54 protein-coding genes and 1 pseudogene (2 of these 55 only partly in view) are annotated in these 54,767 nt (G+C 72.8%); 25 read left to right on the top strand and 30 right to left on the bottom strand.

The features are described 5' to 3' along the window. Window positions 1-363 carry the 5' end (the start) of a L,D-transpeptidase family protein gene (locus ACIBSV_RS29430; RefSeq protein ID WP_395868241.1) on the bottom strand. It extends 438 nt beyond the left edge of the window, so the window shows 363 of its 801 coding nt (coding positions 1-363); the start codon lies at window positions 361-363; the stop codon falls past the left edge of the window. A 259-nt stretch (window positions 364-622) separates the two neighbouring features. Here ACIBSV_RS29430 and ACIBSV_RS29425 point away from each other — a divergent pair, with 259 nt between their 5' ends. Next, window positions 623-1,552 carry a Gfo/Idh/MocA family oxidoreductase gene (locus tag ACIBSV_RS29425; protein ID WP_395868239.1) on the top strand — a complete coding sequence of 310 codons (930 nt, stop codon included), beginning with the start codon at window positions 623-625 and terminating at the stop codon, window positions 1,550-1,552. A 45-nt stretch (window positions 1,553-1,597) separates the two neighbouring features. Here the strand turns inward: ACIBSV_RS29425 and map are convergent, their stop codons facing one another. Then, window positions 1,598-2,365, bottom strand: a complete 768-nt coding sequence (gene map / locus ACIBSV_RS29420) for a type I methionyl aminopeptidase (RefSeq protein WP_395868237.1) — start codon at window positions 2,363-2,365, stop codon at window positions 1,598-1,600. 47 nt (window positions 2,366-2,412) lie between these two features. Between map and ACIBSV_RS29415 the strand changes: the two genes are divergently transcribed. Continuing rightward, window positions 2,413-2,679 (top strand): helix-turn-helix domain-containing protein, encoded by a 267-nt coding sequence (locus ACIBSV_RS29415; protein ID WP_395868235.1) that lies wholly within the window; start codon window positions 2,413-2,415, stop codon window positions 2,677-2,679. A 123-nt stretch (window positions 2,680-2,802) separates the two neighbouring features. Here ACIBSV_RS29415 and ACIBSV_RS29410 read toward each other — a convergent pair whose 3' ends face one another. Beyond that, window positions 2,803-3,549 carry a TetR/AcrR family transcriptional regulator gene (locus ACIBSV_RS29410; protein ID WP_395868234.1) on the bottom strand — a complete coding sequence of 249 codons (747 nt, stop codon included), beginning with the start codon at window positions 3,547-3,549 and terminating at the stop codon, window positions 2,803-2,805. 37 nt (window positions 3,550-3,586) lie between these two features. Then, a complete protein-coding gene (locus ACIBSV_RS29405) occupies window positions 3,587-5,161 on the bottom strand; it encodes an MFS transporter (RefSeq protein WP_395868232.1) in 1,575 nt (524 codons plus the stop codon). Window positions 5,162-5,367: 206 nt separating this feature from the next. Here ACIBSV_RS29405 and ACIBSV_RS29400 point away from each other — a divergent pair, with 206 nt between their 5' ends. Next, window positions 5,368-6,231 (top strand): phosphotransferase family protein, encoded by an 864-nt coding sequence (locus ACIBSV_RS29400; RefSeq protein WP_395868231.1) that lies wholly within the window; start codon window positions 5,368-5,370, stop codon window positions 6,229-6,231. Window positions 6,232-6,312: 81 nt separating this feature from the next. Here ACIBSV_RS29400 and ACIBSV_RS29395 read toward each other — a convergent pair whose 3' ends face one another. Beyond that, window positions 6,313-7,926: an MFS transporter gene (locus ACIBSV_RS29395; protein WP_395868229.1), complete on the bottom strand. Its 1,614-nt coding sequence runs from the start codon at window positions 7,924-7,926 to the stop codon at window positions 6,313-6,315. Window positions 7,927-8,136: 210 nt separating this feature from the next. Here ACIBSV_RS29395 and ACIBSV_RS29390 point away from each other — a divergent pair, with 210 nt between their 5' ends. Further along, the gene (locus tag ACIBSV_RS29390; protein ID WP_395868227.1) at window positions 8,137-8,811 is read left to right on the top strand and encodes a TetR/AcrR family transcriptional regulator; all 675 of its coding nucleotides are present in this window, start codon (window positions 8,137-8,139) and stop codon (window positions 8,809-8,811) included. Here ACIBSV_RS29390 and ACIBSV_RS29385 read toward each other — a convergent pair. Both ACIBSV_RS29385 and ACIBSV_RS29380 read right to left on the bottom strand, forming a co-directional pair. Further along, window positions 8,808-12,107 carry an ATP-binding protein gene (locus ACIBSV_RS29385; protein ID WP_395868437.1) on the bottom strand — a complete coding sequence of 1,100 codons (3,300 nt, stop codon included), beginning with the start codon at window positions 12,105-12,107 and terminating at the stop codon, window positions 8,808-8,810. The two genes, ACIBSV_RS29390 and ACIBSV_RS29385, sit on opposite strands and share 4 nt — an antisense overlap. Further along, window positions 12,084-12,839, bottom strand: a pseudogene (locus ACIBSV_RS29380) (BTAD domain-containing putative transcriptional regulator); the annotation flags it as partial. The pseudogene ACIBSV_RS29380 and the gene ACIBSV_RS29385, both read right to left, overlap by 24 nt. Window positions 12,840-13,097: 258 nt before the next feature. Between ACIBSV_RS29380 and ACIBSV_RS29375 the strand changes: the two are divergent. Beyond that, the gene (locus ACIBSV_RS29375) at window positions 13,098-13,973 is read left to right on the top strand and encodes an alpha/beta fold hydrolase (protein ID WP_395868226.1); all 876 of its coding nucleotides are present in this window, start codon (window positions 13,098-13,100) and stop codon (window positions 13,971-13,973) included. 54 nt (window positions 13,974-14,027) lie between these two features. Here the strand turns inward: ACIBSV_RS29375 and ACIBSV_RS29370 are convergent, their stop codons facing one another. Further along, a complete protein-coding gene (locus ACIBSV_RS29370; RefSeq protein ID WP_395868224.1) occupies window positions 14,028-14,690 on the bottom strand; it encodes an HAD family hydrolase in 663 nt (220 codons plus the stop codon). 63 nt (window positions 14,691-14,753) lie between these two features. Next, the gene (locus ACIBSV_RS29365) at window positions 14,754-16,376 is read right to left on the bottom strand and encodes an acyl-CoA dehydrogenase family protein (RefSeq protein WP_395868222.1); all 1,623 of its coding nucleotides are present in this window, start codon (window positions 16,374-16,376) and stop codon (window positions 14,754-14,756) included. A 142-nt stretch (window positions 16,377-16,518) separates the two neighbouring features. Here ACIBSV_RS29365 and ACIBSV_RS29360 point away from each other — a divergent pair, with 142 nt between their 5' ends. Next, window positions 16,519-17,361: an SDR family oxidoreductase gene (locus ACIBSV_RS29360; protein ID WP_395868220.1), complete on the top strand. Its 843-nt coding sequence runs from the start codon at window positions 16,519-16,521 to the stop codon at window positions 17,359-17,361. A gap of 120 nt (window positions 17,362-17,481) precedes the next feature. Further along, window positions 17,482-18,309: an MOSC domain-containing protein gene (locus ACIBSV_RS29355; protein ID WP_395868218.1), complete on the top strand. Its 828-nt coding sequence runs from the start codon at window positions 17,482-17,484 to the stop codon at window positions 18,307-18,309. A gap of 154 nt (window positions 18,310-18,463) precedes the next feature. Here ACIBSV_RS29355 and ACIBSV_RS29350 read toward each other — a convergent pair whose 3' ends face one another. Beyond that, a complete protein-coding gene (locus tag ACIBSV_RS29350) occupies window positions 18,464-19,072 on the bottom strand; it encodes a helix-turn-helix domain-containing protein (RefSeq protein ID WP_395868216.1) in 609 nt (202 codons plus the stop codon). Between the two features lie 61 nt (window positions 19,073-19,133). Between ACIBSV_RS29350 and ACIBSV_RS29345 the strand changes: the two genes are divergently transcribed. After that, window positions 19,134-19,805, top strand: a complete 672-nt coding sequence (locus tag ACIBSV_RS29345; protein ID WP_395868435.1) for a B3/4 domain-containing protein — start codon at window positions 19,134-19,136, stop codon at window positions 19,803-19,805. A 7-nt stretch (window positions 19,806-19,812) separates the two neighbouring features. Here the strand turns inward: ACIBSV_RS29345 and ACIBSV_RS29340 are convergent, their stop codons facing one another. From ACIBSV_RS29340 to ACIBSV_RS29310, 7 genes are all read right to left on the bottom strand, one after another. Beyond that, on the bottom strand, window positions 19,813-20,232 hold the full coding sequence (locus ACIBSV_RS29340; protein ID WP_395868215.1) for a YchJ family protein: 420 nt from the start codon (window positions 20,230-20,232) through the stop codon (window positions 19,813-19,815). Window positions 20,233-20,266: 34 nt separating this feature from the next. Next, the gene (locus tag ACIBSV_RS29335; RefSeq protein WP_395868214.1) at window positions 20,267-20,821 is read right to left on the bottom strand and encodes a TetR/AcrR family transcriptional regulator; all 555 of its coding nucleotides are present in this window, start codon (window positions 20,819-20,821) and stop codon (window positions 20,267-20,269) included. Between the two features lie 74 nt (window positions 20,822-20,895). After that, complete coding sequence (locus ACIBSV_RS29330) at window positions 20,896-22,155, bottom strand: MFS transporter (RefSeq protein ID WP_395868212.1); 1,260 nt, start codon at window positions 22,153-22,155, stop codon at window positions 20,896-20,898. Window positions 22,156-22,319: 164 nt separating this feature from the next. Then, a complete protein-coding gene (locus ACIBSV_RS29325; RefSeq protein WP_395868210.1) occupies window positions 22,320-23,771 on the bottom strand; it encodes a M1 family metallopeptidase in 1,452 nt (483 codons plus the stop codon). Window positions 23,772-23,961: 190 nt separating this feature from the next. Beyond that, on the bottom strand, window positions 23,962-24,807 hold the full coding sequence (locus ACIBSV_RS29320; RefSeq protein WP_395868209.1) for a siderophore-interacting protein: 846 nt from the start codon (window positions 24,805-24,807) through the stop codon (window positions 23,962-23,964). Between the two features lie 138 nt (window positions 24,808-24,945). Beyond that, window positions 24,946-25,722, bottom strand: coding sequence for an SGNH/GDSL hydrolase family protein (locus ACIBSV_RS29315; protein WP_395868207.1), 777 nt, complete (start codon window positions 25,720-25,722; stop codon window positions 24,946-24,948). Between the two features lie 86 nt (window positions 25,723-25,808). Then, on the bottom strand, window positions 25,809-26,465 hold the full coding sequence (locus ACIBSV_RS29310) for a class I SAM-dependent methyltransferase (protein WP_395868205.1): 657 nt from the start codon (window positions 26,463-26,465) through the stop codon (window positions 25,809-25,811). A 172-nt stretch (window positions 26,466-26,637) separates the two neighbouring features. On the opposite strand from ACIBSV_RS29310, the gene ACIBSV_RS29305 reads away from it, so the two are divergent. Further along, window positions 26,638-27,066 carry a response regulator gene (locus ACIBSV_RS29305; RefSeq protein ID WP_395868203.1) on the top strand — a complete coding sequence of 143 codons (429 nt, stop codon included), beginning with the start codon at window positions 26,638-26,640 and terminating at the stop codon, window positions 27,064-27,066. Between the two features lie 37 nt (window positions 27,067-27,103). Here the strand turns inward: ACIBSV_RS29305 and ACIBSV_RS29300 are convergent, their stop codons facing one another. Beyond that, window positions 27,104-28,102 (bottom strand): TetR/AcrR family transcriptional regulator C-terminal domain-containing protein, encoded by a 999-nt coding sequence (locus ACIBSV_RS29300; protein ID WP_395868201.1) that lies wholly within the window; start codon window positions 28,100-28,102, stop codon window positions 27,104-27,106. Between the two features lie 213 nt (window positions 28,103-28,315). On the opposite strand from ACIBSV_RS29300, the gene ACIBSV_RS29295 reads away from it, so the two are divergent. Beyond that, on the top strand, window positions 28,316-29,977 hold the full coding sequence (locus tag ACIBSV_RS29295) for an MFS transporter (protein WP_395868199.1): 1,662 nt from the start codon (window positions 28,316-28,318) through the stop codon (window positions 29,975-29,977). Window positions 29,978-30,142: 165 nt separating this feature from the next. Here the strand turns inward: ACIBSV_RS29295 and ACIBSV_RS29290 are convergent, their stop codons facing one another. Beyond that, complete coding sequence (locus tag ACIBSV_RS29290) at window positions 30,143-31,030, bottom strand: class I SAM-dependent methyltransferase (protein ID WP_395868197.1); 888 nt, start codon at window positions 31,028-31,030, stop codon at window positions 30,143-30,145. A gap of 228 nt (window positions 31,031-31,258) precedes the next feature. Here ACIBSV_RS29290 and ACIBSV_RS29285 point away from each other — a divergent pair, with 228 nt between their 5' ends. Next, window positions 31,259-31,687, top strand: coding sequence for a DUF4440 domain-containing protein (locus ACIBSV_RS29285; RefSeq protein WP_395868195.1), 429 nt, complete (start codon window positions 31,259-31,261; stop codon window positions 31,685-31,687). A gap of 99 nt (window positions 31,688-31,786) precedes the next feature. After that, a complete protein-coding gene (locus tag ACIBSV_RS29280) occupies window positions 31,787-32,164 on the top strand; it encodes a DUF952 domain-containing protein (protein WP_395868194.1) in 378 nt (125 codons plus the stop codon). A gap of 138 nt (window positions 32,165-32,302) precedes the next feature. Here ACIBSV_RS29280 and ACIBSV_RS29275 read toward each other — a convergent pair whose 3' ends face one another. Next, window positions 32,303-32,623 carry a winged helix-turn-helix domain-containing protein gene (locus tag ACIBSV_RS29275; protein ID WP_395868192.1) on the bottom strand — a complete coding sequence of 107 codons (321 nt, stop codon included), beginning with the start codon at window positions 32,621-32,623 and terminating at the stop codon, window positions 32,303-32,305. After that, a complete protein-coding gene (locus ACIBSV_RS29270) occupies window positions 32,610-33,215 on the bottom strand; it encodes a hypothetical protein (protein ID WP_395868190.1) in 606 nt (201 codons plus the stop codon). Before ACIBSV_RS29270 ends, ACIBSV_RS29275 begins: the two co-directional genes overlap by 14 nt. Window positions 33,216-33,466: 251 nt before the next feature. On the opposite strand from ACIBSV_RS29270, the gene ACIBSV_RS29265 reads away from it, so the two are divergent. Together ACIBSV_RS29265 and ACIBSV_RS29260 are read left to right on the top strand one after the other, a co-directional pair. After that, window positions 33,467-34,672, top strand: coding sequence for an NAD(P)/FAD-dependent oxidoreductase (locus ACIBSV_RS29265; protein WP_395868188.1), 1,206 nt, complete (start codon window positions 33,467-33,469; stop codon window positions 34,670-34,672). A 173-nt stretch (window positions 34,673-34,845) separates the two neighbouring features. Next, window positions 34,846-35,742 carry an RNA polymerase sigma-70 factor gene (locus ACIBSV_RS29260; protein WP_395868187.1) on the top strand — a complete coding sequence of 299 codons (897 nt, stop codon included), beginning with the start codon at window positions 34,846-34,848 and terminating at the stop codon, window positions 35,740-35,742. Between the two features lie 39 nt (window positions 35,743-35,781). Here the strand turns inward: ACIBSV_RS29260 and ACIBSV_RS29255 are convergent, their stop codons facing one another. After that, window positions 35,782-36,588 (bottom strand): arylamine N-acetyltransferase, encoded by an 807-nt coding sequence (locus ACIBSV_RS29255; RefSeq protein ID WP_395868185.1) that lies wholly within the window; start codon window positions 36,586-36,588, stop codon window positions 35,782-35,784. Between the two features lie 299 nt (window positions 36,589-36,887). On the opposite strand from ACIBSV_RS29255, the gene ACIBSV_RS29250 reads away from it, so the two are divergent. The 4 genes from ACIBSV_RS29250 to ACIBSV_RS29235 all read left to right on the top strand — a co-directional run bounded on the left by ACIBSV_RS29250 (window position 36,888) and on the right by ACIBSV_RS29235 (window position 41,827). Further along, window positions 36,888-37,949: an ATP-binding protein gene (locus tag ACIBSV_RS29250; protein WP_395868183.1), complete on the top strand. Its 1,062-nt coding sequence runs from the start codon at window positions 36,888-36,890 to the stop codon at window positions 37,947-37,949. Window positions 37,950-37,961: 12 nt separating this feature from the next. Beyond that, entirely contained in the window at window positions 37,962-39,839 is a 1,878-nt protein-coding gene (locus tag ACIBSV_RS29245; RefSeq protein WP_395868181.1) for a hypothetical protein, read from the top strand. A gap of 235 nt (window positions 39,840-40,074) precedes the next feature. Then, a complete protein-coding gene (locus ACIBSV_RS29240) occupies window positions 40,075-40,851 on the top strand; it encodes an SIR2 family NAD-dependent protein deacylase (protein WP_395868179.1) in 777 nt (258 codons plus the stop codon). 157 nt (window positions 40,852-41,008) lie between these two features. Continuing rightward, complete coding sequence (locus tag ACIBSV_RS29235; RefSeq protein ID WP_395868177.1) at window positions 41,009-41,827, top strand: glutamate racemase; 819 nt, start codon at window positions 41,009-41,011, stop codon at window positions 41,825-41,827. Between the two features lie 25 nt (window positions 41,828-41,852). Here the strand turns inward: ACIBSV_RS29235 and ACIBSV_RS29230 are convergent, their stop codons facing one another. From ACIBSV_RS29230 to ACIBSV_RS29215, 4 genes are all read right to left on the bottom strand, one after another. Then, window positions 41,853-42,254, bottom strand: a complete 402-nt coding sequence (locus tag ACIBSV_RS29230) for a VOC family protein (RefSeq protein ID WP_395868175.1) — start codon at window positions 42,252-42,254, stop codon at window positions 41,853-41,855. A gap of 168 nt (window positions 42,255-42,422) precedes the next feature. Continuing rightward, the gene (locus ACIBSV_RS29225) at window positions 42,423-43,241 is read right to left on the bottom strand and encodes an ABC transporter permease (RefSeq protein ID WP_395868173.1); all 819 of its coding nucleotides are present in this window, start codon (window positions 43,239-43,241) and stop codon (window positions 42,423-42,425) included. After that, window positions 43,238-44,344: an ATP-binding cassette domain-containing protein gene (locus tag ACIBSV_RS29220; RefSeq protein ID WP_395868172.1), complete on the bottom strand. Its 1,107-nt coding sequence runs from the start codon at window positions 44,342-44,344 to the stop codon at window positions 43,238-43,240. The genes ACIBSV_RS29225 and ACIBSV_RS29220 overlap by 4 nt, the downstream gene beginning before the upstream one ends. Before the next feature lie 367 nt (window positions 44,345-44,711). Then, on the bottom strand, window positions 44,712-45,413 hold the full coding sequence (locus ACIBSV_RS29215) for a PadR family transcriptional regulator (RefSeq protein ID WP_395868170.1): 702 nt from the start codon (window positions 45,411-45,413) through the stop codon (window positions 44,712-44,714). Window positions 45,414-45,587: 174 nt separating this feature from the next. Here ACIBSV_RS29215 and ACIBSV_RS29210 point away from each other — a divergent pair, with 174 nt between their 5' ends. After that, window positions 45,588-46,739: a serine hydrolase domain-containing protein gene (locus ACIBSV_RS29210; RefSeq protein ID WP_395868168.1), complete on the top strand. Its 1,152-nt coding sequence runs from the start codon at window positions 45,588-45,590 to the stop codon at window positions 46,737-46,739. Between the two features lie 144 nt (window positions 46,740-46,883). On the opposite strand, the gene ACIBSV_RS29205 is transcribed toward ACIBSV_RS29210, so the two are convergent. Further along, entirely contained in the window at window positions 46,884-47,723 is an 840-nt protein-coding gene (locus tag ACIBSV_RS29205) for an NAD(P)H-binding protein (protein WP_395868167.1), read from the bottom strand. A gap of 126 nt (window positions 47,724-47,849) precedes the next feature. Next, complete coding sequence (locus ACIBSV_RS29200) at window positions 47,850-48,344, bottom strand: FBP domain-containing protein (RefSeq protein WP_395868165.1); 495 nt, start codon at window positions 48,342-48,344, stop codon at window positions 47,850-47,852. Between the two features lie 111 nt (window positions 48,345-48,455). Here ACIBSV_RS29200 and ACIBSV_RS29195 point away from each other — a divergent pair, with 111 nt between their 5' ends. The 5 genes from ACIBSV_RS29195 (at window position 48,456) to ACIBSV_RS29175 (ending at window position 54,012) form a co-directional block, all read left to right on the top strand. Then, window positions 48,456-49,022 carry a TetR/AcrR family transcriptional regulator gene (locus tag ACIBSV_RS29195; RefSeq protein ID WP_395868163.1) on the top strand — a complete coding sequence of 189 codons (567 nt, stop codon included), beginning with the start codon at window positions 48,456-48,458 and terminating at the stop codon, window positions 49,020-49,022. A 197-nt stretch (window positions 49,023-49,219) separates the two neighbouring features. Further along, complete coding sequence (locus ACIBSV_RS29190; RefSeq protein WP_395868161.1) at window positions 49,220-49,747, top strand: DUF1697 domain-containing protein; 528 nt, start codon at window positions 49,220-49,222, stop codon at window positions 49,745-49,747. Between the two features lie 110 nt (window positions 49,748-49,857). Continuing rightward, a complete protein-coding gene (locus ACIBSV_RS29185) occupies window positions 49,858-50,496 on the top strand; it encodes an ArsR/SmtB family transcription factor (protein WP_395868159.1) in 639 nt (212 codons plus the stop codon). A 226-nt stretch (window positions 50,497-50,722) separates the two neighbouring features. Continuing rightward, window positions 50,723-51,472: an ABC transporter ATP-binding protein gene (locus tag ACIBSV_RS29180; protein WP_395868157.1), complete on the top strand. Its 750-nt coding sequence runs from the start codon at window positions 50,723-50,725 to the stop codon at window positions 51,470-51,472. A gap of 14 nt (window positions 51,473-51,486) precedes the next feature. After that, entirely contained in the window at window positions 51,487-54,012 is a 2,526-nt protein-coding gene (locus tag ACIBSV_RS29175; protein WP_395868155.1) for an FtsX-like permease family protein, read from the top strand. 204 nt (window positions 54,013-54,216) lie between these two features. Here the strand turns inward: ACIBSV_RS29175 and ACIBSV_RS29170 are convergent, their stop codons facing one another. Together ACIBSV_RS29170 and ACIBSV_RS29165 are read right to left on the bottom strand one after the other, a co-directional pair. Continuing rightward, window positions 54,217-54,420: a hypothetical protein gene (locus ACIBSV_RS29170; RefSeq protein ID WP_395868153.1), complete on the bottom strand. Its 204-nt coding sequence runs from the start codon at window positions 54,418-54,420 to the stop codon at window positions 54,217-54,219. Continuing rightward, window positions 54,417-54,695, bottom strand: coding sequence for a hypothetical protein (locus ACIBSV_RS29165; RefSeq protein ID WP_395868151.1), 279 nt, complete (start codon window positions 54,693-54,695; stop codon window positions 54,417-54,419). Before ACIBSV_RS29165 ends, ACIBSV_RS29170 begins: the two co-directional genes overlap by 4 nt. A gap of 45 nt (window positions 54,696-54,740) precedes the next feature. On the opposite strand from ACIBSV_RS29165, the gene ACIBSV_RS29160 reads away from it, so the two are divergent. After that, window positions 54,741-54,767 carry the 5' end (the start) of a winged helix-turn-helix domain-containing protein gene (locus ACIBSV_RS29160; protein ID WP_395868149.1) on the top strand. 234 nt of this gene lie beyond the right edge of the window, so only the first 27 of its 261 coding nucleotides appear in the window; it begins with the start codon at window positions 54,741-54,743; its stop codon lies off the right edge, out of view.

Raw genomic sequence — 54,767 nt, 5'->3', positions numbered from 1 at the left:
CGCCGGCCACGTCCCCCGGGGTTGCCAGCCGTTCGGTTCGCGGGTCCAGAACGAGGCGGCGGCCGAGTCGCTGTCCCGGCTCTCGCCGACGACCAGCAACAACTGGGTGGTCTCGACCGGGATTTCGGCCGCCCAGCGGGGCCCGACACCGGGCGGGACGGCGATCGGCGGCGTGGGTGGCTCCGGGAACGGAACACCGGCCGGACCCGGGTCCGCTCCGCCGGCCGCGCCCACGCCGATGCCCGCCGCCGCGTTCGCGTGCAATTGTGCTCCGGCGGCGGCCGCGGCTCGGGCGGCGGGCCCGGCGAGCAGGGTGAGGGCGACCGGTGCGGCACGGAACAGCGAGCGTCGGGAGATCGTCATTCGTCCACGACTACCCGCTCTCCGGGAACCACTCGTGCAGGGTGGGCGGTGTGTCCACGGGCATCACCCGGTCGGCCGTGTCGGGTGTCACTCGTCCGTGGACGTGAGGTGACGTACGGCCGCGCCGATCGGGCCGGTGAACCGCGACCGTGCCGAACGGGCCCGCGTGCCGTCGGGTCGGCGGAGCCGGTTCGGGTGGGCGTGGTCTGATGGGCCTGGTCGGCTGGGTGGGTCGGGGTTCGGTGGTGGAAGGGGAAGTATGCGGGTCGGGGTGTTGGGAGTCGGGCGGATCGGGGCGTTTCATGCCCGGGCGTTGGGTGGGATCGAGGCGGTCGAGCGGGTCGTGGTCGCGGACGCGGACCACGCGCGGGCCGAGGCGTTCGCCGCGCAGGCCGGGGTCGAGGCGGCGGGGCTGGACAAGGTGTACGGCTTGGTCGACGCGGTCGTGATCGCGGCGCCGACGGCGGTGCACGTGGAGTTGTTGCGACGGGCCGCCGACGCCGGGTTGCCGATCCTGTGCGAGAAGCCGATCGCGCTCGACCCGGGGATCGCGGGTGATGCCGTCGGGTATGTGGAGGCGCGTGGCGCCGGGTTGCAGGTGGGCTTCCAGCGTCGGTTCGATCCGATGTACGTCGCGGCGCGCGAGGCGGTGCGCGCGGGCACGCTCGGTACGGTGACCCGAGTGCACGCGGTGAGTGTGGACCGCCGGCCGCCGCCGCCCGAGTTCGTGCCCACCTCGGGCGGGATCTACCGGGACACGCACATCCACGACTTCGACATCGTGCCGTGGGTCACCGGCGTGCCGATCGTCGAGGTGACCGCGATCGGCGCGAACCGGGGCGCGGCGGTGTTCGGCGAGAACGACGACGTCGACGTCTCGGCGGTGCTCTTCCGCCTCGCCGACGGCACCCTGGGCACCGCGCACGCGGGCCGCGACCACGAGCCGGGCTACGACGTGCGCCTGGAAGTGGCCGGCACGGACGGTACGCACGCGTGCGGCGGAGTCACCGAGGGCGACTTCCTCACCCGATTCGGCGACGCGTACCGCGCCGAACTCGCCGCCTTCGTGTCGATGGCCGCCGGCCGAACCCCGAGCCCCTGCCCCGGCCCGGCCGCCCTCGCCGCCCAGGCCGTCGCCGAAGCCTGCGTCGTCTCCCGCCGCGAGGGCCGCACCGTGCGCGTCGGGTAGCGGCTGCCGCGGGCCGCGCTCGTGGCTCGCCGCTGCCGCGGGAGGTCAGGGGAGGGTCAGGATCTCCGGGCCGGAATCGGTGATGGCGATGGTGTGTTCGATGTGGGCGGCTCGGCTGCCGTCGACGCTGTGGATGGTCCAGCCGTCCTCGGCGGTGAAGCAGCGGTCCTTGCCCCCGGCGATGAGCATCGGTTCCAGGGCCAGGGCCAGACCCGGGCGCAGGAGCATGCCCCGGCCCGGGCGGCCTTCGTTGCGCACGTGCGGGTCCTCGTGCATCGTGCGGCCGATGCCGTGGCCGCCCAAGTCCTGCGGCATGCCGTAGCCGGCCTCGCGGGCGACCGCGCCGATCGCGGCTGAGATGTCGCCGAGCCGACCGCCCGGGACGGCCGCCGCGATGCCCGCCTCCAGTGCGCGGCGGGTCGTCGCGATCAGTTCGAGGTCGCTCGGGCGCGGCGTGCCGACTGTGAAGGTGATCGCGGCGTCGCCGGTCCAGCCGCGCAGGGTCGCGCCGAAGTCGACGCTCAGCAGGTCGCCGTCGCGCAGCCGGTAGTCCGTCGGGATGCCGTGGACCACGACGTCGTTGACCGACGCGCAGATCACGCCAGGGAACGGCACCGGCGCGGACCAGGGTTTGTAGCCCAGGAACGGGGACGTGGCCCCGGCCTCGCGCAGCACCGCGTGTGCGACCTCGTCCAACTCCTTGAGCGACACGCCGATGGCGGCGGCCTTGCGGGTCGCCTCCAGGGCATTCGCCACGACACGGCCGGCCTCGCGCATCGCGGCGATTTCGGCTCGGGTTTTGATCTCGACCACGAGGTCCCTCCTCGACCAATTCTTATACCGGTATTAGTATCATGGTCATGGTCCGAACCCCACTGACCCCACTGGAGCGCGAGCGCGGCCTGCATCTGGGCGCGTTGTTGCGCGGTGCGCGCGGAGAGCGCAGCATCGGCCACGTCGCCATCGCGGCGGGTCTGTCGCCGGAAACGCTGCGCAAGATCGAGACCGGCCGCGCGCCCACACCGGCGTTCTTCACGATCGCCGCGCTCGCCCTGGAACTGGGCCTGTCCCTGGACGAGGTCGCGACCGCGTGCGCGATCCCGGATCCGGACGTGCTCTCGGCTTAGGTTCCGCCCGAGGCCCTGCCCCGTGCACGGGCCGGTCGCGTCCGCGGCTCGTCCCTGCCCACGGCCCGTCCCGTCCAGGCCCGGTCCCGCCCCGGGCCTCGGCGCCGTCCGGCGGGCTCGGGCTCAGCCGGTCGGTTCGCCCGCCCGGTCCACCGGTGTGCCCGGTCGGTGGATCAGTGCCTGGATGCTCGCGATCAGCAGGTCCACCGTGAAGGCGAACTGTTCGTCGATCGAATCCACCGGGACCGACGCGGCGATCCGGCCCGTGGTGGGCAGTTCGGCGCTCGCGGCCGGGCCCGGGGGCAACCACGCGGCGGGGGCGGCGTCCCAGGTCTCGGGGTCGAGGTCGGCGGGCGGAGCGTCGTGCCAGGCGTCGTTGAGCCGCACGAACGCCGCGACCCGCAGCACCAGTTCGCGGAAGATCCGGTTCGCGGTGACCAGGTCCAGGCCGATCGCGACCAGGAAGGTCAGGATCGCCTCGTTGTTGCGCAGTGTGCGTGGGTGGATTGCGGCGGTCAGGTTCTCGTCCACCGCGATGGTCACCGCGCGCGGGTGTCGGCGATACCACGCGCGCATCCCCGCGCACAGCTCGCGCACGCTCTCGGCCGGGCGGGCCGGGTCCAGTTCGGGTACCAGCCAGTCCGACTGCCAGGCCAGCGCGGCCAGTTCGAGTACGGCCCGGCGGTCCGTCGCGTAGTTGTACAGCGCGCGCGGCGACACGCCCAGGTGCGCGGCGAGCGAGCGCATGGTCAGTTCCGCCCCGCCGTCGCGCGCGACCAACTCCAGCGCGGCTCGGCCGATGCCCTCACGGGTCAGGGTCGGTCGACCGCCGCGATGGGTGGGGCGCTTGCGGGTGGGGCCGGTGGACATGACGCCCAGGATAGGCCGGGCCGATCGGCGACCCGCGTCACGCCGGGGCATCCCGGGGGACCAGGTCGCGTTGGCGGACCAGGATCAGTGCGACGGCGGCGGTGGCCAGGGCGAGCGCCGCGACGCCGTACATCACCACCGAGGCGCCCGCCGCGTACGCGTGCTCGATCGCCGCGGTCACCGCCTCGCCGCCCCGGGCCGGCGTCAGATCCCGGACCCGGTCCGCGTCGCCGTTCCGCGCGGCGGCCACGATCCGTTCGCGGACCGCGTCCGGGACCCCGGCCTGCGCGCCGACCACCGCGTCGAACCGGGCGGCGAACGGCACGCCCAGCACCGCGATCCCCACCGCCGCGCCGATCGGGAACAGCCCGTTCGCCGTTCCGGACGCCATGCCGGCCCGCTCGGCCGGCACCGTGTTCACCGCGATCGACATCACCGGACTCGACGCGAGGCCGCTGCCCACGCCCCACACCAGCAGTCCCGGCAGGAAGTCCGGCCAGGACGCGTCGGGGGAGAAGCTCAGGCCCATCAGCAACGCGCCCAGCGCGAGCGTGGCGAAGCCCGCCGCGATGATGTGCGCGGCGGCGAGCCGGCTTTGCAGACGCCCGGCGACCAGGCCCAGGCACAACTGCGGGATGAAGATCGGCAGCAGGAGCAGGCCGGAGGACAGCGGGCTCAGGCCCAGCGCGCCCTGGAAGTAGAGCAGGAAGTACACCGACGAGCCGACCGTCACGAACCGGGACAGGAACGAGATGGACAGCGCGCCGACGAAGGTCGGGATGCGGAACAGGGCCAGGTCCAGCATCGGCGCGGGCACGCGCCGCTCGATCGTTACGAAGGCGGTCGACAGCAGTGCGGCCGCCGCGAATCCACCCACCGTCAGCGGGTGGGTCCAGCCCTGTTCGGCGCCGCGGGTGACGGTCAGGTTGAGCAGGCCCCACATGGCCACCAGGGTCGCCGCGCCCACCCAGTCGATGCGACCGGCCGACGGTGCGGGCCGGTCCCGGGGCAGCCGGGTCGCGGCGAGCGCGAACGCGCCGATCCCGATCGGGACGTTGACCAGGAACATCCACCGCCAGTTCGCCACGTCCACCAGCACGCCGCCGAGCAGCGGGGCCACCGCCGCACAGGCGCCGAGTGTGGAACCCCAGGTGGCGATGGCCATGTTGCGTCGCTGCCCCTGGTACGCGTTTGCGATCAGCGGCAGGCCGGTGGCCAGGAGCATCGCCGCGCCGATGCCCTGGACGCCGCGAAAGGCGTCCAGGACCAGGACGTTCGGGGCCAGCCCGCAGGCGAGCGAGGACAGCGTGAACAGCGCGATGCCGGTCAGGAAGACCGGACGCCGGCCGATCCGGTCGGACACGCTGCCGGCGGTCTGGAGGAACGCGCCGAAGGTGAGCGAGTAGGCGACGATCACCCACTGGAGGCCGGCCAGCGACCCGTTCAGGTCGTCCTGGATCCGGGGCAGGCCCACCGACACCATCGTGATGTCCACGACCAGCAGCACCGAGGCCACGGTGACCAGGAACAGCACCACGCGCGAGCCGTCGGCGGCCCCCGTCGGGTCGGTCGGATCCGTTGTACTCGCGGTATCTGTGCGTGCGTCGGCCACGCCGCCACCCCCGGGAATCGAAACGAAGTAAGGCTTGCCTAAGTCATCCTGGCAAGTGCGTGTGCTTAAAGTCAACGTGTGTGAAATTCAAGCTCGGCGGTCGGCCTGGCAGGCTTGTCCGCGGATCGCCGCGCGCGGCGGGTCGGGGTCGCGATGCGGGGCTCGGCCGGACGCGCGGCCGACCCCGACGAACAGGAGCCCCGCCCGTGCCCGTGCCCATGCCGAACGCCGAGACCCTCGTCTGGGTGCGCGAACTCGTCGGCGACGTCCCGATCGAGCCCATGGGCGAAGGCGCCAACCGGCTGTACGGCGTCGGCGACCTGGTTCTGCGGGTCTTCCACAATGCGGAGCGATTGACCGCGGACCCGTGGTACCGACCGGAGCAGGAGGCTCGGGTGCTGCGATTGCTCGCCGATACCCCGGTCCCCGCACCGGAGTTGATCGCGGCCCGACTCGAGGGCCCGGCTCCGGCGCTGCTGACCACGCGCGTTCCCGGCGCACCGGAGCCGCCCGCCGACCCGGCCGTACTGCTCCGGCACGCCGCCGAGTTGCTGGCGACCATCCACGCGGTGGACCCGGGCGACGCGGGTTCGGCGGAGTACGCGCCCTACTACGACCCGGCGGTCGACGGCGCGCGGACCGTGCCGACCTGGACCACCCGCCCGCACGTGTGGCGGCGCATGCTCGACGCGCTGGCCGAGGAACCCCCGTACGCAGCAACGGGTTTCATCCACCGCGACTTCCACGCCCAGCAACTCCTCTGGGTGGGCGAGCGGATCGGCGGCGTCGTGGACTGGACCACCGGCTGCGTCGGTCCGCGCGGCATCGACCTGGCCCGGATCCGGCTCAACCTGGCGCTGAGCCACGGGGTGGCCGTCGCCGAGGAGTTCCTGCCCGCGTACGCCGAGGCGTCCGGTCGGACCGACGACCACCACCCCTACTGGGATCTGCTCGACGCGGGCGACGCGCTGCTGGACTGGCCGGAGCCCAAGACCCGCGAGGAACTCGTCGAGTGGCAGCGCTTCGAGGCCTGGGTCGGCCGCGCGGTACGGACCCTGCCCAGGGGCTGAGGCGGTCCGAGACCGCGGACCCGGGACAGCCGAAGGGCGGCCGACGCGAGGTCGACCGCGCTTGTCCGGTGTGCCGCCGACTCAGCCCACCGACTCCTTCTCCCGCTCCGGCGTGTCGACACCCGCGTCCGTCACGTCCGCGCGCGCGGCCTGGGTGCGGGCCCGGTTCGGCAGGATCAGACCGACCAGGACGGTGCCCGCGGCGAGCACGATGCCGCCGACCAGGCTGGTGTGCGCGACCGCCTGTGTGAACGCGTGGTCGGCGGCCTGGACCAGCGCCTGTGCCTGCTGCGGACCCGCGACGCGGCCGACCTGCTCGGCCGCGGCGAGCGCGCCGCCGATCGAGTCCGTGGCCACGTCCATCGCGGCCGGGGGCAGCTTGCCGTCGACGGCCTCGGTCAGCTCCGACTCGTACGAGGTGGCCAGCACCGAGCCCAGGATCGCGATGCCCAGCGCGCCGCCCAGTTCCACCGCGGTGTCGTTGACGCCGCCGCCCGCGCCCAGTTCGTTCTCCGGGAACGAGCCCATGATCGCCTCCGTGCAGGGCGACACGCTCAGGCCGATCGCGACGCCGAGCAGCAGCAGCGGGGCGAGGAAGTCGCCGTAGCCCGAGCCGTCCGAGACGCGCGTCATCAGCAGTACGCCGACCGTGCCCAGCGCCATGCCGGTGGTCACCGTCACGCGCATGCCCAGCCGAGGGGTGAGTTGTCCGGTGGCGATCGCGCCCAGGCACACCGCGCCGGCCAGCGGGAGCAGTCGCACACCGGTCTCCAGCGGGGTGTACCCGAGCACGAACTGGAGGTGCTGGGTGAGGAAGTAGATCGCGCCGAAGGTGCCCAGGAAGAACAGCAGGACGGCGAGCATCGAGCCGGAGAACACCCGCTCGCCGAACTTGCGCAGGTCGAAGATCGGGCGCGGGTGCCGCAGTTCCCAGGCGATGAACGCGCCCAGACCGAGCACGAAGACGACCAGCGCGGTCACCGGGCCGGTGCCCCAGCCGAAGTGCGGGCCCTCGATGATCGCGTACACCAGCGAGCCCAGCGTCGCGATCGAGAGCGCGCCGCCGACCAGGTCGAGTCGGCCGTAGTCGTGCGCCTTCGACGGCGGGACCACGAACAGGGCGGCGACCACGGCGATCAGCGCGACCGGCACGTTGATCAGGAATGTGGAGCCCCACGCGTGGCTCTCCAGCAGCCAACCCGCGAGCAGCGGGCCGAGTGCGATGGCCAGACCCGAGGTCGCGGTCCACGCGGTGATCGCCTTGGCCCGCTCGCCGCGCGGGAAGGAGGCGACCAGCAGGGACAACGTCGCGGGCATGATCACCGCGGCGCCCAGGCCCATCACCGCGCGGGCGATGATCACGCCCGAGGTCGAGTGCACCAGGGAACCGCCGACCGAGCCCGCGGCGAAGATCACCAGGCCGGTGATCAGCGCGCCGCGCCGGCTGTACTTGTCGCCGATCGCGCCCAGGATCAGCATCAACGCCGCGTACGGCACGGTGTAGGCGTCGATCACCCATTGCAGGTCGCGCCCGGACAGGCCCAGGTCGCGGGTCATGTCGGGAGCGGCCACGATCAGCGACGTGTTGGCCATGACGATGATCAGCAGGCTCAGGCACAGCACGCCCAGGGCCCACCAGCGGCGTGAGTACGGCCGTTCCATCCGGTCGACCGGCGTGGTGGCGAATACGGACATCGGAACGCCTTTCGGAGCAGGCGGCCGGCGCAGCCGCGGTATTTGCACAACGATGTGCAACTTAGTTGATTGCACAGTGCTGTGCAAATATGAAGGAACGAGTCGGGGTGAATCCGACGATTCGCCGCCACACCGCTTCGGTGTGTCGCGTCGCTGCCGTTGAGTGCGGATTTCTGGCAGGCTCCAGGTCACCCCAGAGAGGAACGCGCGATGCAGACGAAACCGGGAGCCGAGCCGGCTCCGGCCGGAGCCGGCCACGAGGAGGCCGGGTCCGCCGCACCGCCGCGTCGGCGCAACGCGCAGTCCAACCGGGAGCGCATCCTCGCGGTGGCCAGGACCGAACTGATCCGTGACGCGGACGCGTCGATGGACGACATCGCGCGGGCTGCGGGCGTGGTGCGGCGCACGGTGTACGGGCACTTCCCCAGCCGCGAGGCACTGGTCGCGGGGCTGGCCGAGGAGGCCCGCCGGGACATCCTGGGCGCGGTCGAGGACGCGACGCGGAGCGAGGACTCGCCGGATCAGGCGCTGGCCCGGTTCGCCCTTGCCGCGTGGCGCGGCGGCGATCGATACCGGCTGCTGATCAGCTTCGCCCAACGCAATCTGGGCGACGGCGGGATTCCGGCGATGCTGGCTCCGGTACGGGAACGCTCGATCGCGCTGATCACCGCCGGACAGCGGGCGGGCGTGTTCGCCGACCACCTGCCCGCGCCGGTGCTGGCGCTCGCGCTGGAGGGCATGTGTGTCGCGCTGCTCCAGGGGGTCAACGAGGACATGCGGGTGACGGCGGCGGACCAGGCGGTGGCCTCGCTGGTGGCGCTGGGCGTGCCGGCCGAGCGGGCGATCGACGTGGTCGCGCGGGTCGTGGCGTCGGACAGGGCCTAGGGCTCGGGGTCTGCCCGGGTTGCGGGACCGATCCGGTCGTCGCCGGATTCGGTCAGGGCGGCCCGGATCGCGGTGATCCAGTGTGGTGCCGCGACGTGGTGGGCCAGGTCCAGCGCCCGTCGGTAGTGTTCGCGGGCCTCGGCGGGGCGGCCGGTCGCGGCGCACAGGTCGCCCAGGTGTCGGGCGACGGGTCCCAGGGTGAGCAACCCACTGCCCGCGCCCGCCAGTTCGGCCGCCGCGGGCAGCAGTGCGGCGTGGATCAGGGCCATCGCGGGCCGATCGTCGAGCGCGACGGCGGCCCGGGCGGCCAGGCACAGACGGGCCTCCAGGAGCAGGTCGCGCGGTGATTCGGGGAGCCGCCGGAATGCCTCGGCCGCCGCGTCCCGGCGCCCGGCCGCGAGCAGTTCGAGGGGGCGGATCCACGGCGTGTCCGGGCCGGGCGCGACCTCCGGTGTCGGCTCGACCGGGCGATCGGCCTGGACTCGCAGGCAGGCGAGCGTGAACGGCAGGAAGCCGTCCGCCATTCCGTGCATTCCGGTCCCCGGCAGCCGGGCCGCGAGCTTCCGGTACGCGGCCGCCGCCCCCGGGCGGTTCGCGACGGTCAGCCGCAGCGCGGCGTAGCCGTCGGTGAACACGGACACCAAGGGGAGCTCGTAGCGCTCGGCGATGTGGTCGACCGACGCGGCGTGCCGGTCGGCGGCGGCGAAGTCGGCCCGGGCGGTGTGTGCCTGGAGCAGGATCAGATGGGCGAGCACCTCGAACGCCGGCAGTTGCCGACGGTGTGCGAGGTCGAGCAACTCGGCACCGATCGCCGCGCGTTGGGCCGCGAGGCCGGCCCGTTCGAAGGTGTGCAGGAAGCGGCCGTCCAGCGCGAAGGCGAGCAGGGCCGGGTCGTCGACGCGGCGCGCGATCGCCTCCGCCTCGCGGGCCGCGTCCCGACCCCGGTCGCCGGTGGCGCCGCGCAGCTCCAGGGCGAGCGTGCTCAGCAGCCGGCCGCGTGCCTCGTCCGCGTCGGGAGGCAGTGCGGCCAGGGTGCGTTCGGTGGCCACGACGATACGGCGGGCCGATTCCGGATCGTCGGTGCGGGGCCAGATCGCCGGCACGTCGAAGGCGCCGATCACCCGTGCGGTCCGCGGCGCGTCCCCCAATTCCTCGGCGGCGGCGACGGCTTGGTCCCGATGCCGGCGGGCCGCGCCCAACTCGCCCGCGAAAGCCAGCGCCCGGACCAGGCCCATCACCGCGTCCAGTCGGGCCCGGAGGCGGTCGGCGGTGGAACCGGCCTCGGCCGAGGCGTGATCCCACGCGTCGACCGCCGCGCGCCACCACCGGGCCGCCTCGTGCGGAGCGAACCGCCGTTCGGCCCGTTCGGCGGCGGCCCGGGCGTAGTACGCGGTGCGTTCGGCCGGCACCCGGCCCTCGGCCCGAACGAAATGGTGGGCGAGCGCGTCGACATCCTCGGGGCGCAGGCGTTCCAGGGCGTGTGCGGCGGCGGCGTGCCGGCGGGCGCGGCGGGCGCGCGGCAGGTCGGCGTACAGCGTGTCGCGAACCAGGGCGTGCGCGAAACGCACCCGGTCCGGGCCCGCGTCGAGCAGGAAACCGGCCGGCAGCGCGAACTCGACCGCGTCCAGCGTGGCCTCCTCGTCGCCGGTCAGTGCGATCAACAGGTCCAGGTCGACGTCCAGGCCGAGCACGGCGGCGTGCCGGAGCACCGCGCGGGACGCCTCGGGCAGACCGGCCAGCCGATGCCGGATCACGTCCCGCACGCCCACCGGGACGTCCGCGAGCGCGTCGGCGGGCGCGTCGGAGTCGGCGAGCAGCCGGGCAAGTTCGCGGACGAAGAACGGATTGCCCGCGGTGCGCCGGTGGATCGCGCGCGCGGTCGGGTCGTCCACATCCCGACCGGCGGCGGCCCGGACCAGCTCGCGAACGTGCGGTTCGGGCAGCCCGGCCAGTTCGACCCGGATCGGCTCGGCGCGCGCGATCCGGCCGAGGGCGTGCGCGAGTGCGGTGGAGACCTCGGTGTCCCGGTAGGTGCCCAGCACCAGCACCGGGCGGTCGAGGGGGTGTGCGGTCAGCGCGGTGAGCGCGGCGAGGGTCTGCTCGCCGGCCCAGTGCAGGTCGTCGAGAACCAGCAGGAGCGGCCCGTGCGCGGCGACCTCGGACAGGTGCGCCACCAGCGCCAGGTAGCGGTGGAACCGGGCGGCGGCCGGATCGGTGGGCGACCGATCCGAATCGGGGTCGGCGGCGCGCGGGTCGAACGGGCGGCCGGTTTCGGCGCGCGACGGGTGGGGCGGGTGACCGGCCTCGGTGTGCGACGGGCCGAACGGGTGGCCGGCCTCGGCGAGTTCGGTGCCGATCTCGATCCACGGCCAGGCGGCGGGCGCGTCGGCGTACTCCGCGCTCCGCCCCCACGCCGTGGTCCAGCCGCGCTCGGCCAGGTGCCGGGTCAGCGCCTGGGCCAGCGCGGTCTTGCCCGCGCCGGCCTCACCGGAGATCAGCGCCGGCCGGAGCCGGCGGCGCGCCGCGACGGATTCGGCGGTCGCGGCGAGCCGGTGCAGCTCGGCGCCCCGACCCACGAAGAGCGCGTCGGGCGACGGCGCGCCCGTGATGGCCGGAGGCGCGGGTACGGGTGCGGGTACGCCGGCGCGGGCGGGACGGCCGTTCGGGTCGGGGGCAGGACGTGCGTCCCGGACCGTCGCCGCGCCTGCGGGCGGTGTGGTGCGCGGCTTCCGGTCGCCGGTGGGACACGGGGGCGACGAGGGCGGCGTGACGCGCGGTGGCGGGCCGTGCGGCTGCGCCGGCGGGTTGCCGGGGGTGGGTTCGTCGGGCGAGTGCGCGGGCGGTGCCGGGGTCCCGGTGGTGTACGAACGCGGCCGGTCATTGCCGGGATTGTGCTCGTCGGGTGAGTGCGCGGGCGGTGTCGGGTGTGGTGCCGGACTCTCGGCGGGGTGCGGGCGCGGCGGGTTGCCGATGGTGGGTTCGTCGGGCGAGTGCGCGGGCGGTGCCGGGGTCTCGATCGGGTGCGGGTGTGGTTGGTCGGCCGAGGTGCGTTGGTCGGGCGAGTGCGCGGGTGGTGCGGGGCTCTCGGTGGCGTGGGAGTGCGGCGGGTTGCCGATGGTGGGGTCGTGGGGTGGGTGCGCGGGTGGTGCCGGGGTCTCGATCGGGTGCGGGTGTGGTTGGTCGGCCGAGGTGTGTTCGGCGGGTGGGTGTGTCGGTGGTGTCGGGTGTGTCGGCCGTGCGGCTCGGCTGTACGGGAGGCGGGTCGTGCGGTTCAGGTGTGGTGCCTGGCGGAGGATGTCGGTTTCCAGTCGGCGCAGGTCGGGGCTCACGGTCAGGCCCAGTTCGGTGGCGAGTGCCCGGCGGGTTCGGCGAAGCAGTGCGAGGGCGTCGGTCCGGCGGCCGGTGCGGTACAGCGCCAGCGCGAGCAGGGCCCAGGCATCCTCGCGCCACGGGTGTTCCCGGACATGCGCCTCCAGGTCCGGCACCGTCTCGGCGGCCCGGTTCAGGGCGAGCGCGGCGCGGGCCCGCCGTTCCACCGCGAGCAGGCGCAGCTCGTCGAGTCGGGCCACCTCGCCCAGCGCCCAGGGCTGTTCGGCGAACTCCGCGTAGGCGGGTCCGCGCCACAGTGCCAGCGCCGCGGTGATCCCGGTGAGCGCGGGGTGCGGCCGGTCGGCGTCGAGCAGGTGTCCGCATTCCTGTACGGCCGCCTCGAATCGCCACGCGTCCACCGCGTCGGGGGCGGGCCGCAGCGCGTAGCCGGGGCCGGCGGTGACCAGCAGGCCGGCGGGTGCGCGCGGGGCCCGGTCGGGCTCGACGGCCCGGCGCAGCGCGGAGACGAAGGTGCGGATGGTGGCCACGGCGCTCGCCGGCGGGTCCGTCCACAGGTCGTCGACGAGCCGGTCGACCGGCACGACCCGGCCGCGGGCGATCAGCAGCCGGGCCAGTACGGCGCGGTGTCGGGGGCCCTTGAGGTCGACCGGTGCGTGCGCGTCCTCGGCGGTCACCGGGCCGAGTACGACGAAGCGCATCGACGACGTCACGCCACACCCTTCTCCGGTCCCGCCCGATCCCGGCCAACCTATCCCGGAGCCGGCGAACACCCTGCTCGGCGCGGGTGCCAGGCGCGTCGCGGACGCCGGATCGGGGTCGGGTCCGATGCCGCCGGCGGCGGTCGCGCCGATGTCGCTCATCGGGTGCTCATCGATCGCTGATCCGCGGGCCGCAGGCTGGAGCAGTTCGAGATCCGCCGTGCCGACCCGGTCGGCACGCCCACCGAAGGAAGACCGATGACCCTCAGGATTCCCGATTTCGACTACCGCCGGGTCGCCGTCGACGACGGCGTCGCGCTCAACGTCGCCGTGGGCGGGTCGGGCCGCCCGGTCGTGCTGTTGCACGGCTTTCCGCAGACCCATCTGATGTGGCGGCATGTCGCGGCGGACCTGGCCGCCGACCACACGGTCATCTGTCCGGACCTGCGCGGCTACGGCGACAGCGACAAGCCGGTGGACCGGGACGGGCTGACCTACGCCAAGCGCACGATGGCCGCGGACGTGGTGACGCTCGCCCGCGCCCTGGGCCACGAGCGGTTCGCGCTGGCCGGCCACGATCGAGGTGCGCTGGTCGCGTTCCGGACCGGGCTCGACCACCCGGGCGCGGTCCGCCGATTGGCGTCGTTGGACGTACTGCCGACCCTGGACATGTGGGACGTCCTGCACGGCACCTCGGCCGCCGTCGGCTTCCACCTTTATCTGATGGCGCAGCCGGTCGGGCTCCCGGAGCAGTTGATCGCCGGCAGCCCGGACGCCTTCTTCGGCCACTTCCTGGACCTGTGGAGCAACGATCCGGCGGCGATTCCGGCCGACGTCCGGGCCGCCTACCTGCGGGCCTCGCGGGAGGCGATCCCCTCGATCGTGGCCGACTACCGCGCGTCGGCGCTGATCGACGTCGAACACGACGAGGCGGATCGGCGGGCGGGGAATCGGCTGCGGATGCCGGTGGCCGTACTCCAGCAGGACTGGGGTGCCGCGTTGGGCTTCGACGCGGCGGCGCGCTGGCGGGCGTGGGCGCCGGACCTGCGGCACACCACGATGTCGTGCGGACACTTCATGGCCGAGGAGGCGCCCGCACAGGTGGCCGGCACCCTGCGCGAGCTCTTTCGCTGAGCGACCCCGGCCCCAACCCCCGAACGGGGACGCGGCTCCGAATCGACGTACGGATCAGCCCAGGTCGGTAATCAGGGCGGGCAGGTCGCGCATGGACTTGAACACGGTGGTGCCCGGACCCTCCAGGAGGTGCGGCGCGATCAGGTCCGTCGTGTAGGCGAAGGCGCGCATCCCGGCCGCGCGGGCGGCGAGCAGGCCGTTGACGCTGTCCTCGACCACGACGCAGTGCTCGGGGGCCACTCCCATGCGGCGGGCGGCGTGCAGGAAAACGTCGGGTGCGGGCTTGCCGTGGGCGACCTCGGTGGCGCTGAAGATGCGGCCGGCGAACCGCTCGTACAGCCCGGTGCGGCCCAGGGTGTGCGCCATCTTGTCGTGGCCGCCGCTGGACGCCACGCACGTGGCGAGACCGAGTTCGGCGAGGGTGTCCACGGCGTACTCGATGCCCTCGACCGGGCTCAGCGCGGCGTCGACCTCGACCCGGTGCCGGCTCTCGAAGCCGCGTGTCCACTCGGCGGCGGTGTCCGCTCCGACGCGCTCGGCGATCTGCTCGGCGATCGCCGCCGAGGAGCGGCCGACGAAGCGCTCGACCACCTCGGCCGGGGTGAGCGGCCAGCCGTGCTCGGCGCCGAGCGCCACGTGTACGCGGATCGCGATCGGCTCGCTGTCCACCAGGACGCCGTCACAGTCGAAGATCACGAGTCGAACGGAGTTGATCATGACCGGAGCCTAGAACGGCGCCTCCTCCGTGCGGAGCGGGGGGCCGGAGCCCCGGGGCGGCACCTACACCTCCCGCACCCGAGACAACAACGCGCCCGTGTCGGTGCCCGCCGGGAGGGTGCCGAACGCGTGGCCGCCCTCGCGGGCCAGGCGGGTGGCGCAGAACGCGTCGGCAGCCGGGCTCGCCGCGCGCACCAGTAGCGCGCCCTGGAGCACCACCGCCATCGATTCGACGATCCGCCGGGCCCGGAACTGCGCCTCGTTCGGGTCGGCCAGTTCCTTGCGCAGCGCCGCCACCGCCTCGTCCAGTCGGTGATCCGCGCCGGCGGCCGAGTCGATCTCGGCGAAGAAGGCGTCCACGCACGCCGGTTCGCGGGCCATCGCACGCAACGCGTCGAGCGCGGCGACGTTGCCCGAGCCCTCCCAGATCGACACCAGCGGCGCCTCGCGGTACAGCCGGGGCAGCCCCGACTCCTCCACGTAGCCGTTGCCGCCCAGACATTCCAGCGCCTCGGCCGCGTGCGCCGGGCCGCGCTTGCACACCCAGTACTTCGACACGGCGACCGCGATCCGGCGAAACGCCGCCTCGCCCGCGTCCCCGCGCAGCGCCCGATCGCCGGCGCCGGCCAGCCGCAGCGCCACCGTGGTCGCGGCCTCGGACTCGATCACCAGGTCGGCCAGTACGTTGCGCATCAGCGGCTGATCGATCAGCGCCGCGCCGAACGCCCGTCGGTGCGCCGCGTGATGCGCGGCCCTGACCGCGCCGACCCGCATCCCGCACGCGGCCCCGATCACGCAGTCGAGCCGGGTGGCGTTGACCATCGTGACGATGGTTCGCACGCCCTGGCCCTCGGCGCCGATCAGGCGGGCGTACGCGCCCTCGTACTCGATCTCCGCCGACGCGTTGGAGCGGTTGCCGAGCTTGTCCTTGAGGCGCATCAGGTGGAACGTGTTGCGGCTGCCGTCCGGCAACACGCGCGGGACCAGGAAGCAGGAGAGTCCGCCCGGGGCCTGGGCCAGGGTCAGGAACAGGTCGGACATCGGCGCGGAGGTGAACCACTTGTGCCCGGTCAGCCGGTAGGAGCCGTCCGCCGAGGGCACCGCGCGCGTGGTGTTGGTGCGTACGTCCGAGCCGCCCTGCTTCTCGGTCATCGACATGCCCGCGATCAGTCCGAGCTTGCCGGCCGGCTCGCGCAGTCCGAAGTCGTAGCGGCGCGAGGCCAGCAACGGCTCGTAGAGTTCGGCCAGTTCCGGCTGCACGCGGAGCGCCGGCACCGAGGCGTAGGTCATCGAGATCGGGCACATGTGGCCCGCCTCGACCTGGCTCCACGCGTACAGCTTCGCCGCGCGCGCGACGTGCGCGCCCGGGCGGTCCTCGCGCCACGGGCTCGCGTGCAGGCCGTGCTCCACCGCGACGGTCATCAGCTCGTGCCACGCCGGGTGGAACTCGACCTCGTCGATCCGGTGCCCGTGGCGGTCGTGGCTGCGCAGGATCGGCTCGTGCTCGTTGGCCAGCCGGCCCCACTCCTGGGCCGGTTCCTCCCACGCGCGCAGCCCGAGTCCACGGACCTCGGCCTCGGCCCAGCCGGCGCCCTCACGATGCAGCGCCTCGTACAGCGCGGGATCGGCGGCGGTGTCCCGCGCGGTCGGAGCCGGGACCTGGTTGGTGACCTCGTGCGTCGACATGTCCAGCAGTCAAGCAGCGCTACGCGTCGGTAACAAGACCGGACGCGCACTGCTCGGCACGTGTCGCGCGCGGTCCACCGCGGGATTCGACGGATTCGAAGATTTGCTGGATTCTGTCAAGGTAATCCGGCATGGTCGGCGCATGCCTCAGCACACTCCCGTCGCCTTCGTCACCGGTGCCAGTCGCGGAATCGGCCGTTGCGGCGCCCTCGCCCTCGCCCGCGCCGGCTACGACGTGGTGCTCACCGCCCGTACCGTGCGCGAAGGGGAGGGGCGCGGCGGGCCCACGTCGTCCACCGCCGATCCCACGCCGTTCGCGATCCCCGGCAGTCTGGAGACCACCGCCGGCGAGATCGAGGCGCTGGGCCGGCGGGCGCTGCCGATCCGGATGGACCTGATGGACCGGCAATCCATCCTCGACGCGTGCGACACCGCGCTGGACACGTGGGGACGCGTCGACCTGCTCTTCAACAACGCCATATACCAAGGCCCCGGCGCGATGGACCGCATTCCGGACCTGCCGATCGAGGCCGCGCAGAACCTGCTCGTCGGCAACTACCTGCACCAACTGGTGCTGATCCAAAGGTTGTTGCCGCACCTGCTGGAGCACCCGCGCAGTCACGTGGTGAACATGACGTCGGGCTCGGTCCGACTCGATCCGCCGGGTCCGGCCGGCGCGGGCGGCTGGGGGGTCGGCTACGCCGCGTCCAAGGCCGCGTTCGGGCGGGTCGCCGGCGTTCTGCACGCCGAGTATCGCGAGCGCGGGCTGCGCGCCTTCAACGTCGACCCCGGTTTCGTGCTCACCGAATCCCAGAAGGCGCGCGGATCCGGCGGCCACCTCCAGGCCAACTTCACCGCCGCCACGCCCGACATCCCCGGCGAGATCGTCGCCTGGCTGGCCACCGCCGAGGAGGCCGACGCACACGCGGGCACAACGGTGTTCGCCCAGCGGGTGTGGAAGGAACTGCACCCGGCGGACGCCTGAGCGGCGCGGTCGATTCCGCCGCCCACCGTTGTGTGCGAGCGATCCGCGCCGCGCGACGAGAGGAGCGCGCGGGGGTGGGCCGGCGGGTCCGGGCGAGCACGCCGTGGATAGGGTCGGGTGATGGCCACAGTCGTCGAACTCACCTACTACCCGATCAAGGGTTGCGCCGGGACGTCGTGCGATCGGGCGCTGTTGACCCGCGCCGGACTCGCCCACGACCGCGCCTTCATGGTGGTCGACACGAACGGCGTCTACCGCACCCAGCGCCGCGATCCGCTCCTGGCGTCGATCCGCCCGGAGATCGACACCGCCGGCGAACGCCTCACCCTGCGCCGGACCGGCGTCGCCCCGGTGACGATCGACGTGGACACCGCCGGTGCCCGGCGCGACGTGGACCTGTTCGGCAACCCGTTCCGGGGCATCGACCAGGGGGACGCGGTCGCCGAGTGGATCTCGGACGCGCTCGGCGTGGGCAGCCGGCTGGTCCGGGTGCCGCCGGAGCACGATCGGGTGACCGACGGCGCGATCCCGGGCACCGCCGGATACGCGGACAGCTCCCCGTTGCACGTGCTCTCCCGCGGCTCGCTCGACCTGCTCAACGCGCGACTGGCCGAGCAGGGCGAGGCGCCGCTGCCGATGAACCGCTTCCGGCCGAACGTCGTGGTCCAGGGGTGGCCCGAACCGCACACCGAGGACCGGCTCCGGCGGTTCGGCGTCGGCGAGGCGGAACTGGGCTACGCCAAGCTCGCGATCCGCTGCGCCGTCACGATGGTGGACCAGGTCGCCGGGACCAAGGCGGGCCCCGAACCGCTGCGCGCCTTCGCCGGCTACCGCCGCGCGGCTCAGGGCGGGGTGGCCTTCGGCGCCAAGTTCGCCGTGCTGCGCCCGGGCAAGTTGTCGGTGGGCGACGAACTGGTGGTCGGCGAGTGGGGCACGGCCGAGGTGTAACTCGCGGCGGGACGAGCGGTGGAAGCGCCGGGGTTGACGCCGCCGCCGGGCCGGCCGGGGTGGAGTCGGCCGAGGCCGGGCGGCTCGGGTCCGCAGAGAGCGAGCGGGCAGGGAGCGGGTGGGCGGGGGCGGACGGGCCGAGAGCGGGCCCGAGTCAGCCGATGTCGGGCCGGCTCTGCAGGAGCACGACGCCGACGAACCGGGCGGTACTCGCGCCGTCGTTGCGGTAGGAGTGCGGCCGGTCGGCCGCGAAGCGGGCGCACCCGCCGGCCGGGACGTCCACCCGCTCGCCGGCCACCTCCAGGGTGAGCGTGCCGTCCAGGACGGTGACCAGTTCGCGGACGCCCGCGCCGTGCGCCGCGCTGACGTGCGCGTCGCCGGGAGCCAGCGTCCAGCGCCACAGCTCGGCCGGGACGGGCGGGTCGCTGCCGATCAACAGGTCGCCGTGGCCGCCGTGTTCGCCCTGCCACAGCCGGGTTCCGCCGCCTGCCGGGACCACCTCGACGACCGGCGCCGGCGCCCCGTCGACCAGGCCGGTCAGCGGCAGGCCGAGCGCGTCGGCGATCCGGGCCAGGGTGAGCACGCCCGGGTTGCCCCGGCCCTGCTCGACACCCACCAGGGCACCCTTGCTCAGGCCGCTGCGCGCCGCGAGCGCCTCCAGCGACCAGCCGCGCGCGGTGCGGGCGGCCCGGACGTTGGCCGCGATCGCGCGGCTGACCGCGGGTTGACCGGGATCGGCCAACAGGTCATTATTCTGCTCCATGCGGTCTACTGTAGTGGACCACGGCTCGACCGGTCGCCCTGTCGCGGAGGAGAACCCGAACGTGCTCACGTCCATCACCATCGACCCGGCCGTGCACGCGCTGCGCCCCGACGCGGTCGTGCTCGCCCTGGTCGCCACCGGACTGCCGGGCGGCCCCAGCGACGACGGCTCCCGCGCCGCGCTGGCCGAGGCGACCCTGTCGCTGCCCACCACCCCGCCCGAGGAACATCCGAACGTGGCCGCGTGGCGACAGGCGTACCGTGCCTTCGGCGCCAAGCCGCAGCGCACCCGCTGCTCGGTGGAGGCGCTGATGCGGCGCGGCGGGCTGCCCGAGGTCAACCGCCTGGTCGACCTGTACAACGCGGTCTCGGTGCGGCACGTGTTGCCGGTCGGCGGCGAGGACCTGTCGCGCTATCGCGGCGCGGCCCGGCTGATCCGGGCCGAGGGCACCGAGCCGTTCGAGGTCCTGGAGGCCGGGGTCCCCGCGATCGACCACCCCGCGCCGGGCGAGGTGGTGTGGTGCGACGACGAGGGCGTCACGTGCCGTCGATGGAACTGGCGCCAGTGTGTGCGCACCCGGATCACCGAGCACACCACCGACGCGCTGTTCCTGTTCGAGCGGCTGGAGCCGATGACCCTGGACGCGTTGCACGAGGCGGGCGAGGACCTGGCCAAGCGACTGCGCGACCTGTCCTCGTCGGTGCGGATCGAAAGCCGGCTGGTCGGCGTCTGACCGTTCGTCAGCGAGGCAAGGGGCCGACGTAGACCCAGGCGCCGTCGTACCGGACGAACCGGCTGTGTTCGCGCAGCGTGTCCTGCCGGCCGCGCTCGAGGTAGGTCGCGATGAACTCCACGGTGCCCTCCTGGTGGAACGGCCCGCCGTCGGTGCTCGCGAGCACCTCCAGGCCCAGCCAGCGGGTGCGCTCGTCCAGGTCGAGGCGCTCCGGCCGGGTGTCGGGGTGCCACGTGCGCAGCAGATAGGCCGCGTCGCGCACGGCGAACGCGCTGTAGCGCGAGCGCATCAGCGCCTCGGCGGTGGGCGCGGGGGAGCCGGCGTGCCGCGCGCCGCAACACGCGCCGTAGGTGTCGGGCAGGCCGCAGGGGCAGGGCGAGGCGGCGGTGACGGCGTCAGGTCGGGGCCGCGGGGTGCGTCGGGACATGCCCCGATTCTGGCCCAACCGGAACGTGCCACGCCTACTCGGTGTGTTCCGGCGCCGAGGGGGTCGACGGCGCGGAGGGTGCCGAGGACCCCGAGGGTGTGGGCGGTGCCAGGCACGGCCCGGGCAACAGGTCGCGGATCATCGCCTCCCACTCGTCGGTGCTGGGCGGCGCGTCGGTGAGCAGGGCCTGGATGAGCAGCCCGTCCAGTGCGCCGACGAACACCCGGACCCGGACCGCGTCGGTGGTGAAGCGCAGCGCGAAGTCGGTGACCGCGGCCATCCAGTGGTCGGTGGACTCGCGCAACTCCGGTCGCCGCGCGGCGAGCAGGAACAGCTCGTACTCGGCGACCAGCAGGCCCGGCGACGTGCAGATGTGGTTCAGGTGTTCGGCCAACGCGCGCCGGGTGTCGCCGGGGGCGGCGGCGATCGAGCGCACGTGGATCGCGTCCGCGGTCATGCACGAGGTGAGCGCGGCGGTGAGCAGGTCGTCGACGCCGTCGAAGTAGTACGTGGAGGCGCTGGTGGGCAGGCCCGCCTCGCGCGAGACGGTGCGGTGGCTGACGCCGGCCGCGCCGTCTCGTTCGACCACCCGCAGGGTGGCCTCGATCAGCGCCCGGCGGCGGCGTTCGCCCTTGGCCCGGCGGCCGTCGACGGCTTCCTCGATCAGTGGGATTCACCTTCTCGTACGGGGGTGGCGCCGGTCGGCGGGCCGCCGACCGCGACGGTGGTCCCGCCCGCGCGCGGCGCGGTCCGGCGCAGCACACGGTATCCACCGAGGGCCATCGAGGCAGCGAGCAGGGCCGCGCCGACGGCGACGCCGAAGCCGGCCCGGGTCCCGAAGTGGTCCACGATCAGGCCGGACAGCGAGGAGCCGGCCGCGACGCCGATGCCGATGCCGGTGGTGGTCCAGGTCATCCCCTCGGTCAACCGCGCCGGCGGGACCAGGCGTTCGACCAGGCTGACGGTCAGGATCATGGTGGGCGAGATCGACATGCCCGCGAAGAACACGGCCACCGCGAGTGCGGGCAGGTTACCGACCAGCAGCAGCGGCAGGATGGTCACGGCGGTGATGCCGACGCTGATCAGCAACATCCGGGGCAGCGGGGAGGCGAACTTGAACGCGCCGAAGGCGATCCCGGCCAGGCAGGAGCCGGCCGCGTAGGTGGCCAACACGAAGCTCGCCGAGCCGCGTTGGCCGTGCTCCTCGGCGAAGGCGATGGTGACCACGTCCACCGTGCCGAAGATGGCGCCGATCGCGATCAGGGTGACCACGAGCACCTGGAGGCCGCGGATGCGCATCACCGACGTGGTCCTGCCGGCGGTGCGCGGGTGCGGCGGGGGCTCGGTGCCGCGCTGCACGGTGAACAGCAGGACGCCGATGGTGAAGAAGGCGATCGCGGCCAGCGGGCCCGCCTCGGGGAAGGCGGAGACGGAGAGCTGGACGGCGATGATCGGTCCGAGGATGAAGCACAGTTCGTCGACCACGGACTCGAAGGAGAACGCGGTGTGCAGGTGCGGCGAGCCGCGGTACAGGACCAGCCAGCGGGAGCGGACCATGGCGCCCATGCTGGGCATGCAGCCGGCGGGTATCGCGCACACGAACAGGGTCCAGGCGGGGGCGTCGTAGCGCGCGCAGAGCAGGAGCACGCCCAGCGTGATGACGCTGACGGCGGTGGCCGGGACGAGCACGCGGCTCTGCCCGTAGCGGTCCACGACGCGGGAGATCTGCGGCGCGATCAGCGCGGTGGACAGTGCGAAGGTGGCGGCCACGGCGCCCGCGAGGCCGTACTCGCCGCGCAGTTCGGAGAGCATGGTGACGATGCCGATGCCGGTCATCGAGATGGGCATGCGGGCGATGAAGCCGGCTGCCGAGAATCCCTTGGCACCGGGCGCGGTGAAGATTTCTCGGTAGGGGTTACGCACGGGAGTTCCCGTCGATAGGAAAATAAAGTGGGACGTTCGTTCCAGTTTCTATCACGGGGCGTGCGGTCCGCCAAGTCGCTTCGCGCCGGCGTCGGATGGGCCGGACGTGCGGACGCGGCGGTCGGGCCGGGGCCGACCGCCGCGTCATGGGGTGCCGCGGTGGCTCAGGCCGGGTCGACGGTCCAGTCCGGGTGTCCGGGCATCGGCGGCGTCTTCGCGCCGTACAGCCACGGGTTCAGGAACGGCGCGAGGTCGCGTCGGGCCACCTCGGAGGCGAGTTGGACGTAGTCCGCCGTGCTCGCGGCGCGGCCGCGGAAGCGGCTGGTCCAGGCACGTTCGATGTGGGCGAAGGTGTCCGCGCCGACCTCGATGCGCAGCGCGTAGAAGACCAGCGCCGAACCGTCGTAGCGCATGCGCTTGAACAGGTTGGGCTCGGTGGGCTCGGCCGGCGCGCCGGTGTCCCGGCGCCAGATGTCGTGTTGCCGGTAGGTGTCGCGCATCAGCGCCTCCAGGTTGGCGCCGCCGTTCTCCTCGCTGTAGACGCGCTCGTAGTAGCGTGCGTGCCCCTCGCTCAGCCACAGGTCGGACCAGCGCTCCATGGCCACGCTGTCGCCGGTCCACTGGTGCACGAGTTCGTGCACCATGTTGCGTTCGGCGTTGATCTTGTCGCCGAGCAGGTCGGCCTTGGGGATCAGGGACAACGACTGGGTCTCCAGCGCGACGCCGAGGTCGGTGTCCGCCACGAGCAGCCCGTAGCTGTCGAACGGATAGGGACCCAGCCTGCTCTCCACCCAGGCCAGATGACGGGGCGTCAGCGAACGGTACTGCTCGACCCGGTCGACCAGGTCCGGCGGAACCGCGTCGCGCAGCCGGGTGCCGTTGGTGGTCGGGCCGTCGATCAGCGTGTACTTGCCGATGGCGAGTTGGAAGAGTTGGCCCGCCACCGGCTGCCGGCTGTCGTAGGTCCAGCGGGTGCGGCCGGGTGCTACCCGGCGCTTGTGCGTGAGGGTGCCGTTGGACAATGCGGTGAGGTCGTCGGCGGCGGTGATGTTGACCTTGGTCCGGGCCCGCAGACTGGGGTGGTCGTTGCTCGGGAAGATCATCTTGGCGCCGTCGGGCTGCGGGTAGATCACCGTGCCGTCGGGCGTGGGAATCCAGCCGAACGTCTCGATCGCGTCGTCGCGGTGCCGCTGCTGGGTGGGGTCGGCGGTGTACTCGACCCGGACCGTGAACGCGCGGCCCTTGCGCAGCGGGCGGGTCGGGGTGATCACCAACTCGTCACCCTCGCGGGTGGCGGTCGCGGTCGTGCCGTCGACCGTGACCCGGCCGAGCGTGTTGCCCGCGAAGTCGAGGTCGAACCGGGACAGCGCCTGGGTGGCGGTGGCCTTGACGGTGGTGGTCGCCGGGAACGCCGCGCCGGGCGCCCGCCAGTCGAAGTCCAGTGTGTAGTGGTCGACGCGGTAGCCGCCGTTGCCGCTCAGCGGCAGCAGCGGATCGCCGATCCCGGGCGCGCCGGGAGTGGGCCGAGCGTCGCTCGCGTGCGCGCCGGCTGCGCCGGCCGCAGTGAGGGTGAGGGCGGTCGCGATGGCCACGAGGGCGTGTGATGGACGTCTCATGCGCCCCACCCTGTGCCGGCTTCGTCGCTCGCGGTAGTGCCCGACGCGTGCTTTCACTCGGGTGGCGTGGTCGGTTCGGGGAGTTTGCCCGGATTCTCGCTGATCGCACGAGGGAAACGGTTCCGCACCACCGTGCGAGGGCCCGGGACTCGGTGACGGATCCCGGACCCACGTACGGGTGGGGTGCGGGTCAGGCGCGCTGTTCGGCCTCGCGTTCGGCGGCCTTCTCGGCGGCCTTGTCCGCCTGGAAGCCGTCCTCGTCGCGGCCCTTGCGCCAGTAGCCGGAGAAGGAGATGTCGGTGCGCTCCACGCCGCGCTCGTCGACCAGGTGTCGGCGCAACTCCTTGACCACACCGGCCTCGCCGTGCACGAACGCGTGCACCCGGCCGGTGGGGAAGTCGAGCGCGCGCAGCGCGTCGAGCAGATCGGGACCGGCGTCTCGGGTGATCCAGGTGATGTCGAGATCGAGGTCGGGGTGGGTGGCCGGCACGGTGCCGGTGGGTGCCTCGTCGGACGTGCCCACCTCGAGGAGCGCGATCGCCTTGGCCGCGGCGGGCAGCCGCTCCAGCGAGGCGCTGATCGCGGGGTAGGCGCTCTCGTCGCCGACGAACAGGTGCCAGTCCGCCTCGGGGTCGGGGGCGTAGGCGCCGCCGGGACCGAGCAGCCGCACCGTGTCGCCGACCCGGGCACGGGCCGCCCACGGGCCGGCCAGGCCCTCGTCGCCGTGGTGCACGAAGTCGATGGTCAACTCGCCGGTGTTCGGGTTGTTCGCGCGCACCGTGTAGGTGCGGGTGCGCGGCCAGTCCTCGCGCGGGAGTTCGGCGCGGATGGTCTCCATGTCGAACGGCTCGGGGTAGTTCACCCCGGGCTGCGGGAAGAGCACCTTGACGTAGGCGTCGGTGTAGCCGTTGTCGGTGAAGTGTCGGTAACCGTCGCCGCCGGCGACGATCCGGATCAGGTGGGGGCCGACCCGTTCGGTGCTGCGTACCTGGAGTTCGATCAGTTTGCGGGTCTTGCGTACCGGGCGTTCCGCCATGGAGGTTCTCCTCGCCGTGTCACCTGCGCTGTGCGACTTAGGTAAACCTAACCTGATTGCACCTCGAATCGTTCCCCGGGGGGCACCCCGGTCCCGTCGGGTGCCCGACCGGGCCCGCGCCCGGTGCCGCGTGGTCGCTCATCGCCACAGGGTCAGGTCGGCGCGCTTGGGCGGGCGTCCGTCGCCGGAGGAGCGACCGGTGGCGCGGCGGGCGAGCCAGGGTCCCAGGTGGGTCCGGGCCCAGCGCACGTCGGCGCGCCGGCGATCGGTCCAGGCCCGCGGCGCGGCGGCGGGCAGCGGCGCGCGCCAGTCGAATTCGGCGGGCAGGCCCATCGCCTGCGCGGTGGCCTCGGCGACGCGTCGGTGTCCCTCGGTGGACAGGTGCAGGCGATCGTCGGCCCACATCCGGGGATCGTCGAAGACGCGGGCGGTGAACAGGTCGACCACGGTGGCGTCGTGCCGGGCGGCGACGGTGTCCACGAAGGCCACCAACTGCTCGATCCGCGGCATCAGTCGCGCCGACGAGCGCAGCCGGCGGGTGGGGTCGGTACTGCGGAACAGCACCAGGTGCGCGCCGCCGGCGGCGAGCTTGGCGGCGGCCTGTTCGAACACCGCGCACACCGCGCCGACGTCGCAGCGCGGGCGCAGCACGTCGTTGAGACCGCCGGCGAGGGTGATCAGATCGCCGCCGAGCGCGACGGCGGCGTCCACCTGCTCGTCGGCGATCTGGCGGATCAGCTTTCCGCGTACGGCGAGGTTGGCGTAGCGCAGCGTGGGTGTGTCCAGGGCCAGCCGATCCGCGAGCAGATCGGCCCAGCCGCGGTAGCTGCCGTCGGGACCGAGATCGGACATGCCCTCGGTGAACGAGTCACCGACCGCGACGAAGTTCGTGAAGGTGGGGTGTGGTGTGTGCATGGCCGGAAAAGCCTAGCCGCCGCGCGCGCCGATGCACGGGAGGAGGGCTCCGGTGCCGACCATTCGGCGGGTGGGGCGCCGACCGCTCAGCGGCGGCGGGCCACGCCGAAGAAGTAGTCGCCGAGGAGCGACTTGCTGCCGAGCACGTCGAGCCCGTGCCGAGGGAGTTCGGCGAGGAAGTCCCGATCGTCGAAGCGGTCCTCGATGGGGTGGTCGAACAGGAACGCGAGGGTGGGTCGGGCGAGTGCGCGGGCGGTCATCTCGGAGAAGTAGAACCGGCCGCCGGGACGCAGCACCCGGCCGACCTCGGCCAGGCACGCGCGCCAGTCGGTGATGTGGTGCACGATCGCGAAGTCGAACACGGCGTCGTAGCTCGCGTCCGCCGCGCCGATGGTGCCGCGCAGATCGGTGGCCGAGCCCTCGACCAGCGCCACCCGGCTGTTGCCGTGCCAGCGCCGGCGGGCCTTGGCCAGCGACGCGTGGTCGAGGTCGATGCCGTCCACCCGGGCGGCGCCGAAGCGGTTCAGGATCAGCTCGATGCCCCTGCCGGTGCCGCAGCCGATCTCCAGCGCGTGCGCGCCGGGGGCGAGCCGGCCGCCCAGGCGCAGCAGCAGCGGCGTCTCGTACCAGATCTGCGGGGCCCGCCGGAGGGGACTGGCGACGACGATCTTCTCGACCGTGTTCATCCGCATGGCGCACTCCCCCTGGTTGCCGAGCGTGATCGACGCTCCACGATGGGCCATGTCGTGGACGGCGTCAAGGACGAACGCGGCGAGCCGGGCGGGCCCTGCTGCCCGGCGGGCCGGAGGCGTTAGCCTTCGGGGGGTGGGTCGGTGGTGTGAGCGCGCCGAGTTCGCCGGATGGGTGCCGGTCCGGGTCGCGGGTCGGTCGGGACCGTGAGCCGAAGGTGGTGCGATGAGCCAGACCGCGATGACACGAACGCTGACGGTGTTGCTGGTGGAGGACGATCCCGGCGACGCGTTGATGATCGAGGAGGCGTTGCTCGATCGCGATGGCGGTCACACGTTGTGTCGGGTCGCGGATGGCATGGAGGCGCTGGAGTGGCTGCGCGCGAGTCCTCGACCGGACCTGGTGATCCTGGACTTGAACATGCCTCGGATGGACGGTCGCGAGGTGCTTTCGGCGATGAAGGCCGACGCGCGCTGGCGGACCATCCCGGTGGTGGTGCTGACCACCTCGGCCGCACCCGACGACGTGCGGCACAGCTACGACCTGCACGCCAACGCCTTCGTGACCAAGCCGGTCGAACTCGAGTCGTTCCTGGAGGCGGTGCGCGGGATCGACGAGTTCTTCCTGGGTCTGGTGACCCTGCCGCGCGGGTGAACCGCGGCCGACGACCGGCCATTCGGGCGCGCCCCGGTCACCCGGTCGGGGGGACCAGCAGGGCGATGCCGTCCAGCAGGCGGTCGAGTCCGAAGCCGAACAGCGAGTCCAGATCCAGTTCCACGCCCGGATCGCTCAGCGCGGCGGCGTACATCGGGAAGTGACCGCCGCGCAGGATCAGGTCCATCGCCTCGTCCTGCGCCTGCATCCATTCCTCGCTGGAGATGCCGGTGGCGCGCTCGGCCTCGAACTCGGCCGCGATGTTGACCGCGGTGCCGCGTACGTAGTTCAGCATCGTCACCGCGATGTGCATCACCACCTGCGGCGGCAGCCCCTGGAACTCGGCCATCGCCCACTCCACATGCGCCATGCCGCGCGGGGTGGGCAGCGGGCGGGTCATCGACATGACGTGGGCCAGCCACGGGTGCTCGCGGTACATCCGCCATTGCAGCCGGCACGAGGTCTCCAGGCGGGCCCGCCAGCCCACCCGTTCGTGGGACGGCAGGGGCATTTCGCCGAACACGCTGTCGGCCATCGCCGCGAGCAGATCCTCCTTGCCGGGCACGTGCCGGTACAGGGTCATCGCGGCCACCCCCAGTTCGGCGGCGATCTGCCGCATCGACACCGCCGCCAGGCCGCGTTCGTCGGCGATCGCCACGGCCGCCGAGACGACTCGCTCACGGGTGAGTTCGGCCTCGGTGCGCGGGGGGTGCACCGAGGGTACGGCGATGACCGCGGCGCGCGGGCGATCCGGCCGATCGGCGCGGGCCGCCCGGTCGGGGTGCTCGGCGACCACGGTGCCGACGCCGCGTACGGCGCGCACCAGTCCGGCCTCGCGCAGTGCGGTCAGGGCCTTGGTGGCGGTGGCCATCGCCACGCCCCATTCGGCGGTGATCGCCCGGGTGGAGGGGACCCGGTCGCCGGGCCGCAACTCGCCGGTCTCGATCCGGCGGCGCAACTCGGCGGCGATCCGGAGCGAAGGGGTGGCGGGGGGCGCGGGATTCGTGGCGGAGGCCGGCGTGGTGGGGCGTGCCATCGGGGCTCCCGGGGCTTGTCGGTGCATGGGGGCGGCGGTCAGTGCACTATAGGGCACGTTTGCCGCCGAGGTAGTGCACAAGCTTGAGTGCACTACTTGGAGAAGTCTTTATTTGTGGAGGACTTGGCTTCGTTGCACTGGTCCGTCCGAGGTGCTTACTCTGTACGCGTCGCAGCGTACGCCGTATAGGTGCATCAGTGGGGGAGAGTTCCAGTGACAACCATCGAGACATCCGAGCAGTCCGGGGCCGGGTCCGAGTCCGGGCCCGGACCGTTGGCGGGGCGGCGGGAGTGGCTCGGGCTGGCCGTCCTGCTGCTGCCGTTGCTGCTGGTGAGCATGGACGTGTCGGTGCTCTACTTCGCGGTGCCGTTCATCGGCCGCGCGCTGGAGCCCACCGGTACACAGCAGTTGTGGATCCTGGACATGTACGGCTTCGTGCTCTCCGGCCTGTTGATCGTGATGGGCGCGCTCGGCGACCGGATCGGCCGGCGCCGACTGCTGCTGGTGGGCGCGGCGCTGTTCGGCGGCGCGTCACTGGCCGCGGCGTACGCGCACAACGCGGAGACGCTGATCGCGGCCCGGGCGCTGCTGGGCGTGGGCGGCGCGGCGTTGATGCCGTCCACCCTCGCGTTGATCCGCACCATGTTCGTCGATCCCAAGCAGCGCGGGACCGCGATCGCGCTGTGGACCGCCGTGATGACCGGCGGGATCTCGCTCGGGCCGATCCTGTCCGGCCTGCTCGTCGAACACTTCTGGTGGGGCTCGATCTTCCTGATCAATGTGCCGGCGATGGCGATCCTGCTGTTCCTGGTCCCGGTGTTCGTTCCGCGCCATCGGGGCTTGGCGCAGGGGCCGTTCGACCTGATCGGCGCGGTGTTGTCGCTGGGCACGCTGTTGCCGGTGGTCTACGGCATCAAGGAGATCGCCCGCTCCGGCGCGGCCACGTTGCCGGTGTTGAGCATCGGGTTCGGGCTGATCGTCGGCACGCTGTTCGTGCGCCGTCAACTCACCGCCGCCCACCCGCTGTTGGACCTGGAACTGCTGCGTATGCGGGCGTTCGGCGGGTCGGTGGTGGCCAACGTGCTGTCGATGTTCGCGATCGTCGGCTTCGCCATCTTCACCACGCAGTACCTCCAGTCGGTGCTCGGGATGAGCCCGCTGCGGGCCGCGCTGTGGAGCCTGGTGCCGTCGGGAGCGGTGGCCGTGGCCACTCCGGTGGCCACCGTGCTGGCTCGACGGATGGATCGGGTGTGGGTGATGTGCGGCGGGTTCGTGCTGGCCGCGGGCGGCTTCACGGTGCTGGCCGGGGCCCGGTCGGACTCCTCGTTGGGGCTGTTGCTGGGTGGGTCCGCGGTGTACGCGGCGGGCGTGGTCGCGGTGATGACGCAGGTGACCGAGATGGCGATGGGCGTCGCGCCGGCCGACCGCGCCGCGTCCGCCTCCGCGGTGCTGGAGTCGGGGAGCGAGCTCGGCGGCGCGTTGGGCATGGCGTTGCTCGGCACGATCGGCGACGCGGTCTACCACCGGGCGATGGCCGACACGGCGCCGAGCGGCCCGGCCCGGGAGACGCTCGGCGGGGCCCAGGCGGTCGCGGCGGACCTGCCGGGGAACTCCGGGCGAGCGCTGGTGGACTCGGCGCGGGACGCGTTCTGCGACGGGATGAACGCGGCGGCGATCGGGGCGGCCGTGGTGATGGTGGTCGCGGCGGCGTATTGCGCGCGCTTCCTGCGGGGCGTGCCGGTGGCGAACGCCGGTGCGGAGGAGGGGACTTCGACGCCGGTGGCGGCTTCGGTCGCGGAGCGGGAGAAGGCAGAGGCCGGGGTCGGGGAGGCGGTGGACGCGGTGGACGTGCGGGCAGCGAACGGACGCGCGTGAACGGCGGGTTGGACGGCCGGCGGTGAACGGGGGCGGCGGGGGCGAGAATGTGGTCGGCTCGGTGCCGGCCGCGTTTTCGCTCCCGCCGCCGTGCACCTGCCGCCCCGCGTGCCGAGTCGGCCGTCGGGTGCCGCCGGAAGGTTCGGCCGCGATGGTTGTCGCGGGTCATCTCCGGGTGCAGGCGCGGGCGGTGTGCACGGTCGTCGCGGCCAGGTAGAAGGCGTCCGGGCGCCACAGGATGCCGGTGTCGGCGTCGGTGTCCAGCAGCGCGTCCAGCGTCGCGCGGTCCTGCGCGTCCAGGCGCTCCGCCAACAGGGCCCGGCGCTGCGTCAGTTCGGCGTGCAGGTGTTCGCGGGGCGCGGCGTCCAGTGGCGACGGCAGGTCGATCAGGAACGAATGCGAACCGGTGGGGACCAGGCCCGCCCGGGCCAGCATGGCCGGCCAGTCCTCCACCGCGGCGCGGGTGCCGGGCAGTGTCGCGCGCAGTTCGGCGAACCAGTCCTCGTGCGCGGCGTCCAGGCGGGCCTGGAGGCCGGGTCGGCCGATGCCGATGTCGCGAGGCAGGAAGCGTGGGGACAGGCCGCGTTCGACGACCGCGATCACGCCGCCCGGGCGGAGTACCCGGGCCAGCGAGTCCAGGGCGGCCTGTTGGTCGCCGAGGTGGTGTACGACATCGCCGGCCCAGACCAGGTCGGCGCTGCCCAGGGCGCCCAGGTCGGCGGGCAGGTCGTCGCGGTGGGTGCGGACCCGGTGGCCCAGCCCCTCGCGTCGGGCGCGGACGCCGGTGCGTACCCGCAGGGCCGTGCTGGGTGCGCCGGCGACCACCTCGGCGTTGGGGAAGTAGCGGGCCAGCAGGCAGGAGGCGACGCCGGGGCCGCCGCCGAGGTCGAGGATGCGGTCCACCCGGGCCAGCGTGTGGTCGCCGTACAGCGCGAGGTCGCGCAGACGCGCGGCGGCCTGTTCCAGGAACGGGGCGTGCAGTTCGGCTTCGCGTTCGAGGTATCGAGCGTCCGCGTCCCGATACGGGTCGTCGGGGTCGGGGTGGGTGGTCATCGCTGGTTCTCCCGAGGTCGGGGCGCTCATTGCCGTGGGCGGCCGGGTCGATCGTCCGTGTTGCGGGAGACAACGTCGGCACATGGGCGCGGTAATCCACGTCGGCGGGAACGGTCGGCCGCGACGTGGTCGGTGGCGGTGGCGGTTCCGGTACGTTGCCGAGCAGGACGGATACGTCGTTCGGCGCGTTGCACGCGTGGTGCGGCAGACGACTGTGGGGAGCGCGGGATGTCGGTGTCGGAGTCGAGGCGGACGGTGGACGACGCGGTCGTGTGCCGGGCGGAGATCGTCCGGTTGCATGAGCTGATCGAGGGTCTGCTCACCGGCGCGAACCGGGATTCGGGCGGATTCGCGCTCGCGCACGCCCCGGGTTTCACGCTGGTCGAGCCCGGCGGTGGCACGCTGACCCGGCCGGAGGTACTCGCGATGGTCGACGGCGCGCGAGGCGCGGTGCCGGGGTTGCGGATCACCATCGAGGACGTGCGCGTGGTGGCCTCGACGGGCGAGTTCGTGGTGGCGGCGTACCGCGAGGTGCAGGTGCGCGCGGACGGCGGCGGCGACACGCGGGCCGCGACGGTGGTGTTCGAACGCGACGCGTCCACGGAGCACGGCCTGCGCTGGCGGCATCTGCACGAGACCTGGGTCGAGCGCACCTGAACCGGAGCCGTTGAGATCGCGTCGGGCCGGCGGTGGGCATCGAATGCGCTCGCGTCGGGCCGGCGGCGCGGGATCGAAGACAGACCCTAGGGTCGGGGCATGAGTGACGAGATCGTCTACAAGCTGGTGGGCACCGCGGAATGGACGGCCGCGCTGCGGCGCGGGGTGTTCGAGGGAGCCGGGGTCGACCTGGTGGACGGGTACGTGCACCTGTCCACCGGTGCGCAGGTGGCCGAAACGGCGCGGCGCCACTTCGCCGGCCGCGACGCGCTGACCCTGGTCGCGGTGGATCCGGCCGCGCTCGGCTCGACGCTGCGCTGGGAGCCCTCGCGGGGCGGGGAATTGTTCCCGCACGTGTACGGCGCCGTGGAGCCGGCCGCGGTGGTGTGGACCGCGCCGCTGGACCTGCCCGCGGCGCCGGACGGCGACACGGTCGCCGAGGCGGTCCTGGCGGTGTTGCGGGCGCACGGCGGCTGATCGGCGGGCGGTCGGGCCGGGAGATCGGTGTTCGGTGATCGCACGGGGCGGGCACACCCGGGCGCCGGCCGCCCGGGCGCTCGCTCGGGGTGGGCGGCGCGTGCGGGTGGGCCGGCGTCGGGGCGCGTCGAAGTCGCTTTATTCGGGGAGGGATTGCCCCGAGAGGTTGCGCAGGTTGTCGAGTTGCTCCCAGTGCCGGGCGATGCGCTCGCGGCCCTCCGGGGTCAGCGCGACGTTGGTGTTGGGCTTGCGGTGAACGAACCGCTTCTCGATGGTGATCAGTTCGGCCTCGGCCAGCTTGGTCAGGTGGCTGGAGAGGTTGCCCTTGGTCAGCCCCGTCACGCGCTGGAGGAAGACGAAGTCGGCGGATTCCACCGTGGACAGCACCGTCATGAGGGCCAACCGGCCGGGCTCGTGGATCAGCCGATCGACGATCGGCCCGTCGCTAGACGTCGACATCGCCGTCGCCGAGGTCCGGTGCCCGGTCGGGTGCGAAGGCGCGTTCGAGCGCGGCATGATCGAGGACTCCCGTCACCATGGTTGCCACGCCGACGAGCATAAGTCCCACGTTGATCCTGGCCGTCGGCCCCACATAGCCCCAGATCGGCAGCAGGGCGACCACCACGAGCGTGCCCCAGACGGCCACGTGGTGCGGCCTCGGCCGCATGGCGACGGCGTAGGACGCGAACATGACCACCGCGAACACGGCGGTGGTCGCGGTGAGTGGCAGGTCGACGTTCCAGTCCAGACTCACCGCGCCCGCGACCAGGGCCGCGCCGACGGCGGCGGTGACCGCGGCCCGCGTGCGGTCGCGGCCCGAAGGGGTGATCCGCCCGAAGGTCTCCGTGTAGTAGCGGTTGATCCACAGGTAGGCCGCCCCGGCCACGACCATCAGCCCGCCGACCGCCCAGGTGACCCAGGCGTGATCCAACGGCCCCCACCTCGTGTTGGAAAGCCCGGCGACGACGAACAACACACCGGTCGGAATCGAGAGCAGTCCCCTCAGGTAGGAGTAGTTCGCCGCCGCGGACTCGAGACTCGCACGATCCATCGCGCCCCTCCCAAACTGGTTTGTGTCACAGACTCTACGGCTTGCCGGGCATGTTGCAAACAGGTTTGCGACGCAAACCTGAGGTGTCGGTCGAGGAAGCGGCGGGGTGGGGTGCCCGGCTGTCCGAGGGGCGTGGTCGCGCGCACGCGGCGGGAGATGTGCCCGTGCGCAGTGACCTGGCTCACAACCTGTCACAACACTCGATCGGGAGGTGTCTTGAGGCCGAACACCTGAACACCGGAGGAGACACCATGAGCGGCAACACCGATGTGATCGTGATCGGCGGCGGATACGCGGGTGTCATGGCGGCCAACCGCCTGACCCAGCGTGACGACGTGACGGTGACGCTGATCAACCCGCGCCCGAACTTCGTCGAGCGGATCCGGCTGCACCAACTCGTGGCCGGGTCGCACGACGCGGTCGTCGACTACCGGGAGGTCCTGGGCGAGGGCGTGCGCCTGGTGGTCGACAGCGTGACCCGGATCGACCCGGCCGAGCGCGGCGTGCGCCTGGCGACCGGCGGCACCCTCGGGTACGACTACCTGATCTACGCGGTGGGCAGTGGCAGCGCCGACCCGCGCGTGCCCGGAGCGGCCGAGTTCGCCCACCCGATCGCCGGCCTGGAGGACGCGCGGCGGCTGCGGTCGATCGTCGACGCCGCGCCTGCGACGGCCGCGGTGACCGTGGTCGGGGCCGGTCCGACCGGCATCGAGACGGCCGCCGAGCTGGCGGAGGGCGGTCGCGCGGTGACCCTGGTCTGCGGTGGGGTGCTCGGCCCGTACCTGCACCCGCGGGGGCGCCGCTCGGTCGCCCGGCGGCTGGCCGCACTCGGGGTGACCGTGCTCGACGGCCCCGACACGCAGGTGACGGCGGTGACGCGCGACGCCGTGGAACTGGGCGACGGCCGCGAGGTGCCGAGCGAGGTGACCATCTGGACCGCCGGGTTCGGCGTGCCGGACCTGGCCGCGCGCAGCGGGCTGCGCACCGACGCCCTGGGCCGGCTGCTCACGGACGAGACGTTGACGAGCGTGGACGACGCGCGCATCGTCGCGGCCGGGGACTCGGCGGCGCCGTCGGACCTGCCGCTGCGGATGAGCTGCCAGGCCGCGATGCCGCTGGGCGCGCGGGCCGCCGACACCGTGCTCAGCCGGATCGCGGGTGAGCAACCTGCGGTCCTCAACCAGGTGTTCGCCGGCCAGTGCATCAGCCTGGGCCGCCGCGCCGGCATCTTCCAGTTCGCGCACCGGTACGACGTCGCGCTGTGGTTCCACATCGGCGGTCGCCCCGGAGCCAGGCTCAAGGCCATCGTGTGCGACGGCACCGTCAAGCACCTGGCCGGCGAGGCGGGCAAGCCCGGTTCGTACGGCCTGCACCGGGTCTCGGGAGGTGCCAAGCGCCGGGAACTGCTGCAGGCGCGGCGCGACGAGGCGCCGGCCACCGTCGAACAGGCAGCCTGATCGATCGGGCACTCGTGGTCGATCCGTCCGACCACGACGCCGCCACAGCGCGTCCCGTGCGGCGACACCCTCGTCGCGGGGCCTCGCCGCACGGGATGCGATCATCGGCGGTCCCGCGGGTAGCGGACCGTCGCCGACCTGGCGCCGCACAGGCGAAGGAGAGGGAACCAGACATGAGCGAGCACGCCGGTGACCAGGCGACGGAGACCTTCGTCGCGCACCGCAACCTGCTCTTCACCGTCGCCTACGAGATGCTCGGATCGGCGGCCGACGCCGAGGACGTGCTCCAGGAGACCTGGTTGCGATGGGTCGAGGTCGACCTGGAGCACGTGCGCGACCTGCGCGCCTACCTGGTCCGGATCACGACCAGGCAGGCGCTCAACCGGCTGCGCACCATGAAACGCCGCCGCGAGGCGTACGTCGGCCAGTGGCTGCCCGAACCGCTGCTGACCGCGCCGGACGTGGCCGAGGACGTCGAACTCGCCGAGAGCGTGTCGATGGCGATGATGCTCGTCATGGAGACGTTGTCGCCGACCGAGCGCGCCGTCTTCGTGCTGCGCGAGGTCTTCGACGTCGGCTACGACGAGATCGCGGCCGCCGTGGACAAGAGCCCCGAGGCGGTGCGCCAGATCGCGCACCGGGCCCGCCGGCACGTCGACGCCCGCCGCCCCCGCCAGTCGGTCTCCCCGAGCGCGGCCCGCGCGGTCGTGGCGGCGTTCCAGCGCGCGCTGGAGACCAGGGACATGCAGGGCCTCCTCGACGTGCTCGCCCCCGAGGTCGTCCTGGTGAGCGACGGCGGCGGAGTCAAGCGGGCCGCGCTGCACCCGATGCTCGGCGCCGACAAGGTGGCCCGCTTCTACATCGGCGGCTCCGGCAAGCTCGACGGCACGCTCACCTGTGAACCCACCGTGGTCAACGGCAACCCGGCACTCGTCGTGCGCTTCGACGGCGTCGTCGACGGCGTCCTGGCGCTGCGGGTCGAGGACTCCCGCATCATCGGCCTCTACTACGTCCGCAACCCGGAGAAGCTGAAGCGCGTCGCCTCCGAGACCCCGCTCACCCTGCGCTGAGGAGCGGGAGCGGAGGCGGGGGAAGGGCCACGGCCACGGCTACGGTGTCGCGGAGGGGATGGGGGCGGGGTTCGGGCGGGCCGGGGCGTGGTCGAGGGTGATGCCGAAGAGGTCGCGGTAGGCGGCCAGGAGGGCGGCGTCGTCGGCGAGGGGTTCCTTGTGGCGTTCGGATCCGGTGGTGCGGACGACGGTGCGGTCGGAGATGGTGATCCGGCCGTCCGATGTCGGGCGCGAACACAGCGGGGCGCGGGTGAAGTGCGATGTGGGCGCGGTCTGGTGCCACCAGCAGCCGGTCACGAAGTCGCGGAGTTCGCGCGGGCGGGCTTCCAGGCGGTACTGGAGCACGCCGTCGTGGAGCACGTCCAGATCGCCGTGTTCGCCGTTCTCGTGGTCGAGGATGCGGAACACCCCTCCCGGGTCCCCCTGATCGGTGCGCACGTCCAGACGCAACGGATGGTGGGTGAACCGGCCGAAGCCGACGTCGACGAGCCACGGTTCGTCCAGGTCGACGCGCAGCGCCAGATGGTCGAACGGGATCCCGACGCGACCCTCGTCGCCGTACGTGCGCGCGGCGAGCAGGGTGACGCGGTAGCCGAGCGCGCGCAGGAGGGCGGCGAATCCGCCGCCGAGTTCATAGCAGAAGCCGCCGCGCCGCCGGTCCAGGAACTTGGCCAGGATCGCCTCCTCGGTGAGCTCGACGGGCCGACCGAGGTGGATGTCGAGGTTCTCGAAGGGCACCGCGAGCAGATGCCGCCACTGGAGGTCGGCCAGGGCCGCCGCGTCGGGGCGCGCCGGGCGGGCGGCGTCGAGAAGGGCCAGATAGGCGTCGGCGCGATCGCGGTCCATCGGGTCTCCGTGCTGTGAGTGCGTGCGGCCGATCATGCCGGCCGGCGCCCGTCATGCCGACGCCGCTACGCGTCGCGCGGGGAGCCCCGACGACACCCCAGCGGCGATCCCGAGCACCCGCGCCCCCGAATCCCGGTGCGCCGGGTGTGGTTCGTCGTCCGTCGGGGCAGGTGGGCGGCCCTCGAGGGCGGGAAAATTGGGCGACACGGTTCGGGATGTGGGGACATCATGCGGGAGTGGTCGTCGCGACCCCTCGCGGGTGCCGGCCCGGTCGTGACGTTGGTTCCCGAAAGGTTGTCGTGCAGGCCGTACATGCGATCACCCCCGCCGCGTTGCCGGACGTCCTATTGCATACCGCGCTGGTGCGGCCGGTGTTCGTGTGGGGTGCGCCCGGCATCGGGAAATCCTCGCTGGTACGGGACTTCGCCCGATCGCTCGGACTGGAATGCGTATCGTTGCTCGGCACCCAGCTCGCTCCCGAGGACCTGATCGGCGTACCGCAGATCGTGGCCGGGCGCAGTCGGTTCTGCCCGCCCGAGCAGATCGCCCGAGACGAGCCGTACTGCCTGTTCCTGGACGAACTCAACGCCGCCTCGCCGGATGTGCAGAAGGCGTTCTACTCGCTGATCCTGGACCGCCGGATCGGCTCGTACACGCTGCCGGCCGGCTCCGTGGTGATCGGCGCGGGCAACCGGGCGAGCGACAACGCGCTGGCCCGGCCGATGTCCTCGGCCCTGATCAACCGCCTGGTGCACGTACACCTGCGCGCCTCGGCCGGTGACTGGCTGGACTGGGCCGCCGCGCACGGCATCCACCCCTGGGTGCTGGACCACGTGCGGGCCCGCCCGGACCACCTGTGGAGCGCGCCGCCCAAGACCGAGGAGCCGTTCTCCACGCCGCGCGCGTGGCACATGCTCTCCGACGGGCTGTACTCGTTCGGCGCCGACGTCGTCGACGAGCACGTGCGGATGCTGGCACACGGCACGCTCACCCCCACCCACGCCGCCGCGTTCCTGGGCTACCTCAAAACCGTGCGCAACGCCTACGGTTTGGACGCCATCGTCAAGGGCGACGCCCGCTGGCCGGCCGCGCCCGCCGACCGCGACCTGCTGTTCTTCCTGGTGGAGAGCTTTCGCGCGCGTCTGGCCAAGGACCTGCCGGCGGATCGTCGACACGTCTCGCCCGCACTGCGCGAGTTCGCCTACCGGGCCAAGGCCCTCCTGGTCGAACTCGCGGAGATATCCCTGGAGATGGCCCAACTCGTGATCGCCGAGGACGACACCGGCACCGCCCCGCTGCCCGCGTGGTTCCTCGTCGAGACCGCCCGCGACCTGCCGCGCCTGGTCGGCGCGCGGCGCTGACGAGCCGCGCCGATGTCCGCGCGCCGGGCCCGAAACCCCGCCGCCGACCACGCCGAGCGGGTCCTGAAGGCCCGCAACGCCGGCTGGAAGCTGGCCTGCGTCCCGCCCCTGGACCACGTCGGACGCTTGATCACGCACACCTACGCCCCGCACGGCCCAGGCGAATTGGGCCACATCACGGACGACGGCATCCTGGTCGTCGACCGGCACCGTTACGTGCCGCCCGCGCTCTGGCGCCGCGCGTACACCCACCTGTTGCTGCACCTGGCCCTGGGCCACCTCGACGCACACACCCTGGCCGAGGTCGGTCTGGGCGATCCGGCCGCCGAGATCGACGCCGCGTACAACACCGCGTGCTGCGTCGCGGTCCACCGCTTCGCCGCCGGCCTGGGCGTCGGCACACCACTGGACGAACTGCCCGACCTGCCCGCCGGCGACGAGCGCGAACTCACCGAGCGCTGGCGCCGCGACGGCGTCCCCGAGGCGCTGCGCCGGATCGGCGCCAACGGCACCTCGCCCTGCATGCGCCGCGAACCGCCGTCCGCCCCCACCGACCCGGCGCCCCGGGACTGGCCCGCCGTGCTGGCCCGCGGCCTCGTCGAGATGGTCGCCTCCTCGCTCGACACCGCCGCCGGCGACCGCGCCGGTCGAACCGCCCGCGCCGAAGGCCCCTGGGACCGGGCGCTGTCCTGGTTCGTCTCCTCGTACCCGCTCCTGGGCGCCCTCGCCGCCGGCCTCACGATCGTCGCCGACCTCGAACTGGCCCGCTCCTGGGACATCACCATCGCCGCGGTCAGCCCCGAGCACGGCGAGATCTACGTCAACCCGCACGCCGGCCTGAGCACCGAGGAATGGCGATTCGTGCTCGCGCACGAGATGTTGCACGCCGCGCTGCGCCACGACCGCCGGCGCGAGCACCGCGACGCGCACCTGTTCAACGTGGCGTGCGACTACGTGATCAACGGGTGGCTGGTGGAGATGGGCGTCGGGGTGCTGCCGGACGGGCTGCTGTACGACCCGCGGCTGGCCGGACTGTCCGCGGAATCGGTGTACGACACGCTCACCACCGACCTGCGCCGGGCCCGCAAACTGCGCACCCCCGGCTCGCGCGAACACGGCGACGTGCTGGGCGAGTGGCTCTCCGAACCGGCCGCGGCGGCGCGGCGGTCCAGCCGCCGCGGGTCCGCGGGACCGATGCCGTGGGAGCGCGGGAGCGGCGGTTCGTTCGTCGACCTGGACGCGTTCTATCGACGCGCGCTCAGCGCCGGGCTCGCCTACCACGACCCGGGCCGAGGGCTGCTGCCCGCCGGTCTGATCGAGGAGATCCGCACGCTGGAACAGCCGCCGCCCGCGTGGGATGTTCGGCTGTCCCGGTGGTTCGACGAGCACGTGCGTCGGCCGGAACCGGTGCGCAGCTACGCGCGGGCGAGCCGCCGGCAGGCTTCCACGCCGGACATCGCGCGTCCCGGGCGGATCCGGCCGCAGGACGTCGACCGGCTGTGTACGTTCGGCGTGGTGCTGGACACCTCCGGATCGATGGACCCGTCGCTGCTGGGCAAGGCGCTGGGCGCGATCGCCTCCTACGCGACCGCGCGGGACGTACCGGCCGCGCGCGTGGTCTACTGCGACGCCGCCGCCTACGACGCCGGGTATCTGCCGGTGGAGGACATCGCGCACAAGGCGCGGGTGCGCGGACGCGGCGGCACGGTGCTGCAACCGGGGATCCGCCTGTTGGAGAGCGCCGACGACTTTCCGGCCGACGGCCCCATCCTGGTGATCACCGACGGCCACTGCGACGCCCTCCGGATCCGCCGCGAACACGCCTTCCTGACCCCCGCGGGCGCCCGCCTGCCCTTCACGCCCCGCGGCCCGGTGTTCCACGTCCGATAAGACAATCGACCCACCCGCCGCGAGCGGGGTGGGGCTCGGGGAATCCGGATGCGCTCGGACCGGTCCGACCGGCAGGGTTCCGACGAGCAGAGTCGGATCCGGTCGCCCGCCGGCACGCGATATCGAAACTCGGAAGGACGTCGTTCGACATGCCCGACACGCTGGAGATCGTGTGGTCCCTTTCGGACCCGGACACCCGCTTCGCCCGGTTCACCGAGGAGAGCAGGCCCCGCCCGTGAACGCGGCCTCGCCCCGGGCCGACGGACTCGGCTCCTGGACCGACGGCGTGCGGCGGCTCGCGGTGCTGACCGGGGCGGGCATCTCCACCGCGTCCGGCATTCCGGACTTCCGCGGCCCGCATGGAGTGTGGACTCGCGACCCGCAACGCGAGCAGGACACCCATCGCAAGCGCCACGCGAGCGACCCGGCTGCCCGGGCTCGCCTGTGGCGGGATTTGACCGCGTCGGCGGTGACGGCCGCGCGTCCCGGTGCGGCGCACCGAGCGCTCGCGCGGGTCCGGGCGAGCATCACCACGCAGAACGTGGACGGGCTGCACCAGGCGGCGGGTAGTCCCGCCGATCGGGTGTACGAACTGCACGGCAGCCTGGCCCGGGCCCGCTGCGGGAGGTGTCGGCGCGCCGCGCCGACGGACGACGCGCTGCGGGCGATCCGGGCGGGCGCCGCCGAACCCCCGTGTCCCCGGTGCGGGGTGGGGACGTTGCGGCCGGACGTGGTCCTGTTCGGCGAGCACCCGAATCGGGACGTGTACGGGCGGGCCGCGAACGCCGTGCGTGCGGCGGAACTGTTGTTGGTGATCGGGACGTCGTTGGGCGTGGAGCCGGCCGCCTCGCTGTGTTCCGTCGCGATCGAATGCGGGGCCACGCTGGTGATCGTCAACGCCGAACCCACGCCGTACGACGACGTCGCGAGCGTCGTCTTGCGGGGTGATATCGAGGTGGTTGTGCCGCGGATTGTGGGGGCGCTGGTGGCGGGTGGGCTGTCGGTGGCGTGAGTGGGCGTACCGGTTGCTTTGGGGGTGGGTGGTGTCGGTGGGTTCGGCGGGTGTCGTCGTGGTCGGGGCCGGTCGGGGTGGGGTGGCGGGGGTGCACCACGCCGAGGGTGATGACCCTTGTGGGGTTGGGGGAGCACGGGCGGCTAGGTTGGGCGGCATGCTTGTGGCGTTGATCGATTCCGGGATGGGGCTGTTGCCGACGGCGGGATGGCTGCGGCGGTTGCGGCCCGATCTCGACCTGTTGTTGTGTACGGACCCCGATCACATGCCGTGGGGCGACCGGAGTGAGGCGACGATCACCCGACGGGTCCTGGCCGCAGCGGAGCTGGCCGCCGAGCGCGGCGCCGACGGCATCGTGGTGCCGTGCAACACCGCCACCGTCACCGCGCTGGATACGCTGCGCGCGCGGTGCGAACCGGCCGTGCCGGTGGTGGGCACCGTACCGGCGATCAAGCCCGCCGCCGCGTCCGGCGCCCCGTTCGCGGTGTGGGCCACGGTCGCGACCACCGCGAGTGCGTACCAGGCCCGGCTGATCGAGGAGTTCGCCGCGGGCCGCACCGTGGTGCGGGTGGCCTGCCCCGGCCTCGCCGAGGCGATCGACCGGGCCGACCGGCCGGCCGTCGAGGCCGCCATCGCCGACGCCGCGCGCCGCACTCCCGCGGACTGCGCGGGCGTGGTGCTCGGCTGTACACACTATCCGCTGGTCACCGACCGGATCCTGGCCGCGCTGCCCGCCGGGGTGGGGTTGTACGACAGTGCCGAGGCGGTCGCCCGGCAGACGCTGCGCCGGCTGGGCCTGACCGAGGATCCGGACGCGGTGCCGGGCACGATCGAGGTCACGCTCAGCGGACGCCCCGGCACGCTGCCGCCGAACGCGCTGGCCTACCCGCTCGGCCGCGCGCTCGCCGAGGGCAGCCGGCCGGCGCCGCAGGGGTCGACCCCGGTCGGCCCGGCGGCGCGCACGCAGCCTGCCTGAGCCGACGGGGCCGCGGCCTCGCGCCCTACGCGTTCCAGGTCCGGGTGCTGAGCACCAGGTGGTAGCCGTCGGGGTCGACGACGGTGACGCCGTACTTGTCCCAGTAGGGGTTGTGCGCGACGGTCCGGGTGCCGCCGGCGGCGACGAGGCGGTCGATCAGAGCCGGGTCGATCGGCTCGCCCAGATAGAGCACGAACAGGTCCTCGGCCGTGGGTGTGGGCGGCAGCGGGTTCTCCGGGTCGATGGTGAGCTCGAAGTGCCAGCCACCGCCCGGGAGGCCGACCATGACCAGGTCCCATTCGCCGGAGACGCGCTCGGTGGTGCGCCACAGGACTTCCAGGCCCAGGCCCTCGACGTAGAACCGCTCGGCGGCGGCCAAGTCCCGCGAGGGACGGGCGATTCGTACGTGTGTGTCGGTGCTGATCATGTGGGTGAGGTTAGCGGGCGGGTCCCCGCCCTCGGACCGGGTGTGTCTACCCCGGCTCGGCCGTCCGTCGGCCGTCCGTCAACCGTCCGCCGGCGTCCGGCGACCGGACGGAACGCATGGATCGGGCGAGCCGAGCCGGGGTGCGACACCCGCGTGCCTACCTACGCGCTAGACCGAGTTTCGATACCCGCGGAACGCGCGCGCCGACAGCCAGACCGCGAAGGCCGCCAGTGCGATCAGGGCCGCGCCGCGCTCGGCGACCATGGCCCAGTCGGGGTCCGCGCGCATCGCCGACCGGGCCGCCTCCAACGCCCAGTTCAGCGGATTGAACCGGGCGACCTCGCGCATCCAGCCCGGCATCCGGGACGCGGGCATGAACGCCGAGGACAGGAACGTCAACGGCAACAGCAAAAACGTGTTCAGCGCGATCACCGTCTCGCGTTGCCGGGCGACCATGCCCAGGGCGTTGGAGAAGGCGCCGAAGACGGTGCCCAGCACCGAGGACCCTACGATCAGCACCAGGATCCCGGTGAGGCCACCCGGATAGTGCGCGCCGGCGAGCCGACCGAGGCCGATCATCACCAACGACTGGAACGCGGTCGAACAGCCCTGCGCCACGATGTTCGCGTTGATCAGCGCGCCGCGCCGGAGCGGGGTGACCAGGAAGCGGTCGAGCGTGCCCCGCTCGATCTCCTCCAGCATGCCCATGCCGGCCCACATGTTGGCCGAGACCGCGTTCATCACCACCACCCCCGGGACGAGGTAGTCGAGGTAGGACCCGGTGCCGAAGCCGGGCAGGTCGACGATGTCGCGGAAGAGTTGGCCGAAGAGGAAGAGCCAGATCACCGGCTGGATCAGGGTGATGACCAGGTAGGCCGGTTGGCGGGCGAAGACCCGGAACTGGCGGTCGGTCATGTACCAGGTGTGGGTGATCACCTCGCGCAGGCCGAGACCGCGTGCGGGGTTCGGCGCGGTGGTCGTCGTCATCGCGCTTCTCCCTCGCTGTCCGCGGTGTCGCCGATTCCGGCGGTGCCGGTGACGTTGGTGGTGCCGGCGCCGGTCGCGCCGAAGCGGCGGCCGGCGTGGCGCAGGTAGACGTCGTCGAGCGAGGGACGGGCCACGGTGACCGCCCCGACCCGGGCGCCGGCCCGGTCCAGCGCGGCCAACACCTCGGGTACGGCGGCGGCCCCGTCGTCCGCGCGGGCGTGCACCACACGGGCGTCGACGGCGATCTCCCGGACGCCCGGCACCCGGGCCAACACGTCCCGCACCGCCGGCCCGGCCGGATCGAGCAGGTCCACGTGCACCGCGTCGCCGCGCAGTTCGGACTTGAGCCGTTCGGGAGTGCCCTCGGCGACCACCCGGCCGCGGTCGACGATGGCCAGCCGCGCGGCCAGCCGATCGGCCTCGTCGAGGTAGTGCGTGGTGAGCAGGATGCTCAGGCCCTCGCCGGCCAGCCCGCCGATCTCGTCCCACATGTCGGCGCGGGCCTCGGGGTCGAGTCCGGTGGTGGGCTCGTCCAGGAAGAGCACCTCGGGGTGGTGCACCAGGCCCAGCGCCACGTCCAGCCGGCGCAGCATGCCGCCGGAGTAGGTGCGGACCGGGCGACGCGCGGCCTCGGTCAGGCCGAAGCGGTCGAGCAGGTGGTCGGCGCGCCGGCCGGGGTCGCGACCGCGCATGCCGAACAGGCGCCCGGTCAGGATCAGGTTCTCCCGGCCGGTGGCGGCCGGGTCGGCCCCCGAGCGCTGGGCGACCACGCCGATGGCCCGGCGGACCCGGGCCGAATCGCGGACCACGTCGTGTCCGGCCACCCGGGCCGAGCCGGAGTCGACGGTCGCCAGAGTGGTGAGGATCTTGACGGTGGTGGACTTGCCCGCGCCGTTGGGCCCGAGCAGGCCGAAGACGGTGCCGGGAGCGACGCTCAGGCTCAGTCCGGCCAACGCCGGCACGCCCTCGGGGCGGCCCTTGAGGGGATAGGTCTTGACGAGGTCGTGCGCCTCGATCGCGGGCGCGCCGGTGCCGGCGACGCCGGTGTGGCCGGGCGCGCGACCGCCGTGGACGGTTGCCGCCGTCCGTGCGGTGTGCTCCATGACGGAGTGGATCCCTCCGGTCGACATTCGGTGCGGCGGAGCCGGATGGCTCGCCGACCTGCGACAAGAGGACCGGGGATACGATGAGTTCGGTGCACCTCGTACGTGCCGGTCCCTGTTGCCGCAGGGTTTCGGTTCGAGGTTCCCGGCCCCCGGAAGCGGTGTTCGAGCACCGTCCGGGGGCCTCTTCCTGGGTTGTTGCGGTATCGGATATGCCGGCATCACCGGCTTCGGGTTCGGCGCTCTCGGGCTCGATTCTCGGGGGGATTTCTCTCGGGGCGGTTCGGATCGGATTCGGCAGCTTCGGGGCCGGTAGTTTCGGGGCCGGCTGCTTCGGGTCCGGTCGTCCCGGTCCGACGTGGTGGGATTACCGGGTGGGGTCGTCGTCGACGGCGGTCTCCCGGTGGTACGCGGCGCGTTCGGCGGGGGCGTGCTCCGGACTCGCGCCGTCCAGTTCGGCCCAGCCGGCCGGGGTCTCGCCGGTGGCGTGGAATCGGCGCCACTCGGCCACGCCGGACAACGAGCCGTCCGCGATCGCGGCGAGCAGGCCGCGCACCCACCGGCCTTCCGCCTCGGCCATGGCCAGTTCGTACTCGTTCTCGACCAGGAACACCGCCGGCAGGTAGCTCGCGAGCTTGTCCACCTCGGCGCGACCGTGCGCGATGTGCGCGTCGATGGCCTCGACGCGTCGCCGGAGCAGGTCGGTCACCTCGTCGGGAGAGAGCACGCCCATCAGGGACAGGGCGCCCTCGAAGCGCGGGAACTCGTGTACCCGGACCGAGAGCAGTTCGCCGAGCCATTCGCGCATCTCGGCGTCGCCGGTCTCGGTCACCGCGTAGGTGGTGCGCTCGGGCCGGCGGCCCTCGCGTTCGACCCCGGTGGCGGCGATCAGGCCGTGCTTCTCCAGGTTGCGGACCACGGTGTACAACGATCCGTAATTGATCTTGATGCTGTTGTCCTTGCCCCGACTGCGCAGCACCTGCGCGATCTCGTACGGATGGCGCGGCTGCTCGGCGACCAACACCAGCACGGCGAGTGCCAGCGTGCTGTCGACCTTGCGCCTCGCCATGGACCGCCTCCGGGGCCTCGATTACTCGTCATCGAATATATGACTGCGAGTAGTACGCGTCCAGGGCTCCCGCACAGTTGGCGGCAACGGATTCGCCCGTGCCCGGGATCGCCGGAATTTCCGCGTCGTTGCCCGGGGTTGGCGTTCGGTGAGGTTCAAGATCGAGGGGGAAACATGTCGAGCGGGATCGTGGTGTCGGGGAGCGTCGCGGCGGGGTTCGAGGAGGTCCGGGCGGAGTTCGCCGCCGTCCTGGCCGAGCTGCCGGACGAGCCGGGGGCCCAGCTCGCGGTGTACCGGGAGGGCCGTCGGGTGGTCGACCTGTGGGCGGGGGACCAGGTCACCGGGGACACGCTGACCCCGGTCTACTCGGCGACCAAGGGCGCCGCACACCTGGTGATGGCGCTGCTCGTCCAGGACGGCGCGCTGGACCTCAACCGCACCGTCGCGCACTACTGGCCGGAGTTCGCCGCGCACGGCAAGGGCGAACTCACCCTGCGCGAGCTGCTCGCACACCGTTCCGGTGCGATCGGCGTGGACGGCGGCTTCACCCGCGCGGAACTGGCCGACGACCGGCTGTCGGCCGAACGGCTGGCCGGACACCGGCCGTTCTGGAAGCCGGGCACGGCGTACGGCTACCACGCCTTCGTGATCGGCGCGCTCACCGGTGAGGTGGTGCGGCGGGCCACGGGGCGCTCGATCCAGGAGGTCTACGAGGAGCACGTGCGGGCGCCCTACGACCTGGACATGTACCTCGGCCTGCCCGCCGAGGCGCAGGTCCGCACGCTCGACATGTTGCCGATGGCGCCCACTCCCGCGCAGCGGGCGCGGATGAGCGCCAACGCGCCCGACCGGTTCGGCCGCACCGGCGTCGCCTTCAACCTCAACGCCGAACAACCCACCGACCTGGTCGAGTTCGCCAACTCGCGCGAGGTGCGGGCGCTGGGTCCGGCCTCCTCCGGCGGCGTCGGCAACGCGCGGGGCCTGGCCGGGATGTACGCGGCCGCGATCGCCGAGTCGGTCGGCCGGCCCGCGCTGCTCAAGCCCGAGACGATCACCGAGTTCGCGCGTGTGCACTGGCGCGGCACCGACCTGGTCACCGACGAGCACGACCACTTCGCGCTCGGCTTCGAGGCGCTGGGGGTGCGGTACCCGTTCCTGGGCGCCGACGCGTTCGGACACAGCGGCGCGGCCGGCTCCCTGGCCTTCGCCGCCCCGCACTCGGGCATCGCGTACGGCTACGCCCGCCGCCGCTTCGCCTACCCGGGCGGCGCGGCCCCGGAAAACACCCGCCTGATGCGGGCGGTGATGCGGGCGGCGAACGGCTGAGTGGAACCGTTGGGCCGGGTGCGGACATCGGCGCGGCCGGCGAGGGATCGCGAACGGCGACGAGCGGTCGGCCCGAGGCGGCCCGAGTCGACTCGGCCCGATCGCACGTCGTGTGGCGCTTGCGCCGGGGTCCGGGGTGTTCGGTCAGGTGAAGATGGGGGCGTGGTCGCGGGCCCAGGATTCGAACGTGCGGGGTGGGGTTTGGGTCAGGGCTTCGATCGTGGTGGTCACGAGTGCGGGCCCCGGGGGTGTGTCGGCGCCGGCGAGGAGGGCGTCGACCAGGGCGGGTGAGCGGCCGTCGGCAAGCATTCGGGCCCGCGCGTCGGCTGTCGGAACCGGCTCGAACCGTAGGTCACGGCCGATCGCCGCGCCGATCAGGTGGACCTGATCGGCGCGGCCGAGCACCTGCGGGCCGGTCAGGACGTACGTGGCGCCCGCGTGGCCGGGCTCGGTCAGGACGCGGACCGCGCAGGCGGCGACGTCGCGCTCGTCGACGATCGGCTTGGCGGGCAGGTCGGGGCCGCGTACGACGCCGGTGGAGCGGATCTGGCCGGCCCAGCCCAGCGTGTTGCTCGCGAGCGTGTCCGCCCGCAGGAACGTGCGTTCGGCGCCGGACCCGGTGACCACCCGCTCCATCCCGGCGTGCAGTGCGCTGATCGGATCGGCCTGCCGGTCGACGTCGTCGCGCACCCGCGAGGAGGAGAGGTAGACGACACGATCGGTGTGCGCCTTCACCACGTCCAGGACGCCGGGTGCGCCCTCGACGGTGAGGAAGGGCCAGATCAGGAACACCGCGTCGACCCCGGTCAGGGCAGGCCCCAGGGTGTCCGGTCCGGCCAGGTCACCGCGCACCACCTCGACGTCGGCCGGCAAGCCGGCCGCCTCGGGCCGGCGTGCCAAGGCGCGTACCCCGACCCCCGCGGCGAGCAGTTGATCCACCACCCGACGGCCGACGTTTCCGGTCGCCCCGGTCACCAGAATCATGTGCCGTCCCTCGCGATTCGCGGGTGGTGGTTCCACCCTCGTCGCCGACGATCCTGCAACCTCCACCGCACTTGAGGTCAAGGCGGCCGGGGCCGGTCCGGACCCCGTGAGAGGTGCGACCGTCGGCTACTCGATGATCTTGTCCAGGAAGGCGAACAGGTTGCCCCGGGTGCGCTCGACCTGCTCGTCCAGGGTCAGCGACTCCTCGAAACGCCCACCGGGGGCCGGCGCCTTGAGGCCGCGCACGTACAGCGAGCACGCGAGGTCGGTGCAGATGTACACGCCGACCGAGTTGCCGTCCCGGCCGGCCCGGCCGGTCTTGCGCGCCGTCATCAGCGAGACACCGCCGCCCGGGTGCGTGGTCAGGCACAACGAGCACATGCTGCGGTGCAGGTAGCCGCGACGCTGGGCGGGGAAGCGCAGGGTCACGCCGACCGGCGCACCCCGGTATTCGGTCACCAGGTAGGTGCGATCGGGCGCCCCCGGATCGCCCCAACCCAGGAAATCCAGCTCGGCCCAGGGGCGTTCGGCCAGGTCACGGGGTACGGGCAGGCGCTGGGCCTCACCCTTGGAACAATTGACGAACGACGTACGGATTGCCTGCTCGGTCAGTGGGTTCATGCGGCGGAAACTAACAGTGCCTAGGTATCCTAGGCAAATACCTAGAGGCTCTAGGAAGCTCTGGGAAGTACCGAGGGCGCGACGACCGGCGCCTCGACGGAGGAGTGGCGCGTGGCTCGAGCGGGACTGACGGCGGAACGGGTGACCCGCGCGGCGGCGGACCTGGCGGACGAGGTGGGGTTCGAGAACATCACCCTGACCGCGCTGGCCCGAGGCTTCGGGGTCAAGGACGCGAGCCTGTACTCGCACGTCAAGAACATCCAGGAGCTGCGCCTGGGGATCGCGATGCTGGCCGCCGACGAGTTGGCCGATCGCATCGGCTCGGCGGTGGCGGGCCGGGCGGGCAAGGACGCGCTGATCGCCTTCGCCCGGGCGTACCGGGAATTCGCCCTGGCGCGTCCCGGGCGCTACGCGGCCACCCAGGCGCGGATCGATCCGGCCCTGCTGGCCACCTCCGACGGCTACCGGCGCAACGTCGAGAGCACCTACGCGATGTTGCGCGCGTACGGCCTGGAGGAGCCGGATCTGACCGACGCGGGACGGTTGTTGCGCAGCGTGTTCCACGGCTTCGCGGTGCTGGAGGGCAACGGCGGGTTCGGCCACGTGCGCCGGCCGAGCGAATCCTTCGACCGGGCGGTCGAGGCGCTGCACGTGGCGTTGGAGAACTGGCCCGAGTGAATCGGTCGGGTCGATCGGGGTTCGGGTTCGGCTCGGGCGCCGGTCGTGGCGGCTCCGGCTCGGTTCCGTGGGTCCCGTTCGGGTTCGGTCCGGTGCGCCTCGGCCCGGTGCGGTGTCCGTGGTGGTGTTCGGTTCGATCATGGTGCGTGGGGGACCGGCGTCCGAGCGGGTGGTCCCGGAGACGAAGGAGGCGCGTGGTGACGAAGTATGTGGCGCTGTTGCGGGGCGTGAATGTGGGCGGACACCGCCGGGTCCCGATGGCGGACCTGCGCCGCACGCTGACGGATTCGGGATACACCGAGGTCAGGACGCTGTTGCAGAGCGGAAACGTGGTGTTCGAGGCCGCGGAACAGCCGACCGCCGATCTGGTCGCGGCGATCGAGGCACGGCTGGCCGCCGAGTTCGGGTTCGGGGTGGATGTGATGGTGCGCAGCGGCGCGGAGCTGCGGGCGATGGTCGCGGCCAATCCGCTGGAGGTGCGCGAGCCGGCGAAGTTCGCGGTGGCGTTCCTGAGCCCGGCGGCCGACCTCGGTGTGCTCGCCGGGATCGACCCGGACGACTACGCCCCGGACGAACTGCGGGTGGGCGAGCGCGAGTTGTACATGTACTTCCCGGACGGGCTGGGCAAGGCCCGGCTGACGCCGATCCTGGCCCGCAAGCTCCGCGACACGGCCACCGTGCGCAACTGGAACACGGTGACCAAGCTGCTCGCGATGGTGGAGTGACGGGCGACCGCACGAACGGCTGAGAAAGGGCCCGGCGGTCGGCTGCCTCCGGTTGCCGCCGGCCGCCGAAACCATTGCACAATTTCTTGTGCACAGATTATTGTGCACAGGTGACCAGGTCGCCGGAACGCCGAGACATCAGCGAACTCGAAGCGCTGAAGGCCCTGGCGCACCCCCGGCGGCAACGGATCCTTCGGGAACTGGAGGCGGGCGGGCCCGCGACGTCCGCGTCACTGGCCCGCGCGCTGGCGTTGAACACCGGCGCGACCAGCTACCACCTGCGGGAGTTGGCCCGGCACGGGTTCGTCGAGGACTTCGTGGACCCCGACGCACACGGGCGCGAACGGTGGTGGCGCGCCGTACGGCGGGATCTGCGGTTCCCGCCGCGCAGCGAGCAGAGCGAGGAGGTCCGGCCGGTCGTCGACGAGCTGAACCGCCTGGCCTTCGCGGCCGACCTGGAGGAGTACCGCGACGCGCAGAACCTGACCGAGGCCGAGGGGGGAATGGACGTGCCGTACTCGCGCGGGACCATTCACGTCACCTCGGCCGAACTGACCGAGTTCTTCGAGGAGTACATCGCCCTCCTCAACCGGTACAAGCGCACCGGCCCATTGCCCGCAGGCGCGCGCGCGATGCAGACCCGATTCCTCGCGTTCCCGACCCCGCCCGGGCTGCGGGACAAGGGCGATTCCGGGACCGAACCGGGGCCGGGGCCGGAGGCGACGGAGCCGGGTATCACCGGGCCTTGAACGGCTGCCCGGGCACGCCTGAGCGTGACCGGCGGGGTCACCCCGGACCCGGCACAGAGCCGCAGATTTGCGGAGCCGCAGATTTGCGGAGCCACGGTACGACCGGGCTCCCGATGCGCCGCGCGCCGGCGCCCGCGTCGGTGACTCCGGAATCGGCCGGCCCGGCGCGCACCGCATGCGACCGGACACGCACCCCATCGGAAAAAGACAAGGGCGGCACCGCACCATGAGTTCGCACGACCAGATATCCGACGCCGTGTCCCTGACCGGAGTCGGACGCATCCACGGCAAGGGCACCGCCGCCGTCACCGCCCTGCGTGACGTCACCGTCGGCATCCGGCGCGGCAGCTTCACCGCCGTCATGGGGCCGTCGGGCTCCGGCAAGAGCACGTTCCTGCAGTGCGCGGCGGGCCTGGACCGGCCGACCAGCGGCACCGTGCGGCTCGGCGACACCGACCTGTCCGGGCTCTCCGAGACCGGTCTCACCGAACTGCGTCGCGAGCGGATCGGCTTCGTCTTCCAGGCGTTCAACCTGATGCCCTCGCTCACCGTGCTGGAGAACATCACGCTGCCGCTGCGCCTGGCCGGTCGCAAGCCGGATCGGGCCTGGTTGGCGGAGATCGTCCAGCGGGTGGGTCTGACCGGGCGCACCGAACACCGGCCCGCCGAGCTGTCCGGCGGCCAGCAGCAACGCGTCGCGATCGCCCGCGCGTTGGTCACCCGGCCCGAGGTGGTCTTCGCCGACGAACCCACCGGCGCGCTGGACACGGTCACGGCCAAGGAGGTACTCGCGCTGCTGCGCGACACCGTCGACGCGATGGGCCAGACCGTGGTGATGGTTACCCACGACCCGGTCGCCGCGTCCTACGCCGACGAGGTGCTCTTCCTCGCCGACGGCCGAATCACCGACACGCTCACCGGAGCCGGCGCGGATCGCATCGCCGACCGGATGACCCACCTGGGCGCGTGGGCCTGATGTTCTTCCTAGCCATGCGTACCCTGCGCGCCCGCAAGGGCGGCTTCATCGGCGCGTTCGTCGCGCTGGTGTGCGCGGCCGCCCTGGTCACGGCCTGTGGCGCGCTGCTGGAGACCGGCCTGCGCGGCGACATCCGGATCGAGCGCTACTCCGGTACCGACACCGTGGTCACCGCCGACCAGAACCTGCACTGGACCAAGCACAAGAAGGGCAAGACCAAGGTCAAGTCGAAGCCGCTGACCGAGCGGGCCTGGCTGGACGCGGCCGCCGTGGACAAGCTGCGCGCGGTACCCGGCCTCGAGGCCGTGGTCCCGGAACTGACCTTCTCGGCCCACGTGCTCACCGCCGGCGGCCGGGCCCTGGACACCGCCGACAACGCGTGGGGCCACGCGTGGGAGTCGGCCCGGTTGACCCCGTTCACGCTGCGCGCGGGTCGGGCGCCGACGGCGGCCGGCGAGATCGTGCTGGACGCGGATCTCGCCCGCCGGGCCTCGGTCGAGGTCGGCGGTACGGTCACCGTGCAGGCCGGTCCGGCCCCGGGGTCCTTCCGGGTGGTGGGCATCGCGGCGCCGCCCGGGCGGGACGCGCTGGCCCGGCAGGCCACCGTGTTCTTCGCCGACGCGGACGCCCGGCGACTGGCCGGGCATCCCGGACAGGTTGCCTCGGTGGGCCTGTTCACCGCGCCCGGCGCGAACCCGGGCACCGTGCGCGCGGCGGTGCGGGACGCGCTGGCGGGCACCGGCGCGCAGGTGCGTACCGGTACCGATCGCGGACCGGCCGAGTTCCCGGCGGCGGCCAAGGCCCGGGTGACCCTGGTCAGCCTGGGCGGTGCGCTCGGCGGTACCTCGCTGCTGGTGGCGATCCTGGTCGTGGTGGGCACGTTCGCGCTCTCCATCCAGCAACGCAGGCGTGAGATCGCGCTGTTGCGGGCGATCGGTGCGACGCCCCGGCAGATCCGCCGGATGGTGGGCCGCGAGGCGCTCGTGGTGGGCCTGATCGCGGGCGCGCTCGGCGCGTTCGCCGGGTTGGGGTTGGCGCGTTGGTTGCACGGGCGGTTCGTCGCGTTCGGCGCACTGCCGGACACGCTGGAACTGAGGCTGAGCCCGATCCCGCTGATCGGCGCGGTACTGCTGACGCTGCTCGCGGCCTGGACGGCGGCGCGCGTGTCGGTGCGTCGGGCCTCGCGGGTACGACCGACCGAGGCGTTGGCGGACGCGGCGATCGAACGACCGCGGTTGGGCGTCGCGCGCACGATCGGCGGTGTGGTCGCGGCCCTCGGGTACGTCGTACTCCTGCTGGTGTTGCGGACGTTGGACACCGAACCCAAGTCCACGCCGGTCACCTTCCTGACGGTGATCCTCGCGGCCGTCGCGACGGCGCTGCTCGGTCCGCTGCTCGCTCGCGCGGGCGTGGCCGTCCTGGGCTCGGTGGTCGGTCGCCTGTCGCCGATCAGCGGCTTCCTGGCGGCACGGAACACGCGGGCCGCCGCGGAACGGGTGGCCGCCGTGGTCACGCCGCTGAGCCTGGCGGTGGCGATGGCGTCGACGATCCTGTTCACCCAGACCACGGCGAGTCATGCCGCGGGGGAGCAGGCGAAGGCGGGCACATCGGCCTCGTACACGCTGGTCTCGGGCCCCGGTGTGCCGGCCGCGGCGGCCGACGCGGTGCGGGCGGTGCCGGGGGTCGAGGTGGTGACCGAGGTGCTGCACTCGCTCGTCCGGGCCGGGCAGGACAAGTTCCCGGCCCAGGGCGTGACGCCGCGCGGGGTGGAGCGCGCGCTCGACCTGAAGACGCGCTCCGGTTCGCTCGCGGCACTGACCGAAACCACGGTCGCGGTCAGCGAACTGGCCGCCAAGACCAAGGGGGTCGGGGTCGGCGACGATCTGCGGATCACCATGGGCGACGGGGTGCAGGTCACCCTGAAGGTGATCGCGGTGTACGAACGCGGCCTGGGCTTCGGCGATCTGACCCTGCCTCATGCGGTGATGGCGGCGCACGTGGACCGGCCGGCGGCGGAGGCGGTGCTGATCTCCGGTACGACCGCGGTGTCGCGGGCGCCGTTGCAGCGGGCGATGGGCGAGTTCCCCGGGGTCCGGGTGCTGGATCGGGGCGAGGTCGAACAGGCGCGCCGGGATCAGGCCGGCACCCAGGCCCAGGTCAACTATGTCGCGATGGGGCTGATCATCGCGTTCACCGGGATCGCGGTGGTCAACACGCTGGTGATGGCGACTTCGGCGCGGCGGCGGGAGTTCGCGCTGCTGCGACTGGTGGGGACGACTCGTCGGCAGGTGTTGCGGATGCTTCGCTGGGAGACCGGGGCGGTGGTGTTGTTGGCGGCCGTGCTCGGGTCGGCGGTCGCGTATGCGACGTTGACGGCTTACAGCGTCGGGATGACCGGGAGTGCGTCTCCCTATGCGCCGCCGGTGACTTATGCGGCGGTGTTGGTGGCTGCGGGTGGGGTGGCGTTCGTGGCCACGGTCGTGCCGGGACGCGTAGCGTTGCGGGGGAATCCTGCGGACACGATGGGGTTGCGGGACTGAGTTGGCCTCAAGCGCCGGCCGGGCTGGGTGTGCTCAGGCGCCGCACGGGCTGGGTGGCCTCATGCGCCGGCCGGGCTGGGTGTGCTCAGGCGCCGCACGGGCTGGGTGGCCTCAAGCGTCGGACCGAACGAGAGTGACTAAACAAAGATCGGGCTGAAAGAGCCCCGCCCGGCATTGGGTGGCCGGACGGGGCAGGGGTTGTGGTCAGGCAGTGCGGGGGTCGCACGGATTGAGCGTGACCGGCGCGTTCGTAAGGGGCGGGAACGTGCTGACGTGGTCGGGGCACGCGAAGATCGTTCCGCCGGCGAGACCGCGCGGCGAGTCGACCAGGGCGACGACTACGCAGCCATGGCGGAAGTCGTGGCAGCGTGCGCAGTAGCGGTAGGCCGGGGGTCGCAGGAGCGTCACGCCACTACCCCCGCCGCGCGTGCCGCAACGGTCCAGTCACGGGCGGGTCGGGTCGTTGCCGCAAACAGAGCGTCGCGGCGAGCGCGCTGGGCTTCGTCGTCGGTTGCCCGCTGCTCGGCCTGTTCGTTCGATCCCACCGCTTCCGCTTTGGCGGACTGCCGGCGCCATTCGGCGAGTTCTTCCGGCGTCATCACGTAGGGGCGGACGACCGTCGCCGAGTCCTGCATGGGCGGGTCGTCGTCGGCGGGGGTGGGCGGTACGAAGTCGCGCCACACGGATGTACATATGTACTGTTATATTCGGTTAGCTACAGTCCTGGCATGGCAGACCGCGAGATCAACCGGCGC

Source organism: Embleya sp. NPDC050154, assembly GCF_044460165.1.
Taxonomy (GTDB): domain Bacteria; phylum Actinomycetota; class Actinomycetes; order Streptomycetales; family Streptomycetaceae; genus Embleya.
Note: the sequence above shows the minus strand (reverse complement) of the source record. Positions and strands in the feature narration are given on the sequence as shown.

What these genes read in the sequence shown, in the direction of transcription:
- ACIBSV_RS29425 (WP_395868239.1), top strand. Translation starts at nt 623, where the DNA reads ATGCGGGTCGGGGTGTTGGGAGTCGGGCGGATCGGGGCGTTTCATGCC.
- ACIBSV_RS29415 (WP_395868235.1), top strand. Translation starts at nt 2,413, where the DNA reads ATGGTCCGAACCCCACTGACCCCACTGGAGCGCGAGCGCGGCCTGCAT.
- ACIBSV_RS29410 (WP_395868234.1), bottom strand. Translation starts at nt 3,549, where the DNA reads ATGTCCACCGGCCCCACCCGCAAGCGCCCCACCCATCGCGGCGGTCGA.
- ACIBSV_RS29395 (WP_395868229.1), bottom strand. Translation starts at nt 7,926, where the DNA reads ATGTCCGTATTCGCCACCACGCCGGTCGACCGGATGGAACGGCCGTAC.
- ACIBSV_RS29390 (WP_395868227.1), top strand. Translation starts at nt 8,137, where the DNA reads ATGCAGACGAAACCGGGAGCCGAGCCGGCTCCGGCCGGAGCCGGCCAC.
- ACIBSV_RS29375 (WP_395868226.1), top strand. Translation starts at nt 13,098, where the DNA reads ATGACCCTCAGGATTCCCGATTTCGACTACCGCCGGGTCGCCGTCGAC.
- ACIBSV_RS29370 (WP_395868224.1), bottom strand. Translation starts at nt 14,690, where the DNA reads ATGATCAACTCCGTTCGACTCGTGATCTTCGACTGTGACGGCGTCCTG.
- ACIBSV_RS29365 (WP_395868222.1), bottom strand. Translation starts at nt 16,376, where the DNA reads ATGTCGACGCACGAGGTCACCAACCAGGTCCCGGCTCCGACCGCGCGG.
- ACIBSV_RS29360 (WP_395868220.1), top strand. Translation starts at nt 16,519, where the DNA reads ATGCCTCAGCACACTCCCGTCGCCTTCGTCACCGGTGCCAGTCGCGGA.
- ACIBSV_RS29355 (WP_395868218.1), top strand. Translation starts at nt 17,482, where the DNA reads ATGGCCACAGTCGTCGAACTCACCTACTACCCGATCAAGGGTTGCGCC.
- ACIBSV_RS29350 (WP_395868216.1), bottom strand. Translation starts at nt 19,072, where the DNA reads ATGGAGCAGAATAATGACCTGTTGGCCGATCCCGGTCAACCCGCGGTC.
- ACIBSV_RS29340 (WP_395868215.1), bottom strand. Translation starts at nt 20,232, where the DNA reads ATGTCCCGACGCACCCCGCGGCCCCGACCTGACGCCGTCACCGCCGCC.
- ACIBSV_RS29325 (WP_395868210.1), bottom strand. Translation starts at nt 23,771, where the DNA reads ATGAGACGTCCATCACACGCCCTCGTGGCCATCGCGACCGCCCTCACC.
- ACIBSV_RS29320 (WP_395868209.1), bottom strand. Translation starts at nt 24,807, where the DNA reads ATGGCGGAACGCCCGGTACGCAAGACCCGCAAACTGATCGAACTCCAG.
- ACIBSV_RS29315 (WP_395868207.1), bottom strand. Translation starts at nt 25,722, where the DNA reads ATGCACACACCACACCCCACCTTCACGAACTTCGTCGCGGTCGGTGAC.
- ACIBSV_RS29310 (WP_395868205.1), bottom strand. Translation starts at nt 26,465, where the DNA reads ATGGCCCATCGTGGAGCGTCGATCACGCTCGGCAACCAGGGGGAGTGC.
- ACIBSV_RS29305 (WP_395868203.1), top strand. Translation starts at nt 26,638, where the DNA reads ATGAGCCAGACCGCGATGACACGAACGCTGACGGTGTTGCTGGTGGAG.
- ACIBSV_RS29300 (WP_395868201.1), bottom strand. Translation starts at nt 28,102, where the DNA reads ATGGCACGCCCCACCACGCCGGCCTCCGCCACGAATCCCGCGCCCCCC.
- ACIBSV_RS29290 (WP_395868197.1), bottom strand. Translation starts at nt 31,030, where the DNA reads ATGACCACCCACCCCGACCCCGACGACCCGTATCGGGACGCGGACGCT.
- ACIBSV_RS29285 (WP_395868195.1), top strand. Translation starts at nt 31,259, where the DNA reads ATGTCGGTGTCGGAGTCGAGGCGGACGGTGGACGACGCGGTCGTGTGC.
- ACIBSV_RS29280 (WP_395868194.1), top strand. Translation starts at nt 31,787, where the DNA reads ATGAGTGACGAGATCGTCTACAAGCTGGTGGGCACCGCGGAATGGACG.
- ACIBSV_RS29275 (WP_395868192.1), bottom strand. Translation starts at nt 32,623, where the DNA reads ATGTCGACGTCTAGCGACGGGCCGATCGTCGATCGGCTGATCCACGAG.
- ACIBSV_RS29270 (WP_395868190.1), bottom strand. Translation starts at nt 33,215, where the DNA reads ATGGATCGTGCGAGTCTCGAGTCCGCGGCGGCGAACTACTCCTACCTG.
- ACIBSV_RS29265 (WP_395868188.1), top strand. Translation starts at nt 33,467, where the DNA reads ATGAGCGGCAACACCGATGTGATCGTGATCGGCGGCGGATACGCGGGT.
- ACIBSV_RS29260 (WP_395868187.1), top strand. Translation starts at nt 34,846, where the DNA reads ATGAGCGAGCACGCCGGTGACCAGGCGACGGAGACCTTCGTCGCGCAC.
- ACIBSV_RS29255 (WP_395868185.1), bottom strand. Translation starts at nt 36,588, where the DNA reads ATGGACCGCGATCGCGCCGACGCCTATCTGGCCCTTCTCGACGCCGCC.
- ACIBSV_RS29245 (WP_395868181.1), top strand. Translation starts at nt 37,962, where the DNA reads ATGTCCGCGCGCCGGGCCCGAAACCCCGCCGCCGACCACGCCGAGCGG.
- ACIBSV_RS29235 (WP_395868177.1), top strand. Translation starts at nt 41,009, where the DNA reads ATGCTTGTGGCGTTGATCGATTCCGGGATGGGGCTGTTGCCGACGGCG.
- ACIBSV_RS29230 (WP_395868175.1), bottom strand. Translation starts at nt 42,254, where the DNA reads ATGATCAGCACCGACACACACGTACGAATCGCCCGTCCCTCGCGGGAC.
- ACIBSV_RS29225 (WP_395868173.1), bottom strand. Translation starts at nt 43,241, where the DNA reads ATGACGACGACCACCGCGCCGAACCCCGCACGCGGTCTCGGCCTGCGC.
- ACIBSV_RS29220 (WP_395868172.1), bottom strand. Translation starts at nt 44,344, where the DNA reads ATGGAGCACACCGCACGGACGGCGGCAACCGTCCACGGCGGTCGCGCG.
- ACIBSV_RS29215 (WP_395868170.1), bottom strand. Translation starts at nt 45,413, where the DNA reads ATGGCGAGGCGCAAGGTCGACAGCACGCTGGCACTCGCCGTGCTGGTG.
- ACIBSV_RS29210 (WP_395868168.1), top strand. Translation starts at nt 45,588, where the DNA reads ATGTCGAGCGGGATCGTGGTGTCGGGGAGCGTCGCGGCGGGGTTCGAG.
- ACIBSV_RS29205 (WP_395868167.1), bottom strand. Translation starts at nt 47,723, where the DNA reads ATGATTCTGGTGACCGGGGCGACCGGAAACGTCGGCCGTCGGGTGGTG.
- ACIBSV_RS29200 (WP_395868165.1), bottom strand. Translation starts at nt 48,344, where the DNA reads ATGAACCCACTGACCGAGCAGGCAATCCGTACGTCGTTCGTCAATTGT.
- ACIBSV_RS29180 (WP_395868157.1), top strand. Translation starts at nt 50,723, where the DNA reads ATGAGTTCGCACGACCAGATATCCGACGCCGTGTCCCTGACCGGAGTC.
- ACIBSV_RS29175 (WP_395868155.1), top strand. Translation starts at nt 51,487, where the DNA reads ATGCGTACCCTGCGCGCCCGCAAGGGCGGCTTCATCGGCGCGTTCGTC.